Consider the following 57,671-nt stretch of genomic DNA (forward strand, 5'->3'; position numbering starts at 1 on the left):
GCGCATGGGTGACATGGCTGAGCACATCGCTCAGCTTGCGCGTTACCGCTTCCCCGACAAGGTTGTGCCTAAGTCACTGCGAGGAACCTTCGCAGAGCTCGGTGCACTCGATGTTGCGGTCGCCAACAAGCTGGTAGAGCTGCTCAAGCATGAAGACGTGCGCGTTGCCGAAGAGATTCGCAACGACGACGACAAGATCGACGCGCTGCACTTGAGCGTGTTCGACAAGGTGCTCGGTGAAACCTGGAAGGGCGCTGCGGTCGATACCGTGGATGCCACTCTGGCGTCTCGCTACCACGAGCGCTTCGCAGACCATGCGGTCTCCATCGCCAAGAAGGTTCAGTACCTTGCTACCGGCGACTGGATTCCGGCAGACGACTAAACCCGTCTCATCCTGTGAGCGGTAGTGACTCATTCGAGTTGCTACTACGCAAGAAGCCCCGACGAGATTTCTCTCATCGGGGCTTCTTGCGTGTCAAGTATTGACTACTTCTTGCCCTGTGATGCAACGGCAGCGGCACCGGCTGCAGCTGCTTCAGGGTCGAGGTAGTAGGCCGGCTTGATCGGCATGAAGTTGTCGTCGAGTTCGTAGACCAGCGGGATACCCGTGGGGATGTTGAGGCTCGCGATGTCGTCATCGGAGATGCCATCGAGGTGCTTCACGAGCGCGCGCAGCGAATTGCCGTGGGCGGTCACGAGCACGGTCTTGCCCGCAGCGAGATCTTTGGTGATGTCTGATTCCCAATAGGGCAACATGCGGTCGATGACGAGCTTGAGGCTCTCGGTGCGAGGAATTTCGCCGTCGATGCCGACGTAGCGGCGGTCGTGAACCTGGCTGTACTCGGCGTCGTCGTCGAGCGGGGGCGGCGGCACGTCAAAGCTGCGACGCCACGTCATGAACTTCTCTTCGCCAAACTCTTCGAGAGTCTGAGCTTTGTCCTTGCCCTGCAGCGCACCATAGTGGCGTTCGTTGAGTCGCCACGAACGCTTGACCGGAAGCCAGTCGAGGTCGGCAACCTGCAAAGCGATGTTTGCGGTGTGGATCGCACGCTTAAGCAGCGAGGTGTACTGAATGTCAGGCTGCTTCTCAAACGCGGCGATGAGCTCGCCCGCGCGGTTAGCTTCGGTGCGGCCTTGGTCGGTGAGCCCGACATCCACCCATCCGGTGAAGAGGTTCTTTTGATTCCATTCGGAGTTGCCGTGGCGCAACAAAATCAGCGTGTGAGTCATACCTCAAGAGTACCGAGAATGACCGGATGCCGTTAGCCGCGAGTGACGGCTCCGAGCCGGGGCAGGCGCGGCACGTTGGCTTCGGCACCCGCGTCGGTGGGAACGATGACTTCTTGCGCTGCGGCAATCTCACCGATGTCGGAGGCAACAGCCAGAGTCTCTGCGGCATCCACTCCCCGCTTGATCACGGCGAGGGCGATGGGCCCCAACTCAAAGTGGCGAGCAGACGTAGTGACGCTGCCAACAGTTTTTTCGCCCAGTTTCACTTCGGCGCCCGGTTCGGGCAGTGCACCCTCCGAGCCATCGAGGTGCAGCATGACGAGGCGACGGGGTGGATGCCCGAGGTTGTGCACCTTGGCCACCGTCTCTTGCCCGCGGTAGCAGCCCTTGTTGAGGTGCACGGCGGAGCGCATCCAGTCGAGTTCGTGCGGGATGGTGCGGTCGTCAACTTCGGAGCTGAACCGTGGGCGCCATGCAGCGATACGGAGCGCGTCGAAGGCGAGTGACCCTGCAGCATCGAACGCGCTGAGGTCGGCGTCAGCGGCGACGAGTGATTCGCGGTAGTTCCAGGTGGCAGCCGGGTGCGCATCAGTCTTTGAGTACTGGTGTCCGCCTCGAACAACGCTCGCCCACGGGTCGATCCAGACCAGTGGGATGTCGCGCGAGAGGGCGGCGGGCACCTCAAGGGAGTCGCCAAAACTGCCGACCGTGATGAAGTCGTCGCTGCGGTCAGCAATTTCTACCCGCAGCATGAAGCGCATGCGGTCGAGCCAGGCGGCGAGCGCCTCTCGTTGCGAACTGTCTACAAGCAACCAGAGAGTTTCGCCATCGTCGACGAGACGCATGGCGTGCTCGACGCGGCCATTCGGGTTCAAGAGGAGTGTCTCGGCGCTCTCCCCCGGCTGCAGCCCTGTCAGAGCTTGAGTTGTGAGCGAGTCGAGCCACGTGAGCCGGTCGGGGCCGGTGATCGTGATGACAGCGCGGTCAGCAAGCTCGACCACGGAGCGGCCCTCAATAAGAGTGCGCTGTTCACCGAAAGGATTACCGTAGTGCTCGGGAGGGCTACCGACGGCACCGGGCCGGGCTGCGAAAGAATTATTCGACACGAGCAAGTCTTCCTGATGCGTGGGTACGGAGGTCTTGGCCGAGAGCGGCAATATCCCATGCCCACAGCAAGTGGCCTTCGACGAGTCCATACATGCGCGTAGCCGCGGTGTACGCTTTGGCGCTTTCCGTACGCATGACAGCGTCGGTAGCTAGATCGATGCGTGGCCCCTTGACCTCGCCGATATAAAACTCATTGATGCCACCCGGATGCACGATCGAGACTTCGATCTCAAAGCCTCCGTCGGCAGTGCGCAGCGTTTCGACCTCGTCGGCTGTGCCGTAGGGACGTTCTCCGATTGCCGGCAGCAGGCCGGGACCGGGGTCTCCCTCAGTGGCGGGACGGCGAAGACGCCAGTACCCGGTTTCGGTCACGTGCGGAGTCTTGTTGTCGTCAAGCAACCACGTGTACGAGTTGTAGTTGAGGTGAGGAAGGCCGTCGTGAGTGAAGCTGATGCGCTGTCCGAACTCGACACTGCGCGATTCGTCGCCAACTTTATAGTCGACAATGCCAGTGCCCTCCCAGAGGCCAACGAGCCACGAAAGTGGCGCGAGTTCGGCAGGTCCGGAGGTGTCTAGCTCAATCACGATTCGGCGCGGTTAGCGCTGGCCGCGAAAGAGGTTGAAGACAACGACAACCGACACGTAGCCGATTGACAGCGTCGCGAGACCGAGAAGGCCAACAAAGAAGAGCTCAAGTGCGAGAAGCATGTACTAATCCTATCTCTCTGCGACCGAGCCGCACTAAATCAGAGCGAAAATCGCGGTAGCGGCCGCAACGATGAAGAGCGCACCGACCATGCTCGCAGTGGCGCGCGCGACGAATCCCTCTTTGCGGTGAATTATCAACTGAATAACGAAAGTAAGAATCACGCAGGCAGCCAACACGATTGCCAGCCAGGTGATTCGAAGCTCAGACGGCTCGAAGACACCAATAATGACGGCACCGATCAGGCTTAACGCCCATACGGGCACGACGCTCCATTTTTGCCAAGTCATGCCCCCATCGTAACGATGAATGCGCTGAAGTCGGCCGCCGTCAGCCGGGAGCGCGCACACACGGTAGAATTCCTTTCACGCAGTGGGGAGGCCATATGGCACACATCTTGATGCTTAGCTCTGCGCCCGACGTTGAGCCGCTCCCAGCCCTGGGATTACTCAGCCATACGGTGGAGGTAGTCGTTGCTGCGCCCGCAACACTTGTTGCTGCGCCGACGACAGACCTGATCATGGTCGACGCGACCACCAATCTTGCCGCAGCCAAAGGGCTGTGTAGCGTGCTCAATTCCAGCGGAATCACGGTTCCCCTGTTTGTCGTTGTCACTGATGGAGGCCTCGCGGCTGTCAATCACCAGTGGCACATCGACGATTTCCTCGTTTCAGGCGCTGGACCGGCCGAAGTGGATGCCCGCATCCGTTTGGCACTAGCGCGCCGCGAAGGTGAGAGTTCCGCTTCAAAGATTCGAGCATCTGGAATCGTCATCGACGAAGCCAGCTACTCGGCAAAGGCGCGTGACCGCTCTCTCGACCTCACTTTCAAGGAGTTCGAGCTGCTGCGTTTCTTGGCCTCGCACCCCTCTCACGTCTTCACTCGCGAACAGCTCTTGAGCGAAGTGTGGGGTTACGACTACTTCGGTGGCACCCGCACGGTCGACGTGCACGTGCGTCGCTTGCGGGCCAAGCTCGGCGATCTCGAGTCGCTTATTGGAACCGTTCGCAACGTCGGCTACTGCTTCAATATCGCTGAAGAGACCGAGAAAGAACCCGCAGCTGCCGCGGTCACCGCCACCGTAGCGGACCTTGGTCAGCAAAGTATCGCTGTCTAGCAAACCGCTATCAACTGCCTCCCAGTGTGGGCGGAGTTAATCAGTTGTTCATCACTCAGTGGCAGGATGAGGGGATGGACAACGAGACCGCTATCGTCGACCCGAGCTCTGCAACGGACTCGCTTGACGAGTACGACAATGACGAGTCGTCGAGTGTTGATGATGGAACGCTGATTTTTGATCGCTACCTTGATCGGGAATTGAGCTGGCTTGCCTTCAACCAGCGCGTGCTTGAGCTTGCCGAAGACGAATCTCTGCCGCTGCTGGAACGCGCCAACTTCCTAGCGATCTTCGCCAGCAACCTCGATGAATTCTTCATGGTGCGCGTTGCTGGCCTCAAGCGCCGCATCGACACCGGACTTGCTGTTCCCACCAACACGGGGCGGGCACCGGCAGAAGTGCTCGAAGAACTCAGCGCTGCTGCCCACGCGCTGCAAGAACGTCACGCCGCCGAGTTCCGCAACAGTGTGAAGCCCGCTCTGGATTCCGAGGGCATCCACATTGAGACCTGGGCCGACCTCGGCCCGGAAGACCGCGAGCGCGTCCACGACATCTTCTCTAATCAGATTTTCCCGGTGCTGATGCCACTGGCGGTCGACCCCGCTCATCCGTTCCCTTACATTTCTGGCCTCTCGCTCAATCTGTCGATTCGAGTGCGTAACCCGAAGACCCGAAAGGAAGAGTTCGCGCGCCTGAAGGTGCCGAGCGTTCTGCCTCGCTTCATCCAGCTTCCGGATGACGGCAGTGACCAGCTGCGCTACATCCCGCTCGAAGATTTGATCTCCAACCACTTGGGCGCGCTGTTTCCGGGAATGGAGATTCTGGCGCACCACGAGTTCCGCGTTACCCGCAACGAAGACGTCAACGTCGACGAAGATGAGTCGGAAAACCTCATCAAGTCGTTAGAAAAGCAGATCCTCAACCGCCGCTTCGGGCCACCCATCCGTCTGGAAATCACCGACGACATGGATGACGTCACCCTCGGTCTTCTCGTGCGCGAGCTCAAGATCACCGAGCAAGAGGTATATCGCCTGCCGGCACCACTGAACCTCAGTGGGCTGTTCCAGCTTGCCGGGATCGACCGCCCGCGGCTGAAGTACCCGCGGCACGTGCCGATTACGAGTCCCAGCCTCATGCCGACCGAAGGCAACGAGCGCGCCGATATTTTCCGTGCGATTGCCCGCAAGGACATCCTGCTGCACCACCCCTACGAATCGTTCTCCACGAGCGTTCAGGCATTTCTGGAGCAGGCCGCCGCTGACCCACACGTGTTGGCTATCAAACAAACCTTGTACCGCACCAGCGGAGATAGCCCCATCGTCGAAGCGCTCATCGATGCTGCTGAAGCAGGCAAAGCAGTGCTCGCGCTTGTCGAAATCAAGGCTCGGTTTGATGAGACCGCGAACATCTCGTGGGCCCGCAAGCTCGAGAAGGCCGGCGTGCACGTCGTCTACGGGCTCGTCGGGCTCAAGACCCACTGCAAGCTCGCGCTCGTGGTTCGCCAAGAAGAGGGCAAGCTTCGCCACTACGCTCACATCGGCACGGGAAACTACAACCCAAAGACCAGCCGCCTCTATGAAGACCTCGGGCTGCTGACCGCCGATGATCAAGTCGGAAAAGACCTCACGAGACTCTTCAACGAGCTCTCTGGCTATGCCATCGAGAAAAAATTCAAGCGACTCTTGGTGGCTCCGCGCCATCTGCGCAAGGGCCTTATTAAGCAGATTGAGAACGAAGCTGCCAATGCCCGCGAGGGTCTGCCTTCGGGTATCCGGATCAAACTGAACTCAATGGTGGATGAGGCGATCATCGACTCGCTCTACCGTGCGAGCAACGCCGGGGTTCCGATCGACATCGTGGTGCGGGGAATTTGCTCCCTACGGGCCGGAGTTCCCGGCCTCAGCGAGAACATTCGCGTGCGCTCGGTCCTCGGTCGCTACTTAGAGCACTCGCGAGTATTTGCGTTCCACAACAGCGGAGACCCTCAGGTGTACATCGGCAGTTCTGACATGATGCACCGCAACCTCGACCGACGCGTCGAGGCCCTCGTGCGCATCGTCGAACCCGATCACATCGAGGAACTTGAGTACATGTTCGACCTTGCCGTCGACGAGAATACGTCGTCCTGGTGGCTCGATGCGGCGGGCGATTGGGTGCGCCACGGCCGTTCGGAGACCGGTGAACCCCTCAACGACATGCAGAATGTTCTTATGAAGCGAATAACGCAGCGCAAACGAGGCGGGTCTCGCCGGTGAGCGCCGCGAACACTCCGGTCCTCGCCGCAGGCATAGTCTGCTGGCGCGTCGTCGACGGCAAACCGCGGGTGCTGCTCGTGCATCGCACCGTTCACAAGGACGTCTCGTTGCCCAAGGGCAAGCTCGACCCTGGCGAGATGTTGCCAGAAACGGCAGTGCGCGAGATTCTCGAAGAGACCGGGTTGAGCGTCAACCTTGGGGTACCGCTCGGCAGTGTGCACTACACGCTTGCCAACGGCCGCGATAAGTACGTGCACTACTGGTCAGCCGAAGTGAACGACCACACCCTCGAGGTCGCCAAGTTCACCCCCAACGGTGAGATCTCCTCGCTCGAATGGTTGCCGCTCGCTAAGGCCCGCAAGAAGGTCAGTTACACGCACGACATCGATATTCTCGACCGCTTTGCTGCCGTCTACGACGCCGGTAACGCGCGAACCTTCGCGATGATCGCCGTTCGTCACGGCAAGGCCGTGCCAGGAGAAACCTGGGACGGACCGGATGCCACTCGCCCGCTCATGCACCGCGGAACAGACCAAGCCGCCACCATCGCCGGCAGCATCGCGGCGTTCGCGCCCGACCGCATCCTGAGCAGTACCGCAGCGCGCTGTCTCGCGACGATCGCGCCGCTCGCAGAGCGCACCGAACTCGAAATCAAAGCTACCGATGATCTCAGCCAGGACTCGTACACGAGCAACGGCAAAGCGATCACCGCGCTGGTCGCCAAGCGGCTCAAGAAGCAGAAAACGGCGGTGCTGTGTAGCCACGGCCCGGTCTTGCCGCAGATTGTGAGCGCCCTCGCGGAGGCCGGCCATGCCAAGCCCGACTCGCAGTTGCGCGCAGCGGCCCTGCTTAACACCGGCGACTTCTCGGTGCTGCACTTTGCCCGCGATGCCAAGAAACCACGCCTCGTCGCAGTGGAGACTCACGAGTCCTAGACCTGGTCGAGACAGCTCTAGGCGCCAGCGAGGTAGCCGGGCGGTGAATTCCTTAGGAATTCGCGAGAGAATGACGTGCACGTCATTTTCTCGAAGGGACCCCAGTGAAGTTCACCCGCCTCGGCACCGTCAGCATCATCGCGATGACCAGCGCACTTGCGCTCACCGGGTGTGTACCCACCGACCTTAGCGACGCGTCTGGCCCCTCCGGGACCATTATCGGTGCAGGGGCCTCGTCACAGCAGGCAGCGCAGGAAGCGTGGGTTCGAGGCTTCCAGCTCGCCAACGTGGCCGCCACGGTCGAATACGACCCCATCGGCTCCGGAGGAGGGCGCGATACCTTCATCGGCGGTGGAGCCATTTTTGCGGCATCCGACCGCGCATTCACCGTCGACGAAATCGCCGAAGCCGACTTCATTTCGTGTGTGCCCGACACCGGCATCCTCGAAATCCCGGCCTACATCTCCCCCATCGCGATCATCTTCAACCTCGAGGGCATTGGCTCACTCGACCTCGACGCAGCGACAATCGCCGGCATCTTCACCGGCGAGATTGACCAGTGGGATGACGCGGCCATTGCCGAGCAGAACCCCGACGTAGAGCTACCCAGCCTCAACATCACCGCCGTGCATCGCGCGGATGACTCTGGCACCACCGCCAACTTCACCGATTACCTCACTGGTGCGGCGCCCGACGCGTGGACGGTCGGTTCAATCGAAAAATGGCCGCTCGAGTTCGGCGGCGAAGCAGCACCGCAAACATCCGGTGTCGTTGACGCTGTAACCAACGGAACTGGAACGATCGGGTACGCCGACGCCTCGCGCGCCGGTGACCTCGGCACAGTGGCAGTGAAGGTCGGTGACGAGTACGTCTCCTACTCGCCAGAAGCCGCCGCCGCCATCGTGGACGTCTCGCCATTCGGCGAAGGCCGTGGCGACACAGACTTTGCCGTCGACATTGACCGAGCATCCACCGCAAGCGGGGTCTACCCCGTAGTGCTCATTAGCTATCTGATCGCCTGCAACGAATATGTTTCCGCCGACGGCCTAGATGTGCTCACCGGCTACCTTGACTACGTCATCAGCCCCGAAGGCCAGCAGGCTGCTGCCGCCTCTGCCGGTTCAGCGCCGATTTCGGACTCGCTCTACGAGAAGGCCGCGGCTGCCGTCGCCTCCATCAAGTAGTTTCGGGGCTCTCTTATCCCTCTGGCCCGTAAATCCGGGGCATACCAGCCTCTTGTTGATGGGGCGTTTACCTCCCGTTTACCCAAGCGGGCAAAAGTGGCTACCTGCTGTGCCTAAGTTTTCTATTTGGGTCGCACCGACCTGAAACCTGTAATCAACATCCCGAAGGGAAAACTGTGAACTTCAAGCGTCTTGGCACCATCGGTGCCATTGCTATCGCAGGCACCATCCTCCTCTCCTCCTGCGCCACAGCAGCCGAAGACGGCAGCAGCGACGAGAGCATGTCCGACCTCACCGGCACCCTCGTTGGCGCCGGCGCATCTTCGCAGCAGTCAGCCCAGGAGGCCTGGGTTGCTGGATTCCAGACCGCGAACGAGAACGTCACTGTTGAGTACGACCCCATCGGTTCTGGTGGAGGACGCGACACGTTCATCGGTGGCGGAAGCCAATTCGCTGGTTCCGACCGCGCATTCAGCGCCGAAGAAATCGCTGAAGACAACTTCGCTTCCTGCGTACCCGGCACTGGCATCCTCGAGATCCCGGCCTACATCTCCCCCATAGCGATCATCTTCAACATCGACGGCATTGACTCGCTCAACCTCGACGCTGACACGATCGCCGGCATCTTCACGGGTGAAATCACCAACTGGAACGACGATGCAATCGTCTCCCAGAACGATGGCGTAGACCTCCCCGACCTCGGCATCACCGCAGTTCACCGCGCTGATGACTCGGGAACGACCGCGAACTTCACCGACTACCTGTCGGCTGCAGCTTCCTCGGTCTGGACCGTCGGATCGATCGAAACCTGGCCAACCGAGTTCGGCGGCGAGGGTGCTCCTCAGACCTCTGGTCTCGTTGACGCAGTAACGAACGGCACCGGAACCATCGGGTACGCCGACGCATCGCGCGCCGGTGACCTCGGAATCGTTGCCGTCAAGGTCGGCGACGAGTACGTGCCGTACTCGCCCGAAGCCGCAGCAGCAATCGTTGACGCATCGCCGTTCGCAGCAGACCGCGGCGAGACCGACTTCGCTGTAGACATCGACCGCGCCACTGACGCATCGGGTGTCTACCCGGTCGTTTTGATCAGCTACCTCATCGGTTGCAACGAGTACGCATCGAGCGACAACGTTGACCTGGTGAAGGCCTACATGTCCTACATCATCAGCGACGAAGGTCAGGCAACCGCAGCAGAATCTGCCGGTTCAGCTCCGATCTCCGCTTCGCTGTTCGAGAAGGCTCAGGCTGCAGTAGACGCCATCAAGTAACACCCTTAAGTCTGCTTCGACCCCGTTGCTTCGCGCAGCGGGGTCGGGCAGACTTTCCACTGGGCCCGGCGCACTGCGCAGTTCCCCGTGAGCACCATGCAGTACAGATCACGCACCAACCCACGCCAGCGATAAGGGATACTCGACACATGACCTCGACTGCGGCCCCCCGTAATCGCGCGAAACAGCGCCCCGGAGACCGCCTCTTCTCCGGTACGGCCCTCGCTGCTGGCGCGCTCATCCTCGCGATTCTCGCAGCCGTCGCTGCCTTCCTCGTTATTCAGGGAGTTCCCGGAATCGCCGCGGACCCCGAAACCACGTCACTTCTCGAGGGAACGAACTTCTGGTCGTACGTCGGCCCGCTCGTCTTCGGAACCCTCTGGTCGGCTGGCTTGGCGCTCATCATGGCCGTGCCGATCGCCATCGGAATCGCCCTCTTCATCTCGCACTACGCACCACGACCGCTCGCAGCAACACTCGGCTACATCATCGACTTGCTCGCCGCGGTGCCGTCCGTAGTCTTCGGCCTCTGGGGCGGTAACGTTCTCGCAGTCGGAGTGCAACCTGCCTACTCCTGGCTTGCCGAAAACCTCAGCTGGATCCCCTTCTTCGCCGGCCCCGCCTCCGGCACCGGCCGCACCATCCTCACGGCTTCCATCGTTCTCGCCGTCATGATCTTGCCGATCATTACCGCCATCTGCCGCGAAGTCTTCCTCCAGACTCCCGTGCTCCACGAAGAAGCCGCTCTTGCTCTCGGCGCCACTCGCTGGGAAATGATCAAAGTCGCTGTGCTCCCCTTCGGTCGCGCCGGCATCATCTCAGGAGCCATGCTCGGCCTCGGTCGCGCCCTCGGCGAAACCATGGCTGTTGCTATGGTGCTATCGGCCTCCAACGTCATTACTTTCAACGTGATCAGCTCGATCAACCCCTCGACGATCGCCGCAAACATCGCACTGAGCTTCCCTGAGGCTTACGGACTCAATGTGAACGTACTGATCGCAACAGGCCTGATTCTGTTCGCCATCACGCTGATCGTCAATACGATCGCGCGCTACATCGTCAACCGCCGCAAGGAATTCTCGGGAGCGAACTGATGACTACCACTACACCAGCGCGCCCCATCGAGAACGCGTACGCCGCCGGGCAACTGCCCCGCTGGGCTCCACTGCTCATCCTGATCAGCAGCCTCGCTACCTTCGTCGTCATTTTTATGTTCGTTCAGGCCGGCCAGCCTGCTGGCGAGTTCAACGTCGTTGGCGCTGTGCTTCTCGGAGTCGTGCTCTACGGAATCGTTCTCGTGACCGTCTCACGGCTCGTTGAAGGCCACCGTCGCGCCACAGACCGCCTCGTGACGACTCTCGTCACCCTCGCGTTCGTTATCGCGCTCCTGCCCCTCATCTCGCTGCTCTACACGGTGGTCGTGAACGGTGCAGCCCGCTTCGACGTCGATTTCTTCACCCTCTCGCTGCGCAACGTTGTCGGTGCCGGCGGCGGAGCAGCCCACGCCATCATCGGAACCCTCGAGATGACCCTCGCCGCCAGCATCATCTCCGTGCCAATCGGGCTCCTCGCCTCGATCTACCTCGTCGAATACGGTCGCGGTCGCCTCGCCCAAGCCATCACGTTCTTCGTGGATGTCATGACCGGCATCCCCTCGATCGTTGCTGGCCTCTTCGCCTACTCCCTCATCGTGATGATCTTCGGCCCCGGCGTGCGCGTCGGAATCGCCGGCGCGGTCGCGCTGTCGGTGCTCATGATCCCCGTGGTCGTGCGCTCAAGCGAAGAAATGCTGCGACTCGTTCCCAACGAACTGCGTGAGGCCGCGTTTGCACTCGGTGTGCCCAAGTGGCTGACCATTCTGAAAGTTGTGCTGCCGACATCCATCGCCGGAATCACGACCGGTGTGATGCTCTCCATCGCCCGCGTGATCGGTGAAACCGCCCCGCTGCTTGTTGCCGCAGGCTTCACCAACAACTTCAACTACTCGCTGTTCAGCGACCGTATGCAGAGCTTGCCCGTGTTCGTGTACAGCTCCTACATTTCTCAGGGCACCGACGCCCAGGCCTACATTGATCGGGCGTGGGCTGGAGCACTCACCCTCATCCTGATCGTGATGGCTCTGAACCTCCTGGCACGCATCATCGCCAAGATCTTCGCCCCCAAGACCGGTCGATAACCGAAGGAACCCCTATTCGTGTCTAAGCGCATCGAAGTTAATGACCTCAACGTCTACTACAGCAAGTTTCGCGCTGTAGAGGATGTCTCGCTCACTATTGAGCCCCGCACCGTAACCGCCTTCATCGGCCCATCCGGTTGTGGAAAATCGACGTTCCTCCGCACGCTCAACCGCATGCACGAGGTCATCCCCGGCGCCTACGTTGAGGGTGAAGTACTGATCGACGGCAACAACCTCTACGCCCCAGGCGTTGACCCCGTGAGCGTTCGCCGCCAAGTGGGAATGGTATTCCAGCGACCGAACCCGTTCCCCACGATGTCGATCCGTGACAACGTGCTCGCCGGCGTGAAGCTCAACAACAGCCGCATCACCAAGAACGACGCAGACGACCTCGTTGAGGCCTCCCTCGTGGGCGCAAACCTGTGGCAAGAAGTCAAGGATCGTCTCGAGAAGCCAGGATCGGGCCTCTCCGGTGGACAGCAGCAGCGACTCTGCATCGCCCGCGCCATTGCCGTCAAGCCTGACGTCGTGCTGATGGATGAGCCGTGCTCGGCCCTCGACCCCATCTCCACCCTCGCCATCGAAGACCTCATCGAGGAGCTCAAGCAGGAGTACACGATCGTGATCGTGACCCACAACATGCAGCAGGCATCGCGCGTCTCCGACCGCACCGCCTTCTTCAATATTGCGGGCACCGGTCAGCCGGGCAAGCTCATCGAATACGACGACACCACAACGATCTTCTCGAACCCCAGCATCCAGTCGACTGAAGACTACGTCTCGGGCAAGTTCGGCTAACGAGCCGCCTGAGCACAACAGAACAGCCCCCGCGCCATCTGGCCGGGGGCTGTTCTGTTGTCTGCTCGCACGCTCTAGAAGAGGGTGTCTCCGGTGTAGCCGCCCTCCTGGCAGCCGGGCGGAATAGCAAAGACCGCTGACCCGATGGGTGTGGTCCACGTGTTGAGCAGGTCAAGCGTGTCGAGGGCCTTCTGCACGGGAACAAACTGCTTATCGACATCCGCTTGGAATGCCGCGAAGAGCAGCCCAGAGTTGGAGACGCTCTCGGCGCCCGTGAGCACCGTGTCGTCGTAGTTGTAGCCGCGACGGAACATCTTGTTTGCCGCCTCGTTTTCTTTCGCCCGACGAACATGGGCGAAGGCGGGGATGACTGGGAAACCCAATCTGTCTTTCGCCTCCAAGTCGGGTTCGTCGCCCTCAACGGTGCCGGTGAGGGGCGCTCCGGTGTCGAGGGTGCGACCGATGGTCTCCTCGCGGCCGAGGCGGTCGATCTTGTCCCAGCCATCGAGATCCATGGCGATACGGCGCAACACGAAGCTCGTGCCACCCTCCATCCACGACGGAACGTCTGTGCTCCAGACCGCCTCGCTGAACTCGGTGGTGCCGGGCGAAGGATTGCCAGTGCCATCGAGCTGACCGAAGAGATTGCGCATAGTGGCGGCGGGATTCTCGGCTCCTGCAGCGCGACGGAAGCCGCTCTGCGACCACCGCGGTAGAGCGAAGCTCCGAGCATCCTTGAGCAGCATGCGCGCGGTGTGCGTGACCGTCAGAGGGTCGTTAGCGCCGATCTGGATCAGGAGATCGCCATCGCAATAGGCGGGATCGAGCTGGTCGATGCCGAACGCCGGAAGTGGGCCGAGCCACGCGGGCGCTGCTTTGCCTGCCAGCTCGACGACGCGAGGTCCGAACCCGAAGGTGACCGTGAGCTGCGCCGGGATGACGGCGAGCTCAGGCTCGGAGTCGGCCAACGCGGGCTGCCCCGCCGTGAGGCGAGCTGCGTCATCCGTCAAGACGCCCATGAGGCGACGCAACCCAGAAGCGTCGATATCGTCGCGCAGATCGAGCGCGATAAAGACGGCGTTGGACTGGGCTGGCGTCTCGATGCCAGCCTGGTGGGTGCCGTAGAACGGCACAGCACCTTCGAAGGCCTCCTGCGGAGTGAAACCCGCAGTCGTGGCATCACCCGAGCTCGTCGGCGCGACCGAACCCGAAGTGCCACGAACGATGCTCACTCCGGCTGCTGTTGCCGCGCCGACACCCGCCGCAGCGGCACCGCCCCAGAGGAGGTGCCGCCGCGAGAGCCGACGCGAAGTGTCAGGCTCTACTGGTTCAGACAATTATTCGTCCATCTCCATGTCATCGTGGTCCATGTCGCCGTGGTCCATGTCCATCTCGTCGTCGCCCTCGTAGTTCTCGTTGGCGCCGGAGTAGTCCTTGGCCGGAGCCGTGAACTCGAGCGTGCTGCCATCATCGAGCGTGAGGGTGACAGTGACGTCATCTCCCGCAAGAATCGGGTCAGTAACGCCCATGATCATGATGTGGTTTCCGCCGGGCTCAAGCATGAGCATTCCGCCCGCCGGAATTGTAAAGCCACCCTCGATCGGCTGCATGACCATGTCACCCGATTCGTTCTCCAGCGTCTCGTGGAGTTCCGTCATGTCTGAGGCACTCGTGGTCGCCGACACGATCGTGATGTCGTGATCGGTGGGGTTTTCAACCATGCCGAACGCGGCGGTCATGCCGCTGTCGATTGCCTTGACCCACGTGTCAGACGTCGTGAGGGTAGCGGCGGTCGACTCCATGGTGTCGTCGCTGTCGGTGGATGCTGTGGTCGAGCATCCGGAGAGAGCAAGTGCCCCTGCCGCGAGAACGGCGATGAGGCTGAAGGTCTTGTTGGTGCGGATCATTTCTGTATTACTTCTTTCGTCTAATCCAGAACCATCGCGCTGCGATGACTCCGGCAAAAAGGACGATGCCGCTACCGGCACCGATGAGGCTGGTGACAACGAGCGGACTCATGCTCGTTGTCGAGTTGTCTGATGGTGATGCTGCGGTGTCGGGCTGCTCAGGGGTTTCTTCTTCCAAGCCGAAAGTTGCCCCCGGCGTCTCCTGACCAACCGCGAATTCGAAACTGCCCGAAATCGGGTGGCCATCGCTCGACACCACACGCCACCGCACCTGATAACTGCCCTCCGGCAGGTCAGGCAGCAGAGGCTGGATGGCGGTGCGATCTGTCACCTGCATGGGTCCACTGACCCAGTCGGTGCCGTCGGCATCCACCACCATGGCAAGTTGCGTGATGTCCATGAGCTCGCCCGTAAATTCGAGAGTGATCTCGCTCGGGGCAACCTCAAGCACTTCGTTCTCATTCGGAGCTTGCCCAATGATTTGGTCATGAGCAAAAGCCGTCTGAGGCAGCGCGAATACGAGCAGAGCAGCAAGAGCCACTCCCCCGACTACGCGCGCACATGTACGCACAAACGTCATCTGAGTTGTCAGCTTTCCGTTGTTATCGCGGAAGCGCGCGGTGCCCAAGGTGGGCGGGCACGCGCAACCGCACAGGGGCGGCACAAAGCCACCACACTGCAGAGAGGGTTAGGAGAAGACCGCGCTGACGGTCGGTGGCCCTCTGCGGCTCACAACAGAACGCAACAACTCAAGCGTTGCGGTGAGCTCTTCACGGCAGACGGCGCTAGCAACAACCGTGCGACGGATGACAACGGGAACAACCTGAGGCGAGAACAAGCGACGAAGGTGGCGGCCAGCACTCGCGACAATCGAACTGAGCGCGGTGACGCCCTGGCGCAACGCCACAATCGTGATGATGCCGGCAACGATGTGGCCTGCGGTCATCGCCCCCGCACCGTGGGCGCCGTGATTAATCGAACCCGCGACGACCGTGAACGCGAGGTCGTGGTGTCCGCTGGACTGCGCCACGACATTGCCCGGATTGCCGATAACCGCAAAGACGGTGTGGAAGAACGTTTGAGCGATCGTAACCGCCACAGCAACGCGCGGGAGCGACATCCGCTTTCCGACGAGCGGAATGCTGATGAGCGCCGCGAAGGTGAGGGCAAGCACGAGAGCAACCCAGCTTGGCGTGCTGCCACCGCCAAAAACGTGGGCGGCGGCGGCGACAAAAACCGAGAAGGCAGCGACAATCAGCGCCCGGAGAACTTGGGTTCCCCTGCCGATCATGATCGCTCCTCAGCGTGCGTGAGTGTGCCGTATAGGCGAGCGTGCTGTTAGCCGCTCGCCACCAGTTTACGCGCTCTCGAAGACCACGATGGGATCAGTGGTTGGCGCATCCGAGCCACCCTTGGGTTCGATCGTGACACCGACGACATCGCCTACGCCCATTTCGCCATCCAAGACACGCCAAGTTGGGCCATCGTCGGCGGCGTCCATGAGGCCAGCCGGTCGCGCACCAGCCTCATCGATGTACCACAGTTCATACACCTGATCAGCCGGCAACGCTTCAAGACCATCAACGATGACCGCGGATGCTGCAAGCTCACCCGACCACACGAAAGTAGCCGTAGCTCCTCCAGCAACAGTAGAAACCAGTCGCTGCGAATCACTCGCCGCATTGATCGAGGCAAGCTGGTCGGCCTGCTGCGACGCAAAAGTGGACTGCTCAATGTTCGAGCGACCGATCGAATCCGCCACCACCCCACCCGCAACAATGAGCGCAACCGCAGCAGCTACCGCCGCGAGCGCCGTTGCCGGACGCGTAAACCAGCGAGCCTGAGCCTTGGTCTGAGCGCGAGTTGCCGGGGCAGCAGGCGCGGTGCTTGACTGCTCGGCCGAGTCGGCGGCCGCGAGCGAAACCTGAGGCGCCAGAGACGTGACCGGGGCAGACGGGGCGGATGCGACATCCGCAGTGCCGGCGTCGTTGCTGGTTGCAACAACGTTGGCTTCACGCGGCAACTGCGGAGTCTGCGCAATCAGCGCCATGAGGTTGTTCTTAAGCGCTGGCGGCGGCGTAACCGGGTCAACGGCCAGGCCGAGTGCTACTGCCGTGTCAAGGAGTTCAGTGGTTTCGGTGCGAGTTTCGCTGGACGAGGCCAGGTGCTTCTCGAAGGCTTCGCGCTCTTCTGGGCTTAGCGCGTTGAGGGCGTAGGCGCCAGATTGGGCGGCGAAGTCGTCGTTGCGGTCGTTCATGATGCCACCCCCATTTCGTCGCGTAAGCGAATCATTCCATCACGTAGTCGGGTTTTGACAGTGCCGACAGGAACCTTGAGCATGCTCGCCACCTCACTGTGGCTATAGCCGCCGTAATACGCAAGGGAAACAGCTTGGCGCTGGAGTTCAGTCAGTCGGGACATGGCCTTCTCTACCCTTTCGTGTTCGAGTCGGACTTCTATGGTTTCTGAAACGTGATCGTAGTCCGGGTTGTGATCACGGATGCCGATGCGTACGTCACGGTCGCGAGACGACTGTGATGCACGTACACGGTCAACAGTTCGGCGGTGAGCCATGGTGAGAATCCAGCTGACCGCGGCGCCCCGGTTCGAGTCGAAACGGGTTGCGGTTTGCCAGATCTCTAAGAAGATTTCTTGCGTCACTTCTTCGGACTGCGAATGGTCACGCAGGAGCCTCTTGACGAGTCCAAAAACTCGGGGGGCCATCTGGTCATACAGCGCGCTAAATGCGGCTTGATCACCAGTGGCGACACGCTCGAGTAGGTCTTGCGGGCTTGTGGCGGGCACGCCGGGTTCTTCGGGCGTTACGCCGACATCAGCTTCACGAGACATAAGGACAAGCATGACAGGTTCCTGTGCTCCTTCATCGCAGTTTTCGGGTTCAGCAGCGAATCTTCAGTCAGTGGATGCGGGCCGACACTGGAGTGTGTCAGTTGCTTTCACTGGTGGGTAATTCGGTGCCCTCGCGTGAAGGGATTGGTCGGCATTCAGAAACCGTGGTGTTGCCTTGCGGTGCAGTGCGGTCGTGCCGCATTGTGCCCGCACAGAAGAAAAGCCGAGCCACAGAGAACGCCTCACGACGCAGGGCCGCTCTAAGCGGCTAATTTTGGAGCCCGGGGTTACTGTGGCCCGGCGAAGAAAAGTGTAGCAAAGGGCTCCCTGTGTGCACGCTCCGAACGCGCGCTTGTGAGCAGAGGGCGTTTGTTTCCAATTTGTGCGGATTTCGTGACAAATATATTGCAATGCCGATGTTTCCGACATTTTTTAATGATTTTCCTGCTCATATGTGCAAATATCAGTCAGCCCTACAGCGCAGCGGGGCATCCGGTGCACATCACGAATGCTAGGAGTACTTGCAATGAAGTCCAAGCCCTTACCTGCTGATCCGATCATCCGCGAGTTGGTCCGCAAGGCCCAGAGCGCCACTATGAATCGACGTGCGTTGCTGACCGGCGCCGCTGCAGGTGCGACAGGGCTCGCGCTCTCCGCTTGCTCGACCGGCCCCGATGAATTAACCGCAGCCCCAGACACCAGCGCCACCGACAAGCTCATCCGTTGGGATAACTGGGCGCTCTATGTCGACGTGGATGACGCGGGCAACTACCCCACGATCGACGCCTTCGAAGCTCAGACCGGCATCACGGTCGAATACACCGAAGCGGTTGACGACAACAACACCTACTACGCCAAGGTCAAAGACCAGCTCTCGCTCGGTCAAGACATCGGAGCAGACGTGGTCTGCCTTACCGACTGGATGGCCACTCGCCTCATCCGCTTTGGCTACGCCCAGAAGCTTGATCGCAGCAAGATGCCGAACGTAGACAACCTGTTGCCGTCGCTGCAAAACGTCGACTTTGACCCGGGTCGCGAGTTGAGCATCCCGTGGCAGGGCGGCTTCGCAGGCATTTGCTGGAATAAGGAACTGCTGCCCGGCGGAATCGAATCCGTTGAGGATCTCTGGAAAGCCGAGCTCAAGGGACGCGTCGGTGTGCTCTCGGAAATGCGCGACACCATGGGCCTCATCATGCTCGCCCAGGGCGTCGATATCGCTGGAGACTGGGGCGACGACGAGTTCAACGCAGCGATCGACGAGTTCTCGAAGCAAGTCGCCGATGGCCAGATTCGCAATATCAAAGGCAACTCGTACAAAGAGGACCTCGTCAACGGCGATACCGTGGCTGCAATTGTGTGGTCGGGCGACATCGTGCAGCTCAATGCCGAAAACGGAGACAAGTGGGAGTTCATCGTTCCCGACGATGGCGGAACTCTGTGGAACGACAACTTCATGGTGCCGATTGGCAGTGGAGCGAAGTCGAACGTGGAAGAGATGATCAACTACTACTACGACCCCGAGGTCGCTGCCGAGGTAGCCGCCTACGTGAACTACATCACCCCGGTCAGTGGAGCCCAAGAGGCCGCCGCTGCCATCGATCCTGAACTCGCCGACAACAAACTGATTTTCCCCGATGACGAGATGCTGTCGAAAGCATTCGTGTTCCGTGAGCTCGACAGCTCTGAAGAGCAGAAGTACAACACTGCTTTCCAGAGCGTCGTGCTCGGGGCAGCTTAATGACGACAGACACTTTTGCGGAGAGTGGTGCCGACCTCGAGTTGGTGGGAATCCATAAACGCTTTCCCGGCTTCACCGCGATTGAAGAACTCAATCTCACGATCCCCGCAGGGTCATTTTTTGCATTGCTCGGCCCATCGGGGTGCGGCAAGACCACAACGTTGCGACTAGTCGCTGGCCTTGAGGCTCCGACGGCCGGGCGAATCCTGCTCGGCGGAACTGACGTGACCAACCAGAAGTCGTTCCAGCGCCCCGTCAACACGGTGTTTCAGAGCTACGCGCTATTCCCGCACATGACCGTGCTTGAAAACGTTGCTTTCGGATTGCGCCGCCGCAAGATGGCCGATCCCTTAGGCAAAGCGCACGAAGTGCTGCGTCTGGTCGAGCTTGACCATCTCGCTAGCCGGCGACCTCAGCAGCTCTCCGGAGGGCAGCAGCAGCGCGTTGCTCTGGCACGTGCCATCGTCAATCGGCCAGCACTGCTTCTGCTCGATGAACCGCTAGGAGCACTCGACCTCAAGTTGCGTCGCCAGATGCAGCTTGAGCTCAAGACCATCCAAGAGGATGTCGGCCTTACGTTCCTGCACGTGACCCACGATCAAGAAGAGGCCATGACTATGGCCGACACGATCGCCGTAATGAACAAGGGCCGCATCGAGCAGATGGGCGCCCCCCAAGAGCTCTACGAATTGCCGAGAACGTCGTTTGTGGCGAACTTCCTTGGCCAGTCCAATCTGTTCACCGGCCCGGTTGTCAGCACGACAAGCGCGGGTGTGGCAGTGGATGTCGCGGGTCACAAGATTGTGGTCCCCACCACCCGAGCCCATCGCACAACGGGCGAAATCACGATCGGCGTGCGCCCCGAGAAGCTGACCTTGCACTCCACAAAGCCCGCACATGACGCTGATGTCAACGTGATGGGCCCCGGCCGCGTCACGGATGTCTCGTTCAGCGGTGTGAGCACCCAGTATTTGGTTGAGGTTCCTGGCGCCGACACGCTCATTGTGTTCGCGCAAAACATGACCTTCGGCTCTGACGTCAAGTTCGGAGACGAAGTCTGGGTCAGTTGGGGCGTCGGCCACGGTTTCGGCCTTGACGACGATCCTGCGGATGCTCCGCGGTTCGAGGCTGACTTCGACACTCGCTCGATTGCCGCGCAGCGCCACCTCGAGGGTGCGTAGCGATGGCTTTCGCGGCTTTCTCTACGACAGCTGCTCCGTCTTCTTCTGACAGCATCAAGAAGAAGAGCCCGGTGGCGCTCCTGTTACTCCTGCCCGGCATCCTGTACCTCGTTCTCTTCTTTCTCGCTCCCCTGGTGTCGCTGCTGCTGACGTCGTTCAAAGTGCCGGCAGAGTTCGGAGACATTGGCGAGTTCAGTTACGCGTTCCGTTGGGAAAACTACACAGACGTCATCAGCGCGTACTGGCCCCACATCCTTCGCTCATTCGGCTACGCGATCACGGCCACGTTCTTTGCTCTGATCATTAGTTACCCGCTGGCGTATTTCATCGGAGTCAAAGCCCGTCGTTGGCCACTGCTGCAGAGCCTCGCCCTAGTGATGGTCGTCGCGCCGTTCTTCATCAGCTTTCTGCTGCGCACGCTGGCGTGGAAGCAGATCTTCTCGGATGAATCGTTCCTGGTGACCTCGCTCAAAGCAATGTCGTTGCTTGCCCCGGATGCCCACGTCACGGGAACCGCCTTCTCGGTAATCTTCGGGCTCACCTACAACTTCATCCCGTTCATGACGTTGCCGTTGTACACGACTCTGGAACGGCTCGACGTGCGCTACCTCGAAGCCGGCAGCGACCTTTATGCCAGCCCGTTCCACGTTTTCCGCAAGGTAACCATCCCGCTATCCATGCCGGGCATCGTGGCAGGAACCCTGCTCACGTTCATTCCTGCCGCGGGTGACTACATCAATGCGAGCCGAGAGTTTCTCGGTGGCACCGGAACCCAAATGATGGGCAATGTGATCGAGGCGAACTTTCTCGTGCTGCAAAACTTTCCGGCGGGAGCAGCTCTCTCCATCATTCTGATGTCGGCAATTCTCGTGATGGTGAGCATCTACGTGAAAAAGTCGGGAACGGAGGACCTGCTGTGAAACACTCCATCAGCAAATGGGTATTGCCCGCGTACAGCGCCCTCGCGCTGCTGATCCTCATGATTCCGATTGGCTACACCTTCGTCTATAGCTTCAACGATTCGCTCAAGTCGAACATCACCTGGCGCGGATTCACTTTCGACAAGTGGCTCAACGTCTGCAACGTGCAAAACGGCGCCGTGTGCGAGGCCTTCGGTAACAGCATCTTCATCGGTGTCGTAGCAACAGTGCTGGCGACCACCCTGGGCACCATGATCGCCATAGCGATGGTGCGCTATCGGTTCAAGTTCCGCTCGCAGCTGAGCCTGTTCCTGTTCCTCCCCATGGCCACCCCGGAAGTTGTATTGGGTGCCGGACTTGCTGCCCAGTTCCTGTCGATCGGTGTTCCGAAGGACATGCTGACCATCATTTTGGCCCACACGATGTTCTGCATCAGCTTTGTGGTCGTCGCCGTGAAGGCCCGCGTTGCCAGCTTGGATCCGGCGCTCGAAGAAGCCGGCCGCGACCTCTACGGCTCAGCGCTTCAGGTGTTCCTGCGCATCACGTTCCCGCTGTTACTCCCCGGGATTCTCGCCGCAGCCCTGCTGTCGTTCGCGCTGTCATTCGACGACTTCATCATCACCAACTTCAACTCGGGCGCGGTGTCGACCTTCCCCAAGTACATCTGGGTATCGGCAGCGCGAGGAATCCCTGCTGAAGCGAACGTTCTCGCTTCGGCCGTGTTCATCCTCGCGCTGATCGTTGTCGTCACCGTGCAGGTATCAGGCGCGGCTCGAGCGAAGCGGCTGGCGAAGATCCACCAGAGCGAATAGTGCACAGTCGCTCGCTTCGGACCGCGCCCATTGGCTTTCGGGCTCGATGCGCCCGGATGCGTTAGTCGAGTGAGCCTGCGCGGAATAGTTTTGCGCAGGCCGTGAACTCTTGAGCCGTGAGCGAGTAGCGAGCCGCTCGAGTGGTGAGCTCACTCGCACGCTCGGGATTGAGGAGCTCCTGATCATCCGCAACGCTCGTCGCGCCCGACGCCAAGATGCGACTGAAGGATGCCGCCCGATCGAGGGCGACCCCAAAGTCGCCGTGGAAGAGCCCGCGCAAAATCTGGTCCGCAAGCTCCTTGATCTCGTGAGGCCCGGTCGGATTCACGGCACCGGTCACAGCGGCATCGATAGTGGGAAGAATCTCGATACCCCGCTGGAAGAGAAGGCTTGTGCCCACCGCATCCTGCTGGATGACAGCACGCAGCAGATAGATGCGCCAGAGTGCGCCCGGAAGGCTGCTGGCGCTCGATCGCGACCAGAGTTCCGCGAGCGCATCGATGCCGTGCTTGTCGGTGTACGCGACGATGCGGTCGACCACGGCAGGGTCATCCGAATTGCGGGCACCATCGATGAGTGCATGGGCCGTGTCATGGGCCGCGCGCATTATTTGGGCTGGATCTTGACCGCCTTCGAATGTGTCAAACTTATCTCCAGAGTATTGAGTGGGCTTATGGAAGTTATCTGCCATAAGTTCACGGTACGCTTAACGTGTAGGGCTTGTAGCTCAGTTGGTAGAGCATCGGACTTTTAATCCGCGGGTCCCGGGTTCGAGTCCCGGCGGGCCCACATTTTTCTTCGCCTTCGAAGTAGCTGGTTGCGGTTCCTCTCCGGCTTGCGGTTGTTTTCCGCATCCCGGAGAGTGCCGCGATTAGGCTCCTCATCATGGAGTTATGGGACGCTGGCGGAACGAACTATCTCAGCATCGAGCCCATGGCTTATCAGTTTGAGGATGTACGGGTCGATCCCTACGACGCCAACTGGCTGTTGATCGACGGGCGTGCGCGCTGCGGCACCGAAGAATGGAACTTTCTCGAGCCCTGCTTGCTTGTGGAAGAAGCGCGCAGTCTCGGCACGTGGCTTTTGCGTGCCGCCCGCGGACTTGTTGAGCCGCTAGAGCTGAGCGGGGCGGGCGCGCTGCAGCCCACCATTTCTCACGTCGAACCGAACCTCGGATTTGGTCTCGTGAGTTGGGATCCCTCTGCCGTCGTGCTCCGCGCATTCCTCTGGCTTGAGTCACAACCGCCAAGCGTGACGACCGACAGGGAATTCTTCATGGATCTCACGATCGCGCCGAGTGACCTCACGCGCGCTGTCACCGAGTGGGAGACGGAACTCGCCGAGTTCCCCCTGCGCGGCTAGGGCGCTCACCGCGGATACTGCCGCGACGCTGTCTACGTCGCGCTCAACGCACCCCTATGTGGGGACAGCGGCCCAGCATCCAGCCCCGTAACCTGTCATTGTGAGGTTGACTCACCCCATGTTCGCGCGCCGGTGAGGAACCAGATGACATCAGCTGACCCCCGTTCGCTACTCGCAGACGGTCTCGCAGATCTGGACGCCGTACTTCGTCACGACATCCTCGACTACGTCTTCCACGGCACAGATAAGCGTTTTCCGCAACGACTTCGCAAGAAAGATCGCGCCGCTTTCTCGAGCACCGCGCCACTGAAACGCAGTGGTTTCTACGAAAACCTTGAGGCTATCGACCGAGCCGACAATGAAGTCCTCGTGCGGTGGGGTCGGCTCCTTGCCGTGGCCCCGAGCGAGCCGTTTTATTTGCCAGAGCTGATGCCCCGCTCAGTGTGGGCATTCCTGCATGATGCCCTCTTGGCGTTCGGTTTCCATCAGGGAGTGCGCCGCTTCTCGATTCCGTTGACGACGATCACCATCGAGCGAATCGCCGCCCTCATGAGATACGAATCGCTGAGTTACAGCGAAATCCCTCGAGCCCTCATCGCCACTTTCATCGGCACCATCGATTTCAGCATTGACTATCGACCCTCGATGCATGGCGCAATTCCCGGAATGGCCGAGTATCTAGTTGATAACCCATTCGCTCTCGACGAGCTGCTGCCGGACTTTAGGTACGGAGCCATCTTTGAGGTGGTGCGGCTGGCATCAACCCATCCCCCACTCGCGGAAATGTGTGCAGAACTGATCGCAACCGTCGCGACGCACGGTGACGTAAAGGTGCGGATGCCCGCACTCGCCGTTCTTCGGGGGCTGCCCGTCTCTCAGCAGCTCGCCGCTCTTGAACCGCTCCTCGACTCGTCGGAGGCTTCTCACCGCGAGAAAGTCATCTCCGCCATTGAACACGTACCCGATATTCCTGCGGCTATCGACGTGCTCGAGCGCGCCCTGGCGCGGAATACGAAGGGCTCTGAAGAGATTGATCGGGCGATTCAACGCCTCGCGATTTACGAATTGAACGGAGCACCGGAGCACATCGAGGTGCCGCCGATGGTGCCCCTGCCCGCGCATCCGCTCGACGGCGACGCCGTCGAGTCGATGCGCACGGCGCTCATCGAACACCGCGCGCAACAGAGTCGCCGTATTCAATCGGAGATAAAGAAGCGCGACACGTTTCTCAAAAAGTACCCCGGCAATCCGTATCCGAACACTGTCAAGATGCTCGAAAACTTCGTCGCCGAGACAGATGCGGCACTAAAATCGCTCCCCGAAATCGTCAACTACTTATCGGGCAGTGGTGATCTTTCTGAACGGCGTTTACTGTTGCCGCTGAGCGCGGTGAGCTACCAGCTCGCAGGCTTTACGCCCTTCAACTGGGTGCGCCAATCAGGAGTCGAGCATTGGGGGCGAGGAGCTAGCGATACAGATCAGGAAGTCGACGCGCGGTCGATCGTCGACATGATGATGCGTGTTGGCTTCACGGCCGCCGAGTCCCACGACGCGGTCTTCAGGGCGGCTCTGACCAATCTCGACACCAGCCCTACACTGCTGCCCGCGCAGCTCGTCGGTTTCATGGCCGAAAACCCCCACCAGTTTGATGTAATTCTCGGAATCGAATTCGGGGAGATTGATAGACACTGGGGCTCGAATGACCTGCGCGCCGATGTGCTCCCCATCCTCGAAGCGTCTCCGCAGCTGGCCGCACGCTACCTCCCGGTCGTGACTGAGCTTGCCATCGGTACGGCCAAGTCCAATCGTGCCGCCGCGCAACGAGTACTCGAAAAACACGGTCTGGCACAGCGCATCGCCGAGGAATCACTCCGGGTGGGAAACGCCAAGATTCGCGCAGCAGCAGTGCTTTGGGTCGAATCGCTCGGGGGCGAGTGGGCGGTCGATGCACTCGCGCAACAGCTGTCCCGTGAAAAGGCTCCCACCGTGCGAGCAACGATTATTGCCACCCTCGAACGACTCGGGAGCGAAATCGACGTCAAGCTGCACCCCGCGATGCTGCAGGCCGAGGCAACAAAGGGACTCGCCAAAGCTCTGCCCACAAGCCTCGAATGGTTTCCTTTCGCCGAACTCCCGGCCGCAACCTACGCCAGCGGCGACGAAGTACCCGCCGAGGTGCTGCGCTGGTGGGTGATTCTGAGCTTCAGAATGAAAGACCCAGCGGGCGCGGGCCTGCTGCCGACGTACATGGGCACTCTCTCTGCGGCGAGCGCCATCGAAGTCGGACGCTTTGTGTTGACCGCGTGGCTTGCTCGTGATGCCACGAAAGACGATGCCGAGTCGATGGAGCGCGCGTTCACGGCGGCTCAACGCTACTCGCGCATCGTCAGCGCGCTCGCGCTACGTGATCCCGAAATTGACCGTGAAACTCTCCGCTTCTTCGACATCATCGAAGAAGAACCTCCCGCAGATCCCGCTCTCGTCGACTCCCGAGTATTCGATCATTTCGAGTGGATGCGTCTCCGAGAGTCACAGAAGGTGCCGACCGCTACCGCGCACCGTGGCATCCTCTCCCTCTGCAGCCACGTTCCGGGCGCCGAACTTGCCGAAATCGTGCGGCAGTACATGAGACGAAAGCATTTGAAGCGGGCGCAGATCGACGCACTCCTCGTGGTCTTGTCGCTCTCGGGCGATCCAGAACCGACCCAGCTCCTCGTCGCGACGGCACGGCGGTATCGCACCGCCGGCATCCAAAAGCGGGCTGGCGAGCTTGTCGACGCGATTGCCGAGGCCCGCGGGTGGTCGACAGACGAGCTTGCTGATCGGATGATCCCGACTGCCGGTCTCGACAGCTCACGTACGTTCGCACTCGACTATGGGCCTCGCTCGTTTGTGGCGCGCTTCGGCACCTCTCTCAAACTCAGTCTCGAAACTGCTGAGGGCGAACTAATCAAAGCGCTTCCGGCCCCGCACAAAGCTGACGAATCTGCTGCGGCGGCGAAAACCCACTGGGCCACCAACAAGAAGGAGCTCACGGCGGTCGTCACTACCCAACGCCGCCGGCTTTACGACGCGATGTGCCTGCGACGAGAGTGGACTGGCGCTGAGTGGCGCGAGCGGCTGCTCGAGCATCCGATCATGGGCGTTCTCGTTGCGGCGTTGGTCTGGCACGTCGATGGCATCACAGTTCGCCCTGATCTCGACGGCACCCTACGAACCGTCGATGGCTCGCCTGTCGAAGTAACCCCGGATGCCCGCGTGAGCGTTGCGCACCCGACGACGCTCGACACCTCCGCGATTGAAGCCTGGCGCGCGAATGCAGCCCCCTTGGGGCTCGGCTTTGACCAATTTGGTGCAACCCCGATTGCGATCACCGGAACGGAGTCACGGCGCGACAACCTCGACGGGACGGAGAGTGAATCGTTCCGACTCCGCTCGCGAGCGAAAGCGAGGGAATGGAACCGTGGGGAGACGGGCGACGACGTGAGCTTCTTCGAATACGTGAAGCGGTTCGATACCGTCGGGTTGGAAGGCGTGCTGTCGTTTTCGGGAAGCAGCTTGCCGGAAACGAATATCCCAATCGAACTCGGGGCGCTCACCATTCGCCGAATCACTCCGCGTGGCAGCGGTGGCGCAGCACAATTCTCGGAGCTGCCACCCGCGTTACTCGCGGAACTCGTGGCCGACTACGAGTTTTTTGGCGCGGCGTAGGCGCGTCAGCATGCACAGAGCTAGCATTGCTCCCGGTCATCTAGAGCGATTCACTATCGTGCCAAGCAAAGGAGCTAGCTATGACATCCACTCCCCTTCGTATCGCCGTCACCGGTGGAAACGGCAAGCTCGGGCGGGCGACTGTGGCAAGCTTGCGTGCGGCTGGTCACACGGTGACGGTGCTCGATATGGCTGGCCCTGACCGCACCCAATTCACCTACGTTGACCTCACCGACTATGGCCAGGTCGTCGATGCTCTCGCCGGCGTGAACGACCGCCACGACGGCGTGGATGCTGTCGCTCACCTCGGTGCGATCCCTGCGCCAGGGCTCTGGACTGATGTGGCCACTTTTCAGAACAACATGAATGCCACGTTCAACGTGTTTCAGGCGTGCAAGCGGCTCGGCATCACGACAATCGCGTACGCCTCGAGCGAGACCGTATTGGGGTTGCCGTTCGAGACTCCCCCGCCCTACATTCCGCTCGATGAGGAATACGAGACGCGCCCCGAATCGACCTACTCAATGGTGAAGCATCTTGAGGAAGAGATGGCGCAAAAGTTTGTGCGTTGGGACCCGTCTCTCAGCATCACCGCGCTGCGTTTCTCCAACGTGATGGACCCTGCCGACTACGCCGAATTCCCGAGCTTCGATGCGGATGCCCGACAGCGGTCCTGGAACCTCTGGGGTTACATCGATGCTCGCGACGGCGCCGACGCCATCCGCCTAGCATTGGAAACCTCCCGCCCCGGCTATGACGTTTTCAACATCTTCGCCGCCGACACCGTCATGTCACGCCCGAATACAGAGCTCGTGGCTGAGGTGTTCCCCGGCGTAGAGGTTCGCGGCGAGCTTGGCGTCAACACCTCGCTGACGTCGATCGCGAAGGCCGAGCGATTGCTCGGCTGGGTGCCGCAGCACAGCTGGCGGGCGATGTTCTAGAAGCAACGCCTACTTCCACTCTTTCGTGACAGAAGCAGGCCCCGCCTCGGCAATTTCGAACAAACTTCTGGTGTGCCTGTCTGCTGGGCTCATTGGAGAGTCGGCAGACATGATTCGCGTCCTCGCCTGCTCGACTGTGAGATTACTAGCGAAGGATGATGCCGACGCTCGGGCCGATAAAATGTCGGAAAAAACGAGTGCGCCAAGCGTCAAAAGAACGTTAGTCGCACTTACCTCATCCGGCGCATCAAACTGCCAGTCGGGAAATCTCACGGCCAAAGGGTGATCAGTTCTGGCACCCTCGGGAACAGGCTTAGCGCCTCGACCCAGCGGGCCCCACAGAACAATGTGGACATTCGGATAGCTATCAAACGCTGTCGTCGCCCAGTCGTAGGGCGGAAACTGTTGAGGGTGAGCCAGGATGGCTCTGAATAACCGAGACTTTTCAAGTTCTTCCTGAAGCGGCTGGGGAAGTTCGAATCTGTCCGTCACCCATTTCAAAAATGGACCGTTATCTGAGAAGTTTTTGCCGAAGACTCCGGAGAAACGTGCAACCAAGCCGGATAGCTGCGAGAGAGTTGAATAATACGTGTCGAAGTAACTCACGGTCTGCCGATATAGCTCAGTCTGTTGCTTGTCCGTCGGCCCCGCAGACCATTTGGGATTTACGGATGGAGGGATCTCATCTCGAATAGCATCGAGAACGTCGCGTCGCTTGAGTAGGTGACGGCAAGCTTCTAAGGTGTTTTGAATCGCCACTTCCTCGAAGCGGTTGAACTTCAAACGAGCCATCTCAAGCTGCCAGCCATCGACAGTGCGCTCGTTCACAATGCGTGAGATTTGAACCATATCGAGACGGTACCAGAGGGGGTAAGGCCCATGAGGTCTACATCATCGGTACGGAGCTGACCTCACGAAATCCTCAACCTTCGGCCGAGCTACTTCAGACGCCCAATACGGGCAAAAAATTCGAAAAGCGAAACCGCGTATTTTCAGAACAACATGAATGCCACGTTCAATGTGTTTCAGGCGTGCAAGCGACTCGGCATCACGACAATCGCGTACGCCTCGAGCGAGACCGTATTGGGGTTGCCGTTCGAGACTCCCCCGCCCTACATTCCGCTCGATGAAGAGTACGAGACGCGCCCCGAATCGACCTACTCAATGGTGAAGCATCTTGAGGAAGAGATGGCGCAAAAGTTTGTGCGTTGGGACCCGTCTCTCAGCATCACCGCGCTGCGTTTCTCCAACGTGATGGACCCTGCCGACTACGCCGAATTCCCGAGCTTCGATGCGGATGCCCGACAGCGGTCCTGGAACCTCTGGGGTTACATCGATGCTCGCGACGGCGCCAACGCCATCCGTCTGGCACTGGAAACCTCCCGCCCCGGCTATGACGTTTTCAACATCTTCGCCGCCGACACCGTCATGTCACGCCCGAATGCAGAGCTCGTGGCTGAGGTGTTCCCTGGCGTAGAGGTTCGCGGCGAGCTTGGCGTCAACACCTCGCTGACGTCGATCGCGAAGGCCGAGCGATTGCTCGGCTGGGTGCCGCAGCACAGCTGGCGGGGCTAGGCCCGACCCGCAACTACTCGGGCTGCGACCAGAGCGAGCCCGGCGAGCACGAGCGCAAGCGCAAGCCACATCAGCTGTCCGGCTGCGCCCGCATCTGATCCCGTGTAAGCAAGCCCCGCAGCCGCAGTGGTCGCGGCAGGGATCACATTAATCGTCGTCGACCCGGAGATCGCCCCGAGCGTCACCGTCAGCGTGTGGGGGCTGGCATGGGGGAAGGTCACAGTGAGGCTGTCGATAACATCAGTCGCAACACTGCTCGTCACCACTGCTGCAGAAGCGTCGACCATAACGGGGTTTCCGTACGCGTCGAAACCAGCGATCGTGAGGGTGACGGAACCGTCTTGATCAACGTCGGCTACTGAAGGAGTAACGGTGAGCGCGCCGAACTCCGCCGCTTCAACGCTCAGCTCAGTTGAGACAGCGAAGGTGCCATATCGGGCCGTGATCGTGCGCGTTCCCGCCTCGGTAGCGGTGATCACGTTCCCGCTGATCACGTCGCTCGTGTTGGAGGAAACGAAAGTCGCCGCTGCCGTCTGCTCGGTTCCCGAAGCATCCAGAGTGAAACTGCGCGAATCTCCTGCGGTCAACGCGGCGAGCAGTGGGGCCATTGTGAGAACAGGGTCAACCCACTGTGCGTACACAACGAGATCTCCGGATGCGTCAGCGAGCGTTGAGAGGGCGGTTGAGGTCGTGACGGTCACCCCCGATCCATCAGGAGCAGTGTTCCATCCCGAGACCACGAGTTGCCCGTTGCTCACAGCAGGAAACTCTTCCCCGGCAGCGGCCAGTGTCGGCGCATACGCGGTGAGAACTGTGGTTGCAGGCGCCGCGGGGGCCAGAGCGTTCACATCAGCAATGATCCGGTAAGAATTGCCAGAGATCATGTCGCCGACGTTCGTGACGAGAGTCGATGGCCGAATGATCGCATTATTGGTCACGGCGGCGGTGACCCTCAGCGTTCCCGCGGGATCAACTTCGATAGTCCCCTCATTGCGCAGTGGCTGTCGAATTTCTGACCGCCCCTGAAAACGTACGGTGCCGCTGTCAAATACCGCTGTCTGCTCGATGACCGCATTGATGAGGGTTGAGTTCTGTACGGTCAGCACGTTCGGGCCAGTCTCGCCGAATCGATCCTGGCTTCCAATTCCTTCAGAAACCTCAACCACACTTCCGGTGATCGACACGGTGGAGCTTTGCGAGAACGCCCCGCCTCCAATTCCCGACGCAGAGGATCCTCCTCTGGCGTAGACGTCGCTGCCAACGATCACAATGCTTCCCGGTTCCACAATGGTGGTCGATGCACACACGAGCACCGCTGAGGTGTTCCAGCCGCCAATGGCGGCGTCGCAGAAGGTTCCATACGCATGAACAGTGAGGCCGCTAATCGTGAGCGTACTGCCCTCGCGCACACCTAATCCGGGTGCCGCATTAAGGTCACCGTCGCGCTCGTCGGCCGAGTTGCCGCCATAGTCAATGCCCGCTGTCCACGATCCTGGGCCCTCGAGGGTGAGATCAGCCGCAGCCCGAACACGGACGCTCCCCACGGAGTACCCGTTGAGGTTGATCGTGAGTTCGTCGTCCACATCGAGCAGAACGTCAACGTCGAGGATGTCAGCGCCGATGTTGATAACGTCTGCGCCTACTTGAGTATTCGCGGCTGCAATCGCCGACTGCAATTCGGCTTCAGTCGTCACCGTTACTGGAGCAGCACTGGCGGGCAGCGCCACCCCGAGAGCGGGCACGAACAGCGCCAACGCGACAACAGCAGCAAAGCCGGATCGCAGAGCAGAGAACGACGAACGGGACAAAGCGGTGGGGATCACGGTGCACATCTCGGGTAAAACAGCACCAACAACGGCAGAAAGCGGGAAACCACTCGCTGTCGTCACCGCACTGAAAGCAGGCTTCGGGTTCACAGCAGCGTAACAACGTCGAACACTTCGGGGCGAGAACTTAGACCACTTCCGCGCTTTCGATGGAGCCTGCGGAACGATCAAAAACCTGCCGTGAACGAAGTGAGGAATGAGACTGCGACGGCACCCGCCGCAATGGCCATAGCAAACGACCACGCCAATCGAACTAGGTAGGCCTGATGATCCTTGCGCTCAAGTTCGGAAAAACGTTCACGGTAGGAGGGGTCTATCGAGAGGTCTGCGGTCGGGTGCCACGTGCGCACCTCTGTCGCGGCATCGGTAATCGACGCGAGCTCTTCAGGGGCCAACACCGCCCTGCGCCGTTTCAACCAGCGGGGCAGCCGGCGGGCATCCATAATGCTGACGTCCTGTGGCCGCTGCCTAAAGGTGAACGATGCGGGTTCCACGATTGCCAGTACCGGGTGCACCTCAACGGAGATACCGGTGGCCTTCGTCAATAGCTTGGCTGCCCGTTTGGCCTCATGACGGGAATTGCGAAGGTGATCCGTCTTCTGGCCGGATACCATGAGCATTCTGTCGCCGACCCATATTTTCTTGCCTCGGTGGCGCTTCGTGTTGATAGTGAAAACTCCGGCCGGGCCGATGACCACGTGGTCAATATCGCTCTCGCCGGTGCCCACCGGGACCGCATGCAACACAGTCCACTCCGGCCCCAGTCGCGAAAGGAGTTCGCCGACCTTAAGCTCGCCAATCGCCCCGGCGAACCAGCTCTGGGCATCCGCGTGAAGGGGTCGCGCGCCGAAAAATCGCCGAAGCGTGCTGCGCGGCTCCATCGTGGCCTGAACGCGGAACAGTTCTTGAATGACCGAGTACGCCGCCGGGCGATCAATCAAGTCACCCACCGCTTCTCGCGGTGAAACTACCGGCACAGAGTGCACGTCTTCAGTCATTCTTTCCCCCAAAGCGCACTCCCCCGAGCGCACTAGTCGAGAGTATCTCGCTTACCACGATCGACGCTTCCCCCAACTAGGGCTACGAGAGCAGCAGCATCCGCCGTCTCCGCCTCGAAACGGCGTACCCCAACGCCCACTGAGACCCCCAAACCGGGCCACAAACCGCGGTACGACCCGCCAAAACCCTTGTACCGCCCCGCAACTTGCCGCAGTATGTTCACCTCGCATCCATGTTGAAGTGTTGGACTACCCCTATGACCGGCTACGCGTCGCAGTATCCACGGCCCGACCATTTCGTTTTGCATCTGAGTGACACTCACTTCTTGGCAAACGGGGGGAAGCTCTACGACTCCCTCGACAGCGAGGCCAAGCTCCGGCAATTGTTTGCCGAACTCGAGGCATCCAACTCCCGTCCGGAAGCAATTGTCTTCACCGGCGACATCGCCGACAAGGGCGACCCGGTGGCCTACCGCGCTATTCGCGACATCGTCGAACCTGCAGCAGAACGCCTCGGCGCTCGTGTGGTGTGGGTCATGGGCAACCACGACAACCGCTCCGCGTTCAACGCACACCTGCTCGACGAGGCCGCCTCTGAAGACCCCATCGACCGAGTCATCGACATCAATGGGCTTCGCATCATCTCGCTTGACTCCACCGTTCTCGACCACCACTACGGTCATGTCACGGATGCCCAGCTGCTGTGGTTACAGAATGTGCTTGCCACCCCAGCGCCCCACGGCACGATTCTCGCCATGCACCACCCGCCGGTACCCGCCGTGCTTGACCTTGCGGTCACCGTCGAATTGCGCGGCCAGAAAGAGCTGGCGGCTGTTATTCGTGGCAGCGACATCCGCAGTATCATCGCCGGCCACCTGCACTACTCCACGGCGGCAACCTTTGCCGGCATCCCCGTGTCTGTTGCCTCGGCAACCTGCTACACGCAAGACCTCAACGTGGCCGTAGGCGGCAGTCGTGGCCGCGATGGCGCCCAATCGTTCAACCTGGTGCACGTGTATGACGACACCGTCTTGCACTCGGTGGTACCGCTTGGCGACTACGGCAGTCTCGCCTATGTGACTCCAGAAGAGACCGCTGCAATTCTGGTCAAGGAGGGCATCACCATCGCCCCCGCAGTAAACCCGCACGTCACGGCTAGCGTCACCACTGACAGCACCGCTGACGCTGCGCCCGGTACCGTCGCCGATGACACTCAGAGTGACTTGGCCACAAACACAATCTCAGCAATCACCGTCGCGGCATAGGGCACCACGCGTCAACCGCTGGCCGCCAGCGGCCAGCCGCTACTCGGGCTCGGGCAATTCCCACGGCGCTGCCACCGGGTAGTACTCGTCAAGAAATGAGCCGACTGCGGCCGCACGGTCCTCAACCGAGATCTCCGGGAAGCTGCCGTCATTGAGGCAGAAGAAGTCGCTCGTGCGCTTGCGCAGCAGCGAGCGCATCTTGCGCAGGCCCTCAAGCGACGTTGTGTCGACGTACTTGACCTTGGCATCCGACTGAATCATTGCCTTGCCGCTTAGCAATGCGAAGTAGTGGTACAGCGAGTTCGTGACAGACACGTCTGTGGCTTGGCGGAAGGCGCTCGCACTCGTGCGCTTGAAGTCTTCTGGAAAAGTCTGCTCGAGTTCCTTCATCACCGAGATGCGCAGCGGGGTCGCCGCATGCTCCAGGTGGCGAGTGATCGTCGCGCCGAACTTCTCTTGAAGTAGTCGACGGTTCACCCGCGCCGCATTCTCGAAGCCGGAGCGCTCAATGCTGCTCTCGCCCAAACCGATGCGGGTTCGTGCCTCGATGAACTTCGAGATGCCGCCAGGGGTGAAGAACGCCGAGGGGCTTACCGAGCGACCGAAGAACATGTCGTCGTTGGAATACAAGAAATGTTCGCTGAGGCCCGGGATGTTGTGCAGCTGGCTCTCGACCGCATGCGAGTTGTGCGTTGGCAGGTCGTCGTGGTTCGCGAAGAAGTCTTCGCTGCGCATCAACGTGACCCGCGGATGTTCGGCCAACCAGGCCGGTCGCGGAGAATCAGTAGCAATATAAATGTTGCGAATCCACGGCGCGAACAAGTGCACTGAACGAAGCGCGTACTTGAGCTCATCCAACTGCCGGTAGCGCGCCTCAGAGTCGTCGCCCTCGCCCACGATGAAGTTCGCCATGCGGGCGGCGCGCGCCTTTTGCCACTCGACCGCGGCACCATCAACCCACGAGAACACAATGTCGATGTCGAACTGGATGTCGCTAGCCAGTGGCTCGAACATGCCCTTCAGCGTCGGCCACGACTGCCCATAGAACTCAACGGTGTCGTCGATGGCTTCGCTGCGCGGCACCCAGCGGCGCATGAGCGCGTTCGGGTTCGGCGCGACAACCTCGTTGCGCACGTGTTCCCACAGCTCAAGGCGCACTCCGAATGGCGCATCGAAACGCAGACGGCCCGCGGGCTCGACTCGAGGCCGAAACAGCATCATCGCTTTTGCCTTGATCGACGAGACCAGCACACCATCGGCCACCAGCACGGGGCTATCGCGCTCATCCGAAGCGACGGGCTTGCCGTTCTCCTTGATGCGCGCCGGCTTCACATAAAAGGGCTCGTTCTGGCAGGCCGTGACCAACGCGTTCTTCAGCGCCTTGCGATCCTTCCAGTCGACCGCAATAACCGGGGTCTCGCCGTCGCCGCGTACGAGCAGAAACGGAATCTCAGCATCATCAAGAATGCCGCGAATAAACAGCAGGTCATCTCGCACCGCTTCGCGCGGCGTCAGAGTGTCATTGCTGAGCGCGAGGAGTCCATCGTGCAGAACAACATCGTCGCGGTTCATTACCGCAGGAGAAGAAACATGGTCAATCATGGGGGCCCCGTCGTTATAGCGTGAGTGAGCTGCCAAGCGACCGAAAATCGGCGTGCCTTTAGCTTCTCTGAGAGTAGCCTGACCCGCTGAGAATCGGTCGGATTGCGCCCGGCAACGCCGAACTACATGCTGCCGACCCTACGCTCAGCCCTCGCTTGATTAATGAGCGATGCTCGCTACAGTTGACGTATCCGCTTCCACGCGGTCGAACAGCCTATCGGGAGGCTTTCATGTCTGAAGTTGTCTTGTGGAACGTGATCGGTATTCTCGCGATCGTCGCCTACGTGGCCCTAATCGCCGTGGCGTTGCTGCAGATTTACCGCTCCACTATGCCCACGAATACCAAACTCCTGTGGCTCATCGTGATTCTGGTCGCACCATTCCTCGGACCACTGATCTGGTTTGCGATTGGTCGCAATAGCGCGCTGCTCTAGAGCACGACGCCGCTGAATCCCGCATTTCCGCCCACGAGGTCACGGGTCAGCACTACCTGAGCGAACTCATCGTGCAGGTTCACTCCCGTGATGCGCGACAGCTCGGCGGCGGTTACTTCTTCGCCAAACGGGCCCTCGCGGTCGAACGTGTGGGTGGCATCCACCACAAATGTGACGTCGTAGCCGAGGTTGCCGCCCACCCGCGCGGTCGTTTCGCAGCAGTGATTGGTGGTGATGCCGCACACCACAATCGAATCAATAACGGATGCTTTCAGCCACTCGTCGAGGTTGGGGCTGCCATGAAAACTCGAATTCACGCTCTTGGTGACGAGCAGATCGGGGGTGCCCGAAAGTAGCTCTTTGAAGGCATTGCCTGGCGAACTCGGATGCAGCGGCGATGTGTCGTCGTTGGAATCGTGCCGTACATAGACGATCGGCCAGCCTTCGCGGCGCCAGTGGCCGATCAGAACACCGATATTCGACTCGCAGTCAGGGTTGTTGCGTGGCCCCCAGTAAGCAGCATCATCGAAACCTTGCTGCACATCTACCACGATGAGTGCTGAAGCCATGACAACCTCCGGGGTTTAGCCGACGCTTACCCCGAATCGTAGTCCTCGGTTGCCGTTTATGGGAGATGGCCATCGCTGACGTGGTTTAGCGTTCGACGCTCGGAGGTGAGCCTAGTGACAGTCGATGTGACCCATTATGGCGTGTACCAGAGATCCTCATAAGGCGGCGGCGCATCAGCAGCTTCCATAGGCTCCAACGGCTCGAACTGCGGATCGTAAACTCCCACACCCGCCCCGGTTGCATCGCACTTGATCGCCGAGGGGACCGTGAGCACCTCAAGTATCCGCGAATCTACTCGCACCAAGCGAACGGATATCTCCCGGCCATCCGCGAGAATCTCAGGGGTGTAAATTTCGTCTTCAGTCGTAGCGTTACAGAATCGCACCGTTGCCGTGTTCTCGCCCGTCATCTCGACAGACAGCGGCAACAGAACCCGCGGACCGCTATATTGCGGCGGAGCCAGTCCGTCATCAGTGCTCGTGTACTTGCTTCGCCACCCCAAGTACTGATCTTCGGCAGTTGCAGGTTCACGGGTAGCGGTGAACTGTTCGATACTGAAATCGCCGAGATTCAAAGCTAGGTGATACCCCAACGCCGAGGCTTGAGCAGCTTGCACCCACTCGTCGTCGACCAAATCCGATACCGGCTCGACCGAATACACAACGTCCGGAGTCTCGAACACTGTCGGCCAGACCCGCTCTGCCTCAGGCTCCGCAACACAACTGGAGAGCGTTGCGGCAAGCGCCAACACCACGACTACGGGCACACAAATCTTCACTAGCAAATTCCTTCGTTTGCATCAGTTAGAGCCGCGCAACGCGCGGGCACGGCACTACTCCCGAGGCCTAGGGGTGTACCAGAGATCCTCATAAGGCGGCGAGACATCAGCGGCCTCCATCGGCTCCAACGGCGCGAACTGCGGATCATAAACGCCCACACCCGCCCCGGTCGCATCGCACTTGATCGCCGAGGGGACCGTAAGGACCTCCAGTATCCGCGAATCTACTCGCACCAAACGAACCTCAAACTCCCGGCCATCCGCAATGTCTTCAGGGGAATAGATTTCGCTCTCTGTCGTTGCGTCACAGAATCGCACGGTTGCTGTGTTCTCGCCCGTCATCTCGACAGAGAGCGGCAACAGCACCCGGGGTCCCTTGTAGTGCGGCGGAGCCAGACCGTCATCAGTACTCGTGTACTCGCTTCGCCACCCCAAGTACTGATCTTCGGCAGTTTCCCTCGTACGAGTCGCGGTGAATTGTTCGATACTGAAATCACCGAGGCTTACCGCTAGGTCAACGCCGAGGGCCGAAGCTTGAGCAGCCTGAACCCACTCGTCGTCGACCAAATCCGATACCGGCTCGACCGAGTACACGATGTCCGGAGTCTCGAACACCGTTGGCCACACCCGCTCCGGCTCCGGCTCGGCGACGCAACTGGTGAGCGTTACCGCAAACGCCAACACAACAACGACAGGCACACAGATCTTCACTAGTAAATTCCTTCGTTCGCATCGCCCTGAGCTGCCGCATACGCCTGCTCATATCGAACAATCCAGCCGTCAGTTCTGAACTCCTCTGCGACACCGCCCGATTGGTAAAATCCGGCGAGCCAGCTTTGTTCTTCTTCTGCCGCGCCGCTGAAGCGCGGATAGCCGCCCACCCTGTCCGTGCCGAGAATGTCGTGAAGCGCGACTGCGTTCGCGAATTCGGCGTGGATAAGCGCCTCTCCACGGAGCAGATCGGCGTCTCTAACTAATGCTGCCGCTGTGGAGTGATCTGAAAACACGCGATCAAGGGCTTCTCCCACGATCGCGTCGGTGATCGCACTAGCTCCGGCTTCAACCAGACTGCCGCCAGGTATGGGGAGAAGGCCCAGCACCAGACTGGCGGCATCCCCCGCACTGGAGATCTCCGTCTGGAGCTCTAGGTCGCTGCGTTCAGCCGCCCCGATGAGCGCCCCCGCCCCGCCTCCGTCGATCAAACCGCTCACGACGTTCGATCGAACCATCGCGCTCTGAATGTCTTCCATAGAGCTGTTTGGGCTCAACGCGTCGAAGTAGCCTTCGGACAGCTGAAGAGCAGCGCTGCGAAGCACGACAGCGCCGCTGGGGTTGCCCGCCACCTGTCCCAAGACCTCGCCCAGCTGATTTAGATCGATATTGGGCCCCGAGCGATACTCACCGCCAGAAGTCTCCCACGTCATGAATTGCTGACCAGGAACACGAGGCACAACTGCCCCCTCGGCTTCTGCTGCAGCGAAACCATCGAGGTGCAGCGAAAGAGCCCCGGCGAGATCTATTGCTGCTTCATCCGTGAGTTTCTCAACACCAAACACAGGGTTAGCCGCCAACTCTCTTATGATCTGGGCGGTCATCGAAGCTTCCTGTTGCCCTACGCCACCCTCTGTGCCGTCGTAGTCGAAGTTCACATTCGGGCCGCCTTCTACCTGGGCCGCCCCAAACCACAACGCAGCGACCCCGTCGAAGCCTGTCGGGGATGCCCAATCTCGTTCGCCGAACCAGTACCCAATGCGAGCGTCGCCCTGACCGGCGTCGGCAAGAAAGTCGAACGCCTGCTCCGGATACAATCCCAGAGTCTCAAAGACGCGATCCGCACCGTCAAGCATGGAAGTGGAAAGAGCTTCATCCGCGCTTAGGTCGTTGAAACCTTCAGAGCGCAAGTCCTCAGCGATCATCATCTGCAAAACCCCTGCCTGAAGGGGTGATTCTGAATCGCTGAGGAAGAACCCATTTTCGCGTTCCATGACATCGATTTCGTTTGCAACAGCCAGCGAAAGCTGAGAGCCCATCGGCGCCTCTGCCGAATCAGAGAACAAGAAGGCGATGGCGCCATTGACATTTGTCCAGGCTGGACCGCCATCTACACTCGCGACATTCTCTTGCAAAATAGTGCTCGCGAAGTCAGCGGCGGCATCCGCTGACCACGACTGAGATCCCAGCGATAAACCGTTACGGAGTGCCTGAGCCAGCAGAATCGACGGCAGACTCTGAGGCGGCATTTCGGGGTTCCCCCGTGACTCCAACGAAAAATCTTGGCCAAGTCGATCGATGAGACTCACCGCCTGAGCACCGCCAAGCTTCTGAAAGAACGATGACATGACCTGCTCATCGGAGCCGTACGCTGCCATCAGCTCAGCAAGAGCTTCTCGCTGCTCCTCCGAAGAACCTGACGAGAGGTACTCCTCGGCAAGGCCCTTCATCGCATCCGCGATCTCCTCTGACTCAAGATCGTGAACGCCAGCGATTCCCACTCGCTCGAACTGAGCGCGAATCAGCGGCCACGACGCCGGGACCGCACTCGCTAACGCAGAGATGAGGGCGTCTTCAGCATCCTGTCGTTGCCGCGCGAGAACCATGATGTTGTACGCCGCTTCAGTGCTGGCTTCGACTGCGCGCACTCGCTCCCAAGCCTCCTCGACTCGGCCTGGAATGTTCAGGAAGGATTCTTCCGGCAGCGACCACACCACGTTCTGGGCTTGAACGAGCACTTCTTGCGCGTCTCTGGTCTGCGCTTTGATGCGTCCAAAATCATCGACGTAGGTGCTAATAGCCGCTGCGATATCGCCCAAGGTCTGCTCGATCGCCAGCGATGAGTTAGCGGAGATACGAGTGGTACTCCGCCACGCTTCGCCTGATTCGCCGCTCCACACTGCCTCGCTGATCGAGGAGACGAATCCGATCGTTGCCCGGCGACTCTCCGCGAACTTGGCTTCTGAGAGAAGCAGAGCGGAGGCGCCAGCCGCTAACCCGCTAGCGCTGCCCTGCGCCGGATTTGACCATTCCCACTGCGGCACGGCTATCCCTTAGCCGCCGACGCAAGGTCAGCATCCGCCTGCTCGAAAGCGGCAGCCGCCATGCTGGCGCTCAGCCCGGCAGCACCAATCCTGGCTTCAACGCCTTGCGCAGCCACTCGGGCCCACATGTTGACGTCTTCGATTGCAGAGACAATCGCGGCGCTACACGAGTCACTCGCGTCGATAGAGAGGTTGTCCGGCACCGCATCGGCGAGATGGCTGAGTAACACGGCAATATCGGACACCGCAACGGTATCTATCTGCAGATCATCGGCCATCGTGGCACTTTCACCTTTCACATCGTCCGAGCGCTCGACACCGGTTCGCGTCTGCTGCGGCCGCATCACTGCCCCACGCACAGGAGATCACGTAAGACCGTCTTGCACGGCGCTCCAATGCCACACAAGAGCGGAGGGATACTCGAATATTAGCTCAAGTTTACGCCGAAGAGGAGCCCGAGGAGGTACGTTGCCGCAGCAGCGCCGAAACCAATACCGAGCTGACGCAGCGCGCGCTTGAGCGGTGAGGCGCCGGAGAGCAACCCGACGATCGAGCCGGTAACGAGAAGGGCGATTCCCACCAGCACCGAGGCGATCACCACCGCAGTGAGACCTTCTGCGCCAAAGAGATAAGGCAGCACCGGGATAACAGCGCCCGAAGCAAAGAAGCAGAAACTGGATGCCGCAGCCCCCAACGCGGAACCAATCGGATTGTGCTCTGCGGTCGCTGCCACGGCATCCGTCTGGCGACCAGCGAGCACTTCGGCGGCGTGCAGCTCGGCCTCCTGGGCGGACATGCCGCGTGCGCGGTAGACGAGGGCGAGTTCGTTTTCGTCGACGTCGAGGTGGGTGACGGAGTCGGTGGCGACCGGACCGTGCGCTGCCGCTTGTTCAAGCTCCAGTTGGGAACGCACTGACACGTATTCACCGGCAGCCATCGAAAGCGCTCCGGCGAGAAGCCCGGCGACGCCAGAGAGCAGCACGACAGCGTTCGGAAGGCCAGCAGCACTCATACCGAGTACGAGGGCGAGGTTGGAGACGAGCCCATCGTTTGCTCCGAACACGGCGGCGCGGAACGTTCCCGAGAGGCGTTGGCGCCCACGGGTAGCGAGAGCGCGAACCACTTCCTCGTGCACGGCTTCGTCGGCGGCCATCGTGTCGGTCGCGTCGGCGTCATCCAAATACGGCGAACGTGACTCAGCGCGCTGAGCAAGGGCGAGCACGAAGACGGAACCAAAGCGTCGGGCCAAGAAGCCGAGCATCCGCGTGCGGGGGTCAGTCGGGCGTGGACGGCCGGCGTGCTCCCCCAGCAGGATCAGCCAGTGGTTCTCGTGGCGTTTTTCGGCAGCGGCGAGCGCAAGGAGAATCTCGCGCTCTTCGCCGGTGCGCCGGGATGCCAGATCTCGATAGACGGCAGCTTCGGCTCGTTCGGCAGCAAGATAGCGTCGCCACCGTCGCACTTCGCGGGCGCTCGGGGCGGAGCTCGGTTCTGTCACGGTCATGCTGAGTACTCGACACCCCAACTCGCCGCGAACTCAACGCCGGGCTCCAGCCACAGCAGTCCGCGGCCGGTGTTGAACGCGTTGGGCGCAGCCGTCATCGGTTCGATGGCGACAACCTGGCCGACGCCGGTGAGGGTCGGGAAGTTGCGGGGCGTGAACAGCTGTACGAAGTCGAACTTGTCATCAACGGTGACGCGAATTTCGCGACCGTCTGGCGCGGTGAGGCGTGCAGCAACACCGTTGACAACCTCAATACCGCCGAACGCCGTGTCGAGATCGAGCTCTCCGACGAGGCGACCACCGCTGAGATCAAACCCGGTACCGGAAACAGCGACTTCGTTAGTCGGGATGTTGCGCTCGTTCGATTCGAAGCGAGTGGCGGCGGTCATCGTGAGAGTCAGCTCCGCGATGGGAGTGTCACCGATCTTGAAGAAGGGGTGCGTTCCGAGCGCGTACGGGGCTGCGGCATCCGACAGGTTCGTGGCGGTGTGGCTGACGCGCAGACCGTCCTCGACGAGTTCGTAACGCACCGTGGTGTGCAGGTGAAACGGGTAGCCATGCTGCGGGAACACTGTTGCCTCGAGTGTGACTGAGCTTTCGGTGCGCTCGACGAGCGAGTAGCCCGTGTTGCGCAACAAACCGTGGATCGCGTTGTTGCGATCGCGTTCGGTGATGTCGAGGTGTTGTGGTTCGCCTTCGAGCATCCACGTGCCGTCTTCGATGCGGTTCGGCCACGGCACCAACACGATGCCGTCGGCAAACGGTGGCATCGCAGTCTCAGCGTAGGATTCCACGAGATCAACACCGCCAATGCTGAACTCCCGCAATGACGCAGCAAGTTCCGTGATCGTCGCTCGCGCCTCGCCCTGCTCAGTGTCGCGAGAAATGATGTACTGGGTTCCGGTAGGCGTGCTCACCGCAACAGCTTATCGGCGCAGACGCAACAACGAAGGAAGCAGCCATGTCAGATATTCGCGATGACGTTCTTTATGACTTCGAGGCCGTGTTCGGTCACCCCGCCGCCGGCGTCTGGTCGGCCCCCGGTCGCCTCACGCTGCTCGGCACTCCCGATAGCCCCGAGACGGATGCCGAACTCGCCATCGCGATCAACCGCCGCACCGTGCTCGCCGCCGGCCCCAGCCCTGACCGCACCGTGCGCATCGCGAGCGCTCTCGTCGACGAAATGGTCACGGTGGATCTCGACGAGCTAGCCACGACCGCGGTAGAAGGCTGGAGCCGCAGTGCGCTGACCATTGTGCACGAAGTGATGGCGTCATCCGCTGATCCGAGCGCCCTGAGTGGTGTCGACGTCTTCATCGACACGACCATTCCCGTCGGCGCTGGCATGGGGTCGTCGTCGGCGCTGGAGGCCGCGCTTGCGCTTGCGCTCACCGATCTGTGGAGCCTGGGCGAACACATCGCCCACCTGCCCGAGCACCCCGACGTTGCCGCGAGCGTCTTTGCGCTCGACGACCACGCCCTCGTGCGGCTCGAAGGCGAAACCCGCCCCGAGCCACTCCCTCTCGACTGGAAAACCGCAGGCCTTGAACTGCTGGTGATCGACACCGATGCGCCAACCGCCGACGAACTTGACACCGCAACAGCGGATGATGAAGTGCGTCGCACGCTCCACACCATTACCGAAAACCAGCGGGTCCGCGACGCGGCTCTCGCCATTCGCGATGAGACCCCGCGGCTCTTGGGCGCGCTACTCGACGCGTCGCAGGCGAGCCTGCGTGACGACTACGGAATCTCCACCACCGAAATTGACCTCGCCGTAGAAACCGCTCTGGCATCCGGAGCATTAGGAGCACGGATGCTCGGCCGCCCGTTTAGCGGAGTGGCCGTTGCCCTCGTCGACACCGACACCGCATCGCGCGTGCGCGTTGCTCTCGATGGCGCCTTCGCCGAGCATGCCCTGGGCCAGCCGACCGTCACCGAGGTGCTGCCCTCGCTCGGAGCACTACGCGACCGCTAGCGGGAACCGCGTAGCTACTCTTCGCGACGCGCTCGGTGCCAGCGGCTATTCGCTAGGCCCTATTCGCTCACGATCTTGAGCACGAGCGCGACGGCGAAGCCGATCGCCACAATCGTGCCGGTCCAGACCCAGACCTGAGCCCACGGAAAGCGACGCTTGCGCGGGGTGCGCTTAGCGGCGCCGCCCTGGTGCGGCGCCGAGCCTTTCGCTGCCACCGTTAGAGCCGTTCGGCCGCGTCGACGACGTTCTTCACGAGCATCGCGCGAGTCATCGGGCCAACGCCGCCCGGCATGGGCGAGAGGTAGCCGGCGACGTCAGCAACGCCGGGGTCAACGTCTCCGACGAGGCGGCCCTTGCCGGTTTCTTCGTCGATGACGCGAGTGATTCCGACATCGAGAACAGCTGCTCCCGGCTTGATCCACTCGGGGCGAATAAGGCCAGCAGAGCCGACAGCAGCAACCACGATGTCCGCTTGGCGAACGTGGGTCTCCAACTGGGTCGTGCGGGAATGGGTGAGGGTGACCGTGGCATCCAGTCCCTTGCGGGTGAGGAGCAGGCCAATCGGGCGGCCGACAGTGAGGCCGCGACCGACAACGACAACGTGCTTGCCCGCGATGGGAACGTCGTAGCGTTCGAGCATTTCGACGATTCCGGCCGGGGTGCAGGGCAGCGGCGAATCGAGCTTCGTGCCCACGCCAAGCACGAGACGACCGAGGTTGGTGGGGTGCAGCCCATCCGCATCTTTGGCGGGGTCCATGAGTTCGAGCATCGCGTTCTCATCGAGACCGGCGGGCAGCGGCAGCTGAATGATGTAACCGGTGACGGCAGGGTTTTCGTTCAACGCAACAATGGCATCCCGAACTTCGTCAGCGGATGCCGTGGCCGGCAGATCGACGCGAATAGATTCGATGCCCACTTCGGCACAGTCGCGGTGCTTGCCGGCGACATAGGAACGGCTTCCGGGGTCGTCGCCCACGAGAAGGGTGCCGAGGCCCGGAGTGATGCCGCGAGCCTTCAGGGCATCCACGCGCACGCGCAGTTCGTTCTTTACGGCGGTGGCCGTAGCGACACCATCAAGCTTTACTGCGGTCATCGTTTTCCGTTCGAATCGGGCCCATGCGCTGATCGGCCACCTACAACTGCCCTGTCCATTAAACGCTAAAGAGCCCGCCTCCGTGTTCACACAGAAGCGGGCTCTCTAACGGTGGTCGTTTTCGACCCCGACTATGGCCTGTTTAGGCCCAGCTACCGGGGCTCTCGAGTCCTTCATAGAGCGGGAAGGCATCGGCGAGCGCGCGGGCACGAAGCTGCAACGCGGTAATGTCGGCGCCGGGCTTGAGAGTTTCGGCGATGATGTCGGCAACCTCGGTGAATTCGGCGTCACCGAATCCGCGGGTGGCCAACGCTGGCGTTCCGATGCGGAGACCCGAGGTCACCATCGGCGGGCGCGGGTCGGCAGGAACAGCGTTGCGGTTGACGGTGATGTCAACCGAGTGCAGCAGGTCTTCGGCTTCTTGACCGTTGAGTTCTGACTTGCGCAGGTCGACGAGCACGAGGTGCACGTCGGTGCCTCCCGTGAGTACGTCAATGCCGAGCTCAGTCATGTCGTCGTGAACGAGTCGCTCAGCAAGAAGCTTGGCGCCGCGAAGGGTGCGCTCCTGGCGGTCCTTGAAGTCGTCGGATGCCGCAAGCATGAATGCGGTCGCCTTGGCGGCGATCACGTGCATGAGCGGTCCGCCCTGCTGGCCGGGGAACACGTTGGAGTTGATCTTCTTGGCGATATCAACGTTGTTCGTGAGGATGAAGCCCGAGCGCGGTCCACCAATGGTCTTGTGAACAGTCGAGGACACGACATCTGCAAAAGGAACGGGGTTCGGGTGCAGACCAGCGGCAACGAGTCCGGCGAAGTGCGCCATGTCGACCCAGAGCACTGCTCCAACCTCATCGGCGATCGAACGGAACTCAGCAAAGTCGAGCTGACGCGAGTAAGCCGACCACCCAGCGATGATGACCTGCGGCTGAACCTCAATGGCCTTGGCACGAACATCCGCCATATCAAGAACGCCGGTCTCTTCGTTCACACCATAAGCGTGAGCTTCGTAGAGCTTGCCCGAGAAGTTGAGGCGCATGCCGTGAGTGAGGTGCCCGCCGTGGTCGAGCGAGAGACCGAGGATGCGGTCGCCGGGCTTAGCGATAGCCGACAGAACGGCGGCGTTGGCCGACGCCCCCGAGTGGGGCTGAACGTTAGCGAACGCGGAACCGAAGAGGCTCTTGGCGCGATCGATGGCGAGCTTCTCGGCAATATCCACAAATTCGCAGCCGCCGTAGTAGCGACGCCCCGGGTAACCCTCGGCATATTTGTTGGTGAGAACCGAACCCTGCGCCTCAAGAACAGCGCGCGGAACGAAGTTCTCACTCGCGATCATCTCGAGAGTGTTGCGCTGACGGTCGAGCTCTTGAGCGAGCACCGCAGCGATCTCAGGGTCTACCTCAGAGAGAGGCGAGAGGAACGTTGACACAGATGATCTCCTTGCGACGGGGTGGATACTTCCAAGATACCGGGTGAACGCTCAACGCAAGCGGTTAGTCTGTGGCCTTCTTCCGCACGATAGGAAACAAGCCTGCACTCCAAGTGGTCTAACGCACCCTTGAAAAAACCCCTATTTCTGTCAGACTTTGGACTACATCGTCACCCGCGATTAACGACTTTGGAGCGCCCCTGCTCCCCCGAATGGACCCCATGTCTCGCCGTATTATCCACTCCGCAACGCTCGTGAGCGACGGTGTGCAGCGCGACAACGCCTGGGTCGAGTTCAGCGGCGACAGCGTTGCCTCCACCGGAAGCGGTGATTCCTGGCGCGAGCGCGCGGATGCCGCCACCATCGTCACCGACGCCGAAGGCGATTTTCTTACTCCTGGCTTCATCGACATCCACTCTCATGGCGCTAACGGTGTCTCTTTCGATGACGGGCCGGAGGCCATCGCTACGGCGCTTGCCGCCCACCGGAGCCATGGCACGACCCGCTCGGTTCTTTCGCTCATCGGCGATTGTCACGAGTACCTCGTCGAACGCTTGACCGAGGTCGCCGAGCTTGTTCGTCGCGATCCGCTCATCGTGGGCAGCCACCTTGAGGGCCCGTTCCTCAATCAGGAGTTTCGCGGTGCACACAATCCGGCCACACTGCGCAGCCCTACTAGGGCCGAGATCGAGCAGCTGTTGGCGGCCGCCGCCGGAACGCTGCGCCAGATCACGTTGGCCCCAGAACTTGCCGGCGGCGCCGACGCTGTCGCCCAATTTGTGGCTGCCGATGTACGCGTAGCTGTTGGCCACACTGCCGCTACCTACGCCGAAACTCGCGCCGCGTTTGACGCGGGAGCGAGCATTCTGACGCACGCCTTCAACGGCATGCGTGAGATCCACCACCGCGCTCCCGGTCCGGTGGCTGCCGCTTTCCACTCCCCCGGTGTCACGCTCGAGGTCATCAATGACGGCGTGCACGTGCATCCGGATGTCGTGAAAATGTTGTTCGCTTCGGCCCCCGGTCGCATCGCACTGATTACCGACGCGATGTCTGCGACGTGTGCGGGTGACGGTCACTACCTTCTCGGCTCACTCGATGTGACTGTGACCGATGGCGTTGCCCGACTCACCGACGGCGACTCGATTGCCGGTTCTACTCTCACGATGGATGCCGCGGTGCGCCGTGCTGTCACCGAAGTCGGGCTGAGCGTGCCCCAGGCTGTTTCCGCGGCTACCGCTGTGCCTGCCCGGGCGATAGGACGCGAGGGCGATCTGGGCTCGCTTGCTCCCGGATTCGCCGCCGACGCCGTGCTACTCGATGCCGACTTTAAGGTGCGGGCGGTGTGGGCTGCTGGTCGCGAATTGCTGCGGCCCGAGCATCCCGACGCCTGAGCATCTCGCCACCGATGATCGCGAAGACAACGGCAACGCCGAGGATCGCGGCGTCAACGTAGGGCAATGAGATGACGCCGTAGCTGTCGAGAAGGATGCCGCCTACGAGTGCGCCGCCACCGATACCGATGTTGAACGAGGTCGTGAGGTATGCAGAGCCGACGTCCCGCATGCGGGGTGAGGCCAGTTGCAAGAGTCGTGTTTGCATCATGGCGGGAACACCGCCGAAGGCGGTTCCCCACACGACGATGGCAACGAACATGATGGCGGGCTCGGCAGGGAACAGGGCCAGCAGCACGGCGCACATTGCAACGAGCGCCACCGTGACGGGAATGATGCTGCGCGGGAAGCGGTCAACGAGCATTCCCGCGAGCGCGAGACCGAGGGCCCCGGCTGCTCCGTAAATGAGGAGAACGCCGGCGACAGCGCCGCTGTCGATTCCTGCGGGGCCAATCAGGTACGGAACGATGTAGGTGTAGAAGAGGTTGTGGCCGAGCATCACTAGAGCCACCAGGATGCACACGTAAATCACGCCGGGAACTGACCGGTCTTTTCGCAGTGGGATCGAGATTTCGCCAGTGGCGAGGGGCTGCTGGTGATCGACAGGCGGCAGTATCCGCACGACCATGATGGTGAGGGCGGCGATGATGATCGCGATCACGACGAAAGCGAGGCGCCAGCCGAGGGCGTGACCGAGAGCGGTTCCCACGGGCACTCCGAGAACGAAGGCGGCGGTAGCACCCGCGCTTGTGACGGCAACGGCTCGACCAACCTGGTGCGGCGGAACGAGGTGAGCAGAGTAGGCACCGACCACGGCCCAGAACAGTCCGTGGGAAAGGCCACCAATGATGCGAGCAATGACGAGCACCGCATAGTTGGGCGCGGCGGCGGCGAGCAAATTGCCGATCACAAACACAACAAGAACGATGATGACGAGCTTCTTGCGCGGCTGGTTGCGGGTGAGGGCAGCCAGCGGTGCCGTGGAGATAACGACAGTCGCCGCAAAGATCGTGATGAGCAGCCCGACCTGCGACTCCGATACCGCCAACTCGGCGGCAATCTCAGGCAACAAACCGGTGGGCAACCATTCGCTGGTGACCGAGGTGAAGATCAGTGCCGAGAGGGTGAAGAGCCCCGCCCAAGGAAATGCTTGAGAAGACGAGGCTGATGAAGAAGTGCGTGGCGTGCTCATGTTTGACTAAGCCTACCGCCAGCACCGGTACGCTAAATCAGTGACCACCTCAATGCACTGGATCGTAACCCTCACCTGCGACGACAAGCCCGGCATCGTTCATGCCATCAGTGGCGCCATTGTTGAGGCCGGCGGCAACATCACCGAATCGCAGCAATTCTCCAGTGGAGACACCGGTCGTTTCTTCATGCGCCTTCAAGTGCAGTCGGATGCTCCGCGCGAAGTATTCGAGCAGGCTCTCGCCCCCGTGACCGAGCGGTACGCGATGGAGTGGCAACTCGACGTTGTGGGGCGCCCGCTGCGCACGCTCGTGTTGGCATCCAAGGCCGGACACTGCGTCAACGACCTTCTCTACCGTCAACGTGCTGGCCAGCTGCCGATCGAGATGCCGTTGATCATGAGCAACCACCCCGACCTTGGCTCGCTCGCCGCGTTCTACGAAGTGCCGTTCGAGTCGCACACCGTCACGACACCCGGCCAGAAGTTGGCCTTCGAAGACCGCATTCTCGAGGTCGTGGAGCAACACGACATCGAGCTCGTCGTGCTCGCCCGCTACATGCAGATTCTCTCCCCCGAACTGTGCGCGCAGCTGAGCGGCAAGATCATCAACATTCATCACTCCTTCCTGCCCGGCTTCAAGGGTGCGAACCCTTACAAGCAAGCGCACGCTCGCGGCGTGAAGCTCATCGGTGCAACCGCCCACTTTGTGACGAGCGACCTCGACGAGGGCCCGATCATCGAGCAAAACGTCGTGCGCGTCGATCACGCCAGCACGTCAAGCGAACTCAGGTCGATCGGTCAAGACGAAGAAAGCCGCACCCTCACGCAGGCCGTGAAGTGGTTCGCCGAAGACCGCGTGCTGCTCGATGGTGCGCGCACGATCATCTTTCGCTAGGCCCCGTCAAGCAGGTCACGAAGCTTGAGGGTCGTGCGCCAATTGCGCACCGTCATACGCTTCGACAGGCGGTTAACGCGCAAGCGGTCAATGCGCGATTTCGCTGAATCGATGACCGTGCGCGAAAAGTAGAGCGCGTCTGGGCCTGCTGAGACAGAGTCAACCTGTTCGTTGAGTTCGGGCACAAGGGTGATCGCTTCCGCTGCAGTGAGAGGCCGCTTGAGAAAGAGCACATCGCTCAGAAACTCCGCGGAACCGTGATCGCTCGGAGCGGCTGCTACGGTCGCCGTGAACTCGTCGCGGGAACGCACGACGGTGAGGATGTCGGTGCCCAAGCGCTCGCGCAACATCCGCTCGATCGTGACCTCGAGCTCGGCGCTGCTCGTCACGTCGGAGGCGAACACGACGTTGCCGCTCTGGATGTAGGTGCGCACGTCACCGAAGCCGGCATCGGCAAAGCACTCTTTCAGCGACGCCATGCTGATCACATTTGAGCCGCCAACGTTGATTCCGCGAAGCAGCGCCACATAGTTCGTCATGAGCTAACGATGGCACGGAGTACCGACACGAGGCGGTGCCCCACTGGTGAAGCCGGGAGCCTTAGCGCAACCGTTCCCAGTCGAGGCGGTTCTCCCAGGAGTAGCGGTAGTAATCGGCGAACTTCAGCTCGGATGCCGCAGCCTCGTCCACAATGACCGTGACGGTCGGGTGCAACTGAATTGCCGATCCCGGCAGGCTCGCCGTCACCGGCCCTTCGACCGCTCCCGCGAGCGCCGCGGCCTTCGCTTCGCCGAACGCCAGCAAGACGAGATGCCCCGCGCGTTGAATAGTGCCGAGCCCCTGCGTGATGCAGTGCTTAGGTACGTCGTCGGGTGAATCGAAGAAGCGCGCATTGTCGAGCCTGGTCTGCTGGGTGAGGGTCTTCACTCGGGTGAGCGACGCGAACGATGACCCCGGCTCGTTGAAGCCGATGTGCCCCGTCGAGCCGATCCCGAGAATCTGCAGGTCAACGCCACCGGCCGCGACGATTGCGCGCTCATAGTCATCGCCCGCCGTTTCGATGGGCCCGCTCTCGGCCGGCACCTGCACGAGCTCGGGCGTCAACCCGAGCGGTTCAACAACTTCGCGCGTGATCACCGAGCGGTAGCTTTCGGGATGCCCCGCAGGCAATCCGACATATTCATCGAGAGCGAATCCCCGCACTGCAGAAAGGTCGAGGGCTCGAGCCGCGAGCGCAGCCCAGGTTGTTAAGGGCGTCGACCCGGTTGCTAGGCCGAGGACGGCATCCGGAGTCTGACGCACGAGCGCCTCGATGAGGTCGGCAGCGACTTCGCCCGCCGCGTGCTTGTCTTCAACGATTACTACCTCAGCCATGCCACCGACCTTTCGCTTCGTAGCTCACGGGCGCCGCGCCAACCACGCCATAGCGAGAAATCGCCGTCGACAATCTACGCCAAGCACTACTCAACACGATCGCCAGCAGGAATGTCGAAGTGGTCTTTGCGCGCGCCTAAAGTTTCGGGTGCTCATCCACACCACTTGCCCCGATATCCGTCCGGTAGAATGTTCTCGACGAAGACACCGACCATCTCGCCACTCTGCCGCAGCGCTATTCACTCTGGTTTCGCTGCAGCACTCGACCACCAGATCGAGCACCCTTAAGGGAGAACTGCACTGAATCCGCAAGGTTCCAGCCCCAGCTCGAAGCGGAGCGACCCGTGATAGCGCTGCTGTGTGCGTTTGCCCTCGTCTCGCTAGCCATTCCCGCGCTCACGCGACTTCTTCATGTTCGGGTTTTCTTCATCACTGCGATCATTCCCGCAGCGGCATTTGTTTACACCCTGCTACAGACTCCCGCAGTTTTCGCGAATACGCCGCCGGCTGAAACCATTCCGTGGATCTCCCAACTCCAGCTCGATCTCAGCTTTCGGGTCGACACCCTCTCGTGGCTACTCTCCCTCGTTGTCACGGGCGTAGGTACTCTCGTGATGCTGTACTGCATCAAGTACTTCACAGCCACCGAAGAAGGTCTCGGTCGGTTCGCCGCGGTCTTCCTCGCCTTCACGGGCACGATGTACGGCCTTGTAATCGCGGACAACGTCTACCTACTCTTTATTCTGTGGGAAGCCACGACGGTGTTCTCGTTCCTACTCATCGGCCACTACACCGGTCGACTGGCGAGTCGCATCGCTGCGATGCAGGCTCTCATTGTCACGACCGCCGGTGGGCTCGTGATGTTGGTCGGGCTCGTCATGCTGGCCGCACGCACCGGCACCGCGAGCCTGTCACGGATCATTGAACTCGCTCCCGACGGCACCGCGGTCACGATTGCGATCATGCTGATTCTCGTGGGAGCGCTCAGCAAATCGGCCATCGTTCCCTTCCAGTTCTGGCTTCCTTCAGCTATGGCCGCTCCCACTCCTGTCAGCGCCTACTTGCACGCTGCGGCAATGGTTCAAGCCGGCATTTATCTCATCGCACGGCTAGCGCCCGCGTTCGCTGAAACCCCCGGCTGGCAACCACTCCTGCTCGGACTTGGAGTGTTCACGATGCTGGTGGGCGGATGGCGCGCGCTCACCCAGATCGATCTCAAACTCTTGCTTGCCTATGGCACCGTCAGCCAGCTCGGGTTCTTGCTGACCGTCGTAAGTTTTGGCACTCGCACCGCGGCTCTTGCCGGAGTAGCTCTGATCCTTGCTCACGCTCTTTTCAAGGCGGCGCTGTTCATGGTCGTCGGGCTCATCGACCATCGCGTCGGAACGCGTGACCTCACCAAGTTGAGCGGGCTCGGCCGCGAAGCTCCGTTCCTCACGACGGTCGCGATCATCGCCACTGCGTCGATGGCCGGAATTCCTTTCACCGCAGGCTTTGTTGCCAAAGAATCCGTCTTGGCGAGCTTCGTTGAGAGCGCAACAACGGGATCGGCGCTGGGTTGGATCGCGATCATTGGCGTCGCAGTCGGCTCGACTCTCACCGTCGCGTACAGCGCACGCTTTCTCTGGGGTGCCTTCGCCAGCAAAGATGGCGTTGAGACGGTACGACCGCTTCACGAGAACGTCTGGTTCTTGTCGTCACCCGCAATTCTCGCCGCAAGCGGTCTCGTTCTTGCCCCACTCTTCGGCACCATCGGAACCGTCCTTGAAGGTTATTCGCAGCTATTCCCCTCCGAGGGATACGACTACTCCCTCAAGCTGTGGCACGGTTTCGACGCCGCCTTCTTTGTCTCTGCCGCCACGCTCGTCGGCGGCCTCGCGCTGTTCTGGGCACGCACCCAGGTCTTCAGGCTCCAATCCCGAGTGCCCTCGGTGGTCGACTCGAACAAGCTGTACCGTTCCAGCCTGCGCGTGCTCGACCGCGTTGCGCTGCGAGTGACAGCAACGACGCAGCGAGGTTCGCTGCCGTTCTACCTCACCGTGATCCTGCTCGTGATGGTCGGCTCAGTAGGCAGCACGCTAGCGCTGAATCGCACCTGGCCAGACTCCATCCGACTTTTTGACAGCGCAGGGCAACTCGCCATCGGCACGGTCATGATCGTTGCCGCCCTCGCCTTGCTCGGCGCTCAGAAGCGCTTCCAAGCTGCCGTGCTCGTCGGAATTGTCGGCTACGGAATGGCCGCGCTGTTCGCGTTTCACGGCGCCCCCGATATCGCCCTCACCCAGGTTCTCGTTGAAACCGTCACCCTTATCGCGTTCGTGTTGGTGCTTCGGCGGCTCCCTGCTCGACTGGGCAAAGCACACGGCAGTTCGCGACGCGTTTTGCGCGGGGCCGTTGGCCTCTCCGTCGGCCTTCTCATGGGTGTCGTCGCCGTTGTCGCGCTCGGCGCTCGAAGTGCGGAGCCTATCTCCGCGTCGCTCCCCCAGCTTGCGTATGAGATTGGTCATGGCCAGAACGTCGTCAATGTTGTGCTCGTCGACATCCGAGGCTGGGACACTCTGGGGGAACTCTCCGTCATTGTGGCGGCGGCCACCGGCGTCGCTAGCCTCGTGTTCTTGCGCAGCCGCACCGACAACCTTCCCCGCGTCTCGGAAACCCGCGCCAGGGGAACGATTCGCGCTCGGCTCAAGCCCTCGCGTGAGGTCGTATCCTCCGAGTATCTGCCGGGTGTTCAAGATCCCTCGACTCGCAACGCATGGCTACTCGCTGGGCGACGACTCGCGCCAGAGAACCGGTCGATTCTCCTCGAAGTCGTAATTCGGCTGCTCTTCCACCCGTTGATTGTGTTGTCGATCTATCTCCTCTTTGCTGGCCACAACCTCCCCGGAGGCGGATTCGCTGCCGGCCTCGTGGCGGGTCTCGCGCTAGCCGGTCGCTACCTCGCCGGTGGACGCTACGAGCTCGGGGCAGCAGCGCCCTTCGATGCAGGACGAATTCTCGGAGTCGGTCTCGTGCTCGCAGCAGGAACGGCAACCGTGCCACTCTTCCTCGGCGCGGATGCCCTCACCTCCACCTTCTTCGAAATCACGATTCCCGTGCTCGGCCACCTCGAGTTCTCGACCTCCACCATCTTCGATATCGGGGTCTATCTCGTCGTCATCGGAATGGTGCTGGATGTCCTGCGCAGCCTGGGAGCAGAGATCGACCGTCAGCGCGAAGAGTCCTCTGAATCCCTCGAGAGCGGAAGCACAATATGAACGCCTCGCTGACTCTTGTCATCATCATGGTCGTCCTCTACTCGGTAGGGGTGTACCTCCTCCTTGAGCGCAGCATGACGCGCGTGCTTTTGGGCTTCTTGCTCGTGGGCAATGCGACCAACCTGTTGATCCTCATCGTGTCTGGCCCCTCGGGTGCCGCCGCGTTCTATGGTGAGGATGCTGCGACGGCCGACCCCTTGCCGCAGGCGTTCATTCTGACGGCCATTGTGATCACCTTCGGTGTCTCCGCGTTCCTGCTCGCTCTCATCTACCGCTCGTGGCGACTAGCTAACGCCGATGTCGTCTACGACGACTCAGAAGACCTCGCGATGGGCCGCCGCCGCAGCTCGGTCACCACCGATCGCGCCGTTGACGGTGACGATACCGAGTTCGGTACGCGTGCCGCGGCTGCGATCTCCACTGCCATCGATCTCCGAGAGCAAGAGGAGCGCGAGGAGCAAGAGAGCCTCGCGGCGGAACGCAGACAGCAAGAACGTGACGCAAAGGAGGCAAGCGAATGAGCGCCCTGACCACGCTCGTCGTGCTCCTGCCGCTACTCGGCGCGGCCGCAGCGTTGACTCAAGCCAAGCGCCCGCGCGTTCAGACCCTCATCGCGGTCAGCGTACTGAGCGCTGTTCTCATCATTGGCGTCGCCCTGCTCGTAGCGGTCGACACGAATGGCGCGATTGCCGTGGAGGTCGGTGGTTGGCCAGCGCCCTACGGCATCGTGCTCGTTGTCGACAGACTCTCCGCCCTCATGCTCGTCGTTTCTGCCGCCGTACTGCTGGCTGTTCTCGTGTTCTCGGTGGGTCAGGGCCTTGCCGATGGTGACCGGGAAACTCCCGTCTCGATCTACTATCCGACCTACCTGATTCTGGCGACTGGCGTCTTCAACGCGTTCGTGGCTGGCGATCTCTTTAACCTCTACGTCAGCTTCGAGATTCTTCTCGTCGCAAGCTACGTGCTGATCACGGTGGGAGGCACGAAGCCCCGCATCCGTGCCGGCACCGTCTACATCGTCGTGAGTCTGGTCTCCTCCGCCATTTTCCTCGCCGCCATCGCGATGATTTATGGCGCGACCGGCACAGTGAATATCGCCCAGCTTGCCGTGCGACTTGCAGAACTGCCCGCCGACATCCAGTTGATCCTCCACGTCATGTTGCTGATTGGGTTCGGCATCAAGGCCGCCGTCTTCCCGCTGTCGTTCTGGCTGCCCGACTCCTACCCGATGGCGCCAGCACCCGTCACAGCAGTCTTCGCCGGCCTGCTCACCAAAGTCGGTGTTTACGCGATCATCCGCACCGAAATGATCATCTTCCCCGACGGACAGCTCAATACGGTGCTGCTGATCGTGGCGGCACTCACCATGGTGATCGGAATCTTGGGAGCCGTCGCGCAGTCCGACATCAAGCGACTTCTGTCATTCACGCTCATTAGCCACATCGGCTACATGCTGTTCGGTATCGGCATCGACACGGCGGCAGGCCTTGCCGCGGCCACGTTCTACATCGTTCACCACATCACGGTGCAGACCACGCTCTTCTTGGCCACCGGGCTCGTCGAGCGTCAAGGTGGCACCACCGGCATCAACAAACTGGGCGGGATGCTCAAGACAAGTCCCATGATCGCCGTGCTGTTCTTCATTCCCCTGCTGAATCTCGGCGGCATCCCACCGTTCTCCGGTTTCCTCGGAAAGTTGGCACTGTTCGAGGCCGGAGCCGACAACGGTTCTGTGCTCGCCTGGGTACTCATCGGCTGCGGTGCCGCGGTCTCACTCCTCACGCTGTACGCTCTGGCTCGGGCCTGGAGCATGATCTTCTGGCGCGATGCCGAAGAGGTGGCCGACTACGAAAATCCGTTGGCGATGCGGCCAGAAACGGGAAGCTCCACGATCGTTGAGTCCGTGCGCACCACCCCCAGGATCATGGTCGGCGCCACCGTTGCCATGGTTGCGGTGAGCATCGCCCTCACCGTCTTCGCCACCCCGCTCTTCGACCTCAGCGCTAATGCCGGAGAGAACATCGACGGCCCCGCCTACTACGTCAACACTGTGTTTCCAGGAGGCCTCGAATGAGTCCTCATGACGACCAGTCCGGCTCCGTAACGGCGTCAACGGCTCCGACCGCCTCCGAATCAGCGAGCGCTCGTAAAGTCTCGCGCACCGAAGTTCGCGGCCGAGTCTGGCAGCAGTTGCCACTACTGCTCGGTCTCGTGGTCCTGTGGGCTGTGCTGTGGGGGCAACTGACCTGGCTCAGCATTCTTACCGGCTTCCTCGTGGCGATCGCGGTGACGCGCGTGCTGTACCTTCCCCCGGCCGACATCTCCGGTCGACTCAACATCTGGTACTCGCTCGTTTTTCTGGCCCACTTCATTGCGGATGTGACCGTGGCCTCTTTCACGGTGGCATTCCAAGCGCTGAGCCCGCGACCGATTCCCACATCCTCGGTCATCGCCGTGCAGCTCTGCACGCGCTCCGATTTCGTCATGACCCTTGATGCGATTGCGATGTCGTTGGTGCCAGGATCCATTGTCGTCGAGGTCGATCGGGAACGCGCCATCCTCTACTTCCACACTTTCGATACAACAACGTCCGCCGACGTCGAATCGATGCGCACCAAAGTACTTGTGGTGGAATCTCGCATCGTGCGGGCAATCGGCTCGAAAGCAGACCTCGCTCGCATCCATGACACGGAGGCCTCCCGATGAACGAATGGGTATTCATTGCTGTCGGGGTGATGCTTCTCGTCGCAGCTCTATTGGCGCTGTACCGCATCATCCGCGGTCCTTCAATCCTTGACCGCATGATCGCCTCAGACATGCTGCTCACGACCATCATTTGTGCGCTCGGTGCAGAGATGGTCTACAACGATCACATTCGGAGCATTCCTGCGATGCTCGTGCTCGCGACAACGGCGTTCCTCGGCTCCGTCGTGGTAGCGCGCTATGTTTCGAGGAGGACAACCCCGTGACCCTCGATTTTGTTCTCGACATCCTGACAGGCGTATTCCTCCTGCTCGGCGGGTTTCTTTCTGTTGCCGCCGGCGTAGGACTTCTGCGTTTCCCCGATGCCATTGCACGCCTCCACGCCACGACGAAGCCGCAAATCTTGGGGTTGGCATTCGTGCTGCTCGCGATCGCGCTGCAGCAACGCCAGCTTTCGACAATTCTCGTGTTGCTCTTTTTGCTCATTTTCCAAATGATCACCGCTCCGGTATCGGCCCATATGATCGCTCGCGCCGGCTACCGCGGCGGAATCATCGCCCCCAATTCGCTCCTC

The 57,671-nt window shown here is 60.9% G+C and carries 55 protein-coding genes, 1 tRNA gene and 1 pseudogene (2 of these 57 only partly in view); 29 read left to right on the top strand and 28 right to left on the bottom strand.

The genetic code is table 11. The features are described 5' to 3' along the window. A protein-coding gene (phoU, locus tag I6E56_RS05235; RefSeq protein ID WP_197123348.1) for a phosphate signaling complex protein PhoU crosses the window boundary here: on the top strand, positions 1-382 show its 3' portion. Its footprint begins 272 nt before the window's first position; the window shows 382 of its 654 coding nt (coding positions 273-654); the start codon falls outside the window, past its left edge; it ends in the stop codon at positions 380-382. Between the two features lie 104 nt (positions 383-486). Here phoU and I6E56_RS05240 read toward each other — a convergent pair whose 3' ends face one another. The 4 genes from I6E56_RS05240 to I6E56_RS05255 all read right to left on the bottom strand — a co-directional run bounded on the left by I6E56_RS05240 (position 487) and on the right by I6E56_RS05255 (position 3,333). After that, the gene (locus I6E56_RS05240; RefSeq protein ID WP_197123346.1) at positions 487-1,230 is read right to left on the bottom strand and encodes a phosphoglyceromutase; all 744 of its coding nucleotides are present in this window, start codon (positions 1,228-1,230) and stop codon (positions 487-489) included. 32 nt (positions 1,231-1,262) lie between these two features. Beyond that, on the bottom strand, positions 1,263-2,336 hold the full coding sequence (locus tag I6E56_RS05245) for a glycine cleavage T C-terminal barrel domain-containing protein (protein ID WP_307842782.1): 1,074 nt from the start codon (positions 2,334-2,336) through the stop codon (positions 1,263-1,265). Continuing rightward, positions 2,326-2,922, bottom strand: coding sequence for an FABP family protein (locus tag I6E56_RS05250; protein ID WP_197136503.1), 597 nt, complete (start codon positions 2,920-2,922; stop codon positions 2,326-2,328). Before I6E56_RS05250 ends, I6E56_RS05245 begins: the two co-directional genes overlap by 11 nt. 156 nt (positions 2,923-3,078) lie before the next feature. Beyond that, positions 3,079-3,333 (bottom strand): hypothetical protein, encoded by a 255-nt coding sequence (locus I6E56_RS05255; RefSeq protein WP_197136505.1) that lies wholly within the window; start codon positions 3,331-3,333, stop codon positions 3,079-3,081. A 95-nt stretch (positions 3,334-3,428) separates the two neighbouring features. Between I6E56_RS05255 and I6E56_RS05260 the strand changes: the two genes are divergently transcribed. The 8 genes from I6E56_RS05260 (at position 3,429) to pstB (ending at position 12,779) form a co-directional block, all read left to right on the top strand. Next, the gene (locus tag I6E56_RS05260) at positions 3,429-4,160 is read left to right on the top strand and encodes a response regulator transcription factor (RefSeq protein WP_197136507.1); all 732 of its coding nucleotides are present in this window, start codon (positions 3,429-3,431) and stop codon (positions 4,158-4,160) included. A gap of 74 nt (positions 4,161-4,234) precedes the next feature. Next, positions 4,235-6,415, top strand: coding sequence for an RNA degradosome polyphosphate kinase (locus I6E56_RS05265; protein WP_197136509.1), 2,181 nt, complete (start codon positions 4,235-4,237; stop codon positions 6,413-6,415). Next, positions 6,412-7,350 (top strand): NUDIX domain-containing protein, encoded by a 939-nt coding sequence (locus tag I6E56_RS15295; protein ID WP_197136511.1) that lies wholly within the window; start codon positions 6,412-6,414, stop codon positions 7,348-7,350. The genes I6E56_RS05265 and I6E56_RS15295 overlap by 4 nt, the downstream gene beginning before the upstream one ends. Before the next feature lie 104 nt (positions 7,351-7,454). Beyond that, positions 7,455-8,534, top strand: coding sequence for a phosphate ABC transporter substrate-binding protein PstS (locus tag I6E56_RS05275; RefSeq protein WP_197136513.1), 1,080 nt, complete (start codon positions 7,455-7,457; stop codon positions 8,532-8,534). A gap of 176 nt (positions 8,535-8,710) precedes the next feature. Continuing rightward, positions 8,711-9,805, top strand: coding sequence for a phosphate ABC transporter substrate-binding protein PstS (locus I6E56_RS05280; protein ID WP_197136515.1), 1,095 nt, complete (start codon positions 8,711-8,713; stop codon positions 9,803-9,805). Positions 9,806-9,954: 149 nt separating this feature from the next. After that, entirely contained in the window at positions 9,955-10,899 is a 945-nt protein-coding gene (gene pstC / locus I6E56_RS05285; RefSeq protein ID WP_197136517.1) for a phosphate ABC transporter permease subunit PstC, read from the top strand. After that, on the top strand, positions 10,899-11,981 hold the full coding sequence (gene pstA / locus I6E56_RS05290; RefSeq protein ID WP_197136519.1) for a phosphate ABC transporter permease PstA: 1,083 nt from the start codon (positions 10,899-10,901) through the stop codon (positions 11,979-11,981). Before pstC ends, pstA begins: the two co-directional genes overlap by 1 nt. Positions 11,982-11,999: 18 nt before the next feature. After that, complete coding sequence (gene pstB / locus I6E56_RS05295; RefSeq protein WP_197136521.1) at positions 12,000-12,779, top strand: phosphate ABC transporter ATP-binding protein PstB; 780 nt, start codon at positions 12,000-12,002, stop codon at positions 12,777-12,779. A 74-nt stretch (positions 12,780-12,853) separates the two neighbouring features. Here the strand turns inward: pstB and I6E56_RS05300 are convergent, their stop codons facing one another. The 6 genes from I6E56_RS05300 to I6E56_RS05325 all read right to left on the bottom strand — a co-directional run bounded on the left by I6E56_RS05300 (position 12,854) and on the right by I6E56_RS05325 (position 17,548). Further along, positions 12,854-14,116 carry a Dyp-type peroxidase gene (locus I6E56_RS05300; protein ID WP_197136524.1) on the bottom strand — a complete coding sequence of 421 codons (1,263 nt, stop codon included), beginning with the start codon at positions 14,114-14,116 and terminating at the stop codon, positions 12,854-12,856. Further along, positions 14,117-14,686, bottom strand: coding sequence for a copper chaperone PCu(A)C (locus I6E56_RS05305; RefSeq protein WP_197136526.1), 570 nt, complete (start codon positions 14,684-14,686; stop codon positions 14,117-14,119). Positions 14,687-14,693: 7 nt separating this feature from the next. After that, positions 14,694-15,257 (bottom strand): copper resistance CopC family protein, encoded by a 564-nt coding sequence (locus tag I6E56_RS05310; RefSeq protein ID WP_197136528.1) that lies wholly within the window; start codon positions 15,255-15,257, stop codon positions 14,694-14,696. A gap of 117 nt (positions 15,258-15,374) precedes the next feature. After that, entirely contained in the window at positions 15,375-15,977 is a 603-nt protein-coding gene (locus I6E56_RS05315) for a hypothetical protein (RefSeq protein WP_197136530.1), read from the bottom strand. A 66-nt stretch (positions 15,978-16,043) separates the two neighbouring features. Continuing rightward, on the bottom strand, positions 16,044-16,943 hold the full coding sequence (locus tag I6E56_RS05320) for an anti-sigma factor domain-containing protein (RefSeq protein ID WP_197136532.1): 900 nt from the start codon (positions 16,941-16,943) through the stop codon (positions 16,044-16,046). Further along, positions 16,940-17,548, bottom strand: coding sequence for a sigma-70 family RNA polymerase sigma factor (locus I6E56_RS05325; RefSeq protein WP_197136534.1), 609 nt, complete (start codon positions 17,546-17,548; stop codon positions 16,940-16,942). The genes I6E56_RS05320 and I6E56_RS05325 overlap by 4 nt, the downstream gene beginning before the upstream one ends. 514 nt (positions 17,549-18,062) lie before the next feature. Here I6E56_RS05325 and I6E56_RS05330 point away from each other — a divergent pair. The 4 genes from I6E56_RS05330 to I6E56_RS05345 are packed head-to-tail and all read left to right on the top strand — an operon-like array spanning position 18,063 to position 22,187. Next, positions 18,063-19,274, top strand: coding sequence for a PotD/PotF family extracellular solute-binding protein (locus tag I6E56_RS05330; protein ID WP_197136536.1), 1,212 nt, complete (start codon positions 18,063-18,065; stop codon positions 19,272-19,274). After that, entirely contained in the window at positions 19,274-20,455 is a 1,182-nt protein-coding gene (locus tag I6E56_RS05335; RefSeq protein ID WP_197136537.1) for an ABC transporter ATP-binding protein, read from the top strand. Before I6E56_RS05330 ends, I6E56_RS05335 begins: the two co-directional genes overlap by 1 nt. Positions 20,456-20,457: 2 nt before the next feature. Continuing rightward, on the top strand, positions 20,458-21,375 hold the full coding sequence (locus I6E56_RS05340) for an ABC transporter permease (protein WP_197136540.1): 918 nt from the start codon (positions 20,458-20,460) through the stop codon (positions 21,373-21,375). After that, positions 21,372-22,187: an ABC transporter permease gene (locus I6E56_RS05345; protein WP_197136541.1), complete on the top strand. Its 816-nt coding sequence runs from the start codon at positions 21,372-21,374 to the stop codon at positions 22,185-22,187. Before I6E56_RS05340 ends, I6E56_RS05345 begins: the two co-directional genes overlap by 4 nt. Before the next feature lie 61 nt (positions 22,188-22,248). On the opposite strand, the gene I6E56_RS05350 is transcribed toward I6E56_RS05345, so the two are convergent. Then, the gene (locus I6E56_RS05350; protein WP_197136543.1) at positions 22,249-22,878 is read right to left on the bottom strand and encodes a DNA-directed RNA polymerase subunit beta; all 630 of its coding nucleotides are present in this window, start codon (positions 22,876-22,878) and stop codon (positions 22,249-22,251) included. 25 nt (positions 22,879-22,903) lie between these two features. Here I6E56_RS05350 and I6E56_RS05355 point away from each other — a divergent pair. The 4 genes from I6E56_RS05355 to I6E56_RS05370 all read left to right on the top strand — a co-directional run bounded on the left by I6E56_RS05355 (position 22,904) and on the right by I6E56_RS05370 (position 28,201). Next, a tRNA-Lys gene (locus I6E56_RS05355) sits at positions 22,904-22,976 on the top strand. Positions 22,977-23,072: 96 nt separating this feature from the next. After that, complete coding sequence (locus I6E56_RS05360; protein ID WP_197136545.1) at positions 23,073-23,549, top strand: hypothetical protein; 477 nt, start codon at positions 23,073-23,075, stop codon at positions 23,547-23,549. A gap of 144 nt (positions 23,550-23,693) precedes the next feature. Then, entirely contained in the window at positions 23,694-27,260 is a 3,567-nt protein-coding gene (locus I6E56_RS05365; RefSeq protein WP_197136547.1) for a DUF4132 domain-containing protein, read from the top strand. Between the two features lie 80 nt (positions 27,261-27,340). Further along, the gene (locus I6E56_RS05370) at positions 27,341-28,201 is read left to right on the top strand and encodes an NAD(P)-dependent oxidoreductase (RefSeq protein WP_197136549.1); all 861 of its coding nucleotides are present in this window, start codon (positions 27,341-27,343) and stop codon (positions 28,199-28,201) included. Between the two features lie 9 nt (positions 28,202-28,210). Here the strand turns inward: I6E56_RS05370 and I6E56_RS05375 are convergent, their stop codons facing one another. Further along, positions 28,211-29,050, bottom strand: coding sequence for a hypothetical protein (locus I6E56_RS05375; protein WP_197136550.1), 840 nt, complete (start codon positions 29,048-29,050; stop codon positions 28,211-28,213). 126 nt (positions 29,051-29,176) lie between these two features. On the opposite strand from I6E56_RS05375, the pseudogene I6E56_RS05380 reads away from it, so the two are divergent. Further along, positions 29,177-29,776: pseudogene (locus I6E56_RS05380) on the top strand (NAD-dependent epimerase/dehydratase family protein); the annotation flags it as partial. On the opposite strand, the gene I6E56_RS05385 reads toward I6E56_RS05380, so the two are convergent. Both I6E56_RS05385 and I6E56_RS05390 read right to left on the bottom strand, forming a co-directional pair. Beyond that, entirely contained in the window at positions 29,773-31,599 is a 1,827-nt protein-coding gene (locus I6E56_RS05385; RefSeq protein ID WP_197136552.1) for a hypothetical protein, read from the bottom strand. The pseudogene I6E56_RS05380 and the gene I6E56_RS05385 overlap by 4 nt on opposite strands. Positions 31,600-31,769: 170 nt before the next feature. Beyond that, the gene (locus tag I6E56_RS05390; RefSeq protein WP_197136554.1) at positions 31,770-32,600 is read right to left on the bottom strand and encodes a nuclease-related domain-containing protein; all 831 of its coding nucleotides are present in this window, start codon (positions 32,598-32,600) and stop codon (positions 31,770-31,772) included. Positions 32,601-32,857: 257 nt separating this feature from the next. Here I6E56_RS05390 and I6E56_RS05395 point away from each other — a divergent pair, with 257 nt between their 5' ends. Continuing rightward, complete coding sequence (locus I6E56_RS05395) at positions 32,858-33,865, top strand: phosphodiesterase (protein ID WP_197136555.1); 1,008 nt, start codon at positions 32,858-32,860, stop codon at positions 33,863-33,865. 39 nt (positions 33,866-33,904) lie between these two features. Here I6E56_RS05395 and I6E56_RS05400 read toward each other — a convergent pair whose 3' ends face one another. After that, positions 33,905-35,467, bottom strand: coding sequence for a stealth family protein (locus I6E56_RS05400; RefSeq protein ID WP_197136556.1), 1,563 nt, complete (start codon positions 35,465-35,467; stop codon positions 33,905-33,907). A 230-nt stretch (positions 35,468-35,697) separates the two neighbouring features. Between I6E56_RS05400 and I6E56_RS05405 the strand changes: the two genes are divergently transcribed. Continuing rightward, positions 35,698-35,901, top strand: coding sequence for a PLDc N-terminal domain-containing protein (locus I6E56_RS05405; RefSeq protein WP_197136557.1), 204 nt, complete (start codon positions 35,698-35,700; stop codon positions 35,899-35,901). Here I6E56_RS05405 and I6E56_RS05410 read toward each other — a convergent pair. The 7 genes from I6E56_RS05410 to I6E56_RS05440 all read right to left on the bottom strand — a co-directional run bounded on the left by I6E56_RS05410 (position 35,898) and on the right by I6E56_RS05440 (position 42,702). Beyond that, entirely contained in the window at positions 35,898-36,470 is a 573-nt protein-coding gene (locus I6E56_RS05410) for a cysteine hydrolase family protein (protein ID WP_197136558.1), read from the bottom strand. The genes I6E56_RS05405 and I6E56_RS05410 overlap by 4 nt on opposite strands. Before the next feature lie 134 nt (positions 36,471-36,604). After that, complete coding sequence (locus I6E56_RS05415; protein ID WP_197136559.1) at positions 36,605-37,249, bottom strand: hypothetical protein; 645 nt, start codon at positions 37,247-37,249, stop codon at positions 36,605-36,607. A gap of 54 nt (positions 37,250-37,303) precedes the next feature. Further along, positions 37,304-37,960: a hypothetical protein gene (locus I6E56_RS05420; RefSeq protein ID WP_197136560.1), complete on the bottom strand. Its 657-nt coding sequence runs from the start codon at positions 37,958-37,960 to the stop codon at positions 37,304-37,306. Next, a complete protein-coding gene (locus I6E56_RS05425) occupies positions 37,960-40,284 on the bottom strand; it encodes a hypothetical protein (RefSeq protein WP_197136561.1) in 2,325 nt (774 codons plus the stop codon). The genes I6E56_RS05420 and I6E56_RS05425 overlap by 1 nt, the downstream gene beginning before the upstream one ends. 2 nt (positions 40,285-40,286) lie before the next feature. Next, positions 40,287-40,562 carry a hypothetical protein gene (locus I6E56_RS05430; RefSeq protein WP_197136563.1) on the bottom strand — a complete coding sequence of 92 codons (276 nt, stop codon included), beginning with the start codon at positions 40,560-40,562 and terminating at the stop codon, positions 40,287-40,289. 149 nt (positions 40,563-40,711) lie between these two features. Continuing rightward, on the bottom strand, positions 40,712-41,785 hold the full coding sequence (locus I6E56_RS05435) for a VIT1/CCC1 family protein (RefSeq protein ID WP_197136565.1): 1,074 nt from the start codon (positions 41,783-41,785) through the stop codon (positions 40,712-40,714). Further along, a complete protein-coding gene (locus I6E56_RS05440; RefSeq protein ID WP_197136567.1) occupies positions 41,782-42,702 on the bottom strand; it encodes an aldose 1-epimerase family protein in 921 nt (306 codons plus the stop codon). Before I6E56_RS05440 ends, I6E56_RS05435 begins: the two co-directional genes overlap by 4 nt. A gap of 44 nt (positions 42,703-42,746) precedes the next feature. Between I6E56_RS05440 and I6E56_RS05445 the strand changes: the two genes are divergently transcribed. Further along, a complete protein-coding gene (locus I6E56_RS05445; RefSeq protein ID WP_197136569.1) occupies positions 42,747-43,763 on the top strand; it encodes a galactokinase family protein in 1,017 nt (338 codons plus the stop codon). Positions 43,764-43,822: 59 nt separating this feature from the next. Here I6E56_RS05445 and I6E56_RS05450 read toward each other — a convergent pair whose 3' ends face one another. The 3 genes from I6E56_RS05450 to glyA form a co-directional block, all read right to left on the bottom strand. Next, positions 43,823-43,978 (bottom strand): hypothetical protein, encoded by a 156-nt coding sequence (locus I6E56_RS05450; RefSeq protein ID WP_197136571.1) that lies wholly within the window; start codon positions 43,976-43,978, stop codon positions 43,823-43,825. Positions 43,979-43,980: 2 nt separating this feature from the next. After that, entirely contained in the window at positions 43,981-44,856 is an 876-nt protein-coding gene (locus tag I6E56_RS05455; RefSeq protein WP_197136573.1) for a bifunctional methylenetetrahydrofolate dehydrogenase/methenyltetrahydrofolate cyclohydrolase, read from the bottom strand. Between the two features lie 142 nt (positions 44,857-44,998). Further along, a complete protein-coding gene (gene glyA / locus I6E56_RS05460; protein WP_197136574.1) occupies positions 44,999-46,282 on the bottom strand; it encodes a serine hydroxymethyltransferase in 1,284 nt (427 codons plus the stop codon). A gap of 221 nt (positions 46,283-46,503) precedes the next feature. On the opposite strand from glyA, the gene nagA reads away from it, so the two are divergent. Beyond that, positions 46,504-47,676, top strand: coding sequence for an N-acetylglucosamine-6-phosphate deacetylase (gene nagA / locus I6E56_RS05465; RefSeq protein ID WP_197136575.1), 1,173 nt, complete (start codon positions 46,504-46,506; stop codon positions 47,674-47,676). Here nagA and I6E56_RS05470 read toward each other — a convergent pair. Continuing rightward, on the bottom strand, positions 47,612-48,868 hold the full coding sequence (locus I6E56_RS05470) for an MFS transporter (RefSeq protein WP_197136576.1): 1,257 nt from the start codon (positions 48,866-48,868) through the stop codon (positions 47,612-47,614). The genes nagA and I6E56_RS05470 overlap by 65 nt on opposite strands. 52 nt (positions 48,869-48,920) lie before the next feature. Between I6E56_RS05470 and purU the strand changes: the two genes are divergently transcribed. Next, complete coding sequence (gene purU, locus I6E56_RS05475; protein ID WP_197138115.1) at positions 48,921-49,763, top strand: formyltetrahydrofolate deformylase; 843 nt, start codon at positions 48,921-48,923, stop codon at positions 49,761-49,763. On the opposite strand, the gene I6E56_RS05480 is transcribed toward purU, so the two are convergent. Next, positions 49,760-50,302 carry a DUF1697 domain-containing protein gene (locus tag I6E56_RS05480; RefSeq protein ID WP_197136577.1) on the bottom strand — a complete coding sequence of 181 codons (543 nt, stop codon included), beginning with the start codon at positions 50,300-50,302 and terminating at the stop codon, positions 49,760-49,762. The genes purU and I6E56_RS05480 overlap by 4 nt on opposite strands. Positions 50,303-50,363: 61 nt before the next feature. After that, positions 50,364-51,137, bottom strand: a complete 774-nt coding sequence (locus I6E56_RS05485; protein WP_197136578.1) for a glucosamine-6-phosphate deaminase — start codon at positions 51,135-51,137, stop codon at positions 50,364-50,366. A gap of 344 nt (positions 51,138-51,481) precedes the next feature. On the opposite strand from I6E56_RS05485, the gene I6E56_RS05490 reads away from it, so the two are divergent. The 6 genes in view from I6E56_RS05490 to mnhG are tightly spaced (each overlapping or abutting the next) and all read left to right on the top strand, a layout consistent with a single transcriptional unit that may run on beyond the window. Then, entirely contained in the window at positions 51,482-54,394 is a 2,913-nt protein-coding gene (locus I6E56_RS05490; RefSeq protein ID WP_197136580.1) for a Na+/H+ antiporter subunit A, read from the top strand. Further along, positions 54,391-54,915, top strand: a complete 525-nt coding sequence (locus I6E56_RS05495; RefSeq protein WP_197136582.1) for a Na(+)/H(+) antiporter subunit C — start codon at positions 54,391-54,393, stop codon at positions 54,913-54,915. The genes I6E56_RS05490 and I6E56_RS05495 overlap by 4 nt, the downstream gene beginning before the upstream one ends. Then, on the top strand, positions 54,912-56,468 hold the full coding sequence (locus I6E56_RS05500; protein ID WP_197136584.1) for a Na+/H+ antiporter subunit D: 1,557 nt from the start codon (positions 54,912-54,914) through the stop codon (positions 56,466-56,468). The genes I6E56_RS05495 and I6E56_RS05500 overlap by 4 nt, the downstream gene beginning before the upstream one ends. Further along, positions 56,465-57,100: a Na+/H+ antiporter subunit E gene (locus I6E56_RS05505; protein WP_197136586.1), complete on the top strand. Its 636-nt coding sequence runs from the start codon at positions 56,465-56,467 to the stop codon at positions 57,098-57,100. Before I6E56_RS05500 ends, I6E56_RS05505 begins: the two co-directional genes overlap by 4 nt. Further along, complete coding sequence (locus tag I6E56_RS05510) at positions 57,097-57,363, top strand: monovalent cation/H+ antiporter complex subunit F (protein WP_197136587.1); 267 nt, start codon at positions 57,097-57,099, stop codon at positions 57,361-57,363. Before I6E56_RS05505 ends, I6E56_RS05510 begins: the two co-directional genes overlap by 4 nt. After that, a protein-coding gene (mnhG, locus tag I6E56_RS05515; RefSeq protein ID WP_197136588.1) for a monovalent cation/H(+) antiporter subunit G crosses the window boundary here: on the top strand, positions 57,360-57,671 show its 5' portion. The gene runs 90 nt beyond the window's last position; only the first 312 of its 402 coding nucleotides appear in the window; it begins with the start codon at positions 57,360-57,362; its stop codon lies beyond the right edge, outside the window. Before I6E56_RS05510 ends, mnhG begins: the two co-directional genes overlap by 4 nt.

Origin of the sequence: Salinibacterium sp. NK8237 (genome assembly GCF_015864955.1) — a bacterium.
Classification (GTDB): Bacteria; Actinomycetota; Actinomycetes; order Actinomycetales; family Microbacteriaceae; genus Rhodoglobus.

Bases quoted from the DNA above. Each gene is read 5' to 3' on its own strand.
- I6E56_RS05240 (WP_197123346.1), bottom strand. From the start codon at position 1,230: ATGACTCACACGCTGATTTTGTTGCGCCACGGCAACTCCGAATGGAAT.
- I6E56_RS05255 (WP_197136505.1), bottom strand. From the start codon at position 3,333: ATGACTTGGCAAAAATGGAGCGTCGTGCCCGTATGGGCGTTAAGCCTG.
- I6E56_RS05260 (WP_197136507.1), top strand. From the start codon at position 3,429: ATGGCACACATCTTGATGCTTAGCTCTGCGCCCGACGTTGAGCCGCTC.
- I6E56_RS05265 (WP_197136509.1), top strand. From the start codon at position 4,235: ATGGACAACGAGACCGCTATCGTCGACCCGAGCTCTGCAACGGACTCG.
- pstC (WP_197136517.1), top strand. From the start codon at position 9,955: ATGACCTCGACTGCGGCCCCCCGTAATCGCGCGAAACAGCGCCCCGGA.
- pstA (WP_197136519.1), top strand. From the start codon at position 10,899: ATGACTACCACTACACCAGCGCGCCCCATCGAGAACGCGTACGCCGCC.
- I6E56_RS05305 (WP_197136526.1), bottom strand. From the start codon at position 14,686: ATGATCCGCACCAACAAGACCTTCAGCCTCATCGCCGTTCTCGCGGCA.
- I6E56_RS05315 (WP_197136530.1), bottom strand. From the start codon at position 15,977: ATGATCGGCAGGGGAACCCAAGTTCTCCGGGCGCTGATTGTCGCTGCC.
- I6E56_RS05320 (WP_197136532.1), bottom strand. From the start codon at position 16,943: ATGAACGACCGCAACGACGACTTCGCCGCCCAATCTGGCGCCTACGCC.
- I6E56_RS05325 (WP_197136534.1), bottom strand. From the start codon at position 17,548: ATGCTTGTCCTTATGTCTCGTGAAGCTGATGTCGGCGTAACGCCCGAA.
- I6E56_RS05330 (WP_197136536.1), top strand. From the start codon at position 18,063: ATGAAGTCCAAGCCCTTACCTGCTGATCCGATCATCCGCGAGTTGGTC.
- I6E56_RS05335 (WP_197136537.1), top strand. From the start codon at position 19,274: ATGACGACAGACACTTTTGCGGAGAGTGGTGCCGACCTCGAGTTGGTG.
- I6E56_RS05340 (WP_197136540.1), top strand. From the start codon at position 20,458: ATGGCTTTCGCGGCTTTCTCTACGACAGCTGCTCCGTCTTCTTCTGAC.
- I6E56_RS05350 (WP_197136543.1), bottom strand. From the start codon at position 22,878: ATGGCAGATAACTTCCATAAGCCCACTCAATACTCTGGAGATAAGTTT.
- I6E56_RS05360 (WP_197136545.1), top strand. From the start codon at position 23,073: ATGGAGTTATGGGACGCTGGCGGAACGAACTATCTCAGCATCGAGCCC.
- I6E56_RS05365 (WP_197136547.1), top strand. From the start codon at position 23,694: ATGACATCAGCTGACCCCCGTTCGCTACTCGCAGACGGTCTCGCAGAT.
- I6E56_RS05370 (WP_197136549.1), top strand. From the start codon at position 27,341: ATGACATCCACTCCCCTTCGTATCGCCGTCACCGGTGGAAACGGCAAG.
- I6E56_RS05375 (WP_197136550.1), bottom strand. From the start codon at position 29,050: ATGGTTCAAATCTCACGCATTGTGAACGAGCGCACTGTCGATGGCTGG.
- I6E56_RS05390 (WP_197136554.1), bottom strand. From the start codon at position 32,600: ATGACTGAAGACGTGCACTCTGTGCCGGTAGTTTCACCGCGAGAAGCG.
- I6E56_RS05395 (WP_197136555.1), top strand. From the start codon at position 32,858: ATGACCGGCTACGCGTCGCAGTATCCACGGCCCGACCATTTCGTTTTG.
- I6E56_RS05400 (WP_197136556.1), bottom strand. From the start codon at position 35,467: ATGATTGACCATGTTTCTTCTCCTGCGGTAATGAACCGCGACGATGTT.
- I6E56_RS05405 (WP_197136557.1), top strand. From the start codon at position 35,698: ATGTCTGAAGTTGTCTTGTGGAACGTGATCGGTATTCTCGCGATCGTC.
- I6E56_RS05410 (WP_197136558.1), bottom strand. From the start codon at position 36,470: ATGGCTTCAGCACTCATCGTGGTAGATGTGCAGCAAGGTTTCGATGAT.
- I6E56_RS05430 (WP_197136563.1), bottom strand. From the start codon at position 40,562: ATGGCCGATGATCTGCAGATAGATACCGTTGCGGTGTCCGATATTGCC.
- I6E56_RS05435 (WP_197136565.1), bottom strand. From the start codon at position 41,785: ATGACCGTGACAGAACCGAGCTCCGCCCCGAGCGCCCGCGAAGTGCGA.
- I6E56_RS05445 (WP_197136569.1), top strand. From the start codon at position 42,747: ATGTCAGATATTCGCGATGACGTTCTTTATGACTTCGAGGCCGTGTTC.
- I6E56_RS05455 (WP_197136573.1), bottom strand. From the start codon at position 44,856: ATGACCGCAGTAAAGCTTGATGGTGTCGCTACGGCCACCGCCGTAAAG.
- nagA (WP_197136575.1), top strand. From the start codon at position 46,504: ATGTCTCGCCGTATTATCCACTCCGCAACGCTCGTGAGCGACGGTGTG.
- I6E56_RS05470 (WP_197136576.1), bottom strand. From the start codon at position 48,868: ATGAGCACGCCACGCACTTCTTCATCAGCCTCGTCTTCTCAAGCATTT.
- purU (WP_197138115.1), top strand. From the start codon at position 48,921: ATGCACTGGATCGTAACCCTCACCTGCGACGACAAGCCCGGCATCGTT.
- I6E56_RS05480 (WP_197136577.1), bottom strand. From the start codon at position 50,302: ATGACGAACTATGTGGCGCTGCTTCGCGGAATCAACGTTGGCGGCTCA.
- I6E56_RS05485 (WP_197136578.1), bottom strand. From the start codon at position 51,137: ATGGCTGAGGTAGTAATCGTTGAAGACAAGCACGCGGCGGGCGAAGTC.
- I6E56_RS05495 (WP_197136582.1), top strand. From the start codon at position 54,391: ATGAACGCCTCGCTGACTCTTGTCATCATCATGGTCGTCCTCTACTCG.
- I6E56_RS05500 (WP_197136584.1), top strand. From the start codon at position 54,912: ATGAGCGCCCTGACCACGCTCGTCGTGCTCCTGCCGCTACTCGGCGCG.
- I6E56_RS05505 (WP_197136586.1), top strand. From the start codon at position 56,465: ATGAGTCCTCATGACGACCAGTCCGGCTCCGTAACGGCGTCAACGGCT.
- I6E56_RS05510 (WP_197136587.1), top strand. From the start codon at position 57,097: ATGAACGAATGGGTATTCATTGCTGTCGGGGTGATGCTTCTCGTCGCA.